General features: G+C 57.1%; 48 protein-coding genes, 1 pseudogene and 1 riboswitch (1 of these 50 running past the window's edge). Of the genes and pseudogenes, 40 read left to right on the top strand and 9 right to left on the bottom strand.

Going from position 1 to position 57,671, the window contains the following annotated elements:
• Positions 1 to 466 precede the first annotated feature (466 nt).
• The 15 genes from PD282_RS23845 to iolG all read left to right on the top strand — a co-directional run bounded on the left by PD282_RS23845 (position 467) and on the right by iolG (position 21,446).
• Positions 467 to 2,263 carry a sensor histidine kinase gene (locus tag PD282_RS23845; protein ID WP_274653836.1) on the top strand — a complete coding sequence of 599 codons (1,797 nt, stop codon included), beginning with the start codon at positions 467 to 469 and terminating at the stop codon, positions 2,261 to 2,263.
• Positions 2,256 to 3,674, top strand: a complete 1,419-nt coding sequence (locus tag PD282_RS23840; RefSeq protein WP_274653834.1) for a response regulator transcription factor — start codon at positions 2,256 to 2,258, stop codon at positions 3,672 to 3,674. Before PD282_RS23845 ends, PD282_RS23840 begins: the two co-directional genes overlap by 8 nt.
• 180 nt (positions 3,675 to 3,854) lie before the next feature.
• Positions 3,855 to 4,763 carry an ABC transporter permease gene (locus PD282_RS23835; protein WP_274653832.1) on the top strand — a complete coding sequence of 303 codons (909 nt, stop codon included), beginning with the start codon at positions 3,855 to 3,857 and terminating at the stop codon, positions 4,761 to 4,763.
• Positions 4,764 to 5,690: a carbohydrate ABC transporter permease gene (locus PD282_RS23830; RefSeq protein WP_274653830.1), complete on the top strand. Its 927-nt coding sequence runs from the start codon at positions 4,764 to 4,766 to the stop codon at positions 5,688 to 5,690.
• 50 nt (positions 5,691 to 5,740) lie between these two features.
• A complete protein-coding gene (locus PD282_RS23825) occupies positions 5,741 to 7,408 on the top strand; it encodes a type 2 periplasmic-binding domain-containing protein (RefSeq protein ID WP_274653828.1) in 1,668 nt (555 codons plus the stop codon).
• Between the two features lie 72 nt (positions 7,409 to 7,480).
• Positions 7,481 to 9,250, top strand: coding sequence for a right-handed parallel beta-helix repeat-containing protein (locus tag PD282_RS23820; RefSeq protein ID WP_274653826.1), 1,770 nt, complete (start codon positions 7,481 to 7,483; stop codon positions 9,248 to 9,250).
• A gap of 195 nt (positions 9,251 to 9,445) precedes the next feature.
• Positions 9,446 to 11,848: a glycoside hydrolase family 95 protein gene (locus PD282_RS23815; RefSeq protein WP_274653824.1), complete on the top strand. Its 2,403-nt coding sequence runs from the start codon at positions 9,446 to 9,448 to the stop codon at positions 11,846 to 11,848.
• Between the two features lie 142 nt (positions 11,849 to 11,990).
• Complete coding sequence (locus tag PD282_RS23810; RefSeq protein WP_274653822.1) at positions 11,991 to 12,548, top strand: HAD family hydrolase; 558 nt, start codon at positions 11,991 to 11,993, stop codon at positions 12,546 to 12,548.
• Between the two features lie 108 nt (positions 12,549 to 12,656).
• Entirely contained in the window at positions 12,657 to 13,661 is a 1,005-nt protein-coding gene (locus PD282_RS23805) for a LacI family DNA-binding transcriptional regulator (protein ID WP_274653820.1), read from the top strand.
• Between the two features lie 446 nt (positions 13,662 to 14,107).
• Positions 14,108 to 15,955: a 3D-(3,5/4)-trihydroxycyclohexane-1,2-dione acylhydrolase (decyclizing) gene (gene iolD, locus PD282_RS23800; RefSeq protein ID WP_274655450.1), complete on the top strand. Its 1,848-nt coding sequence runs from the start codon at positions 14,108 to 14,110 to the stop codon at positions 15,953 to 15,955.
• Between the two features lie 45 nt (positions 15,956 to 16,000).
• Positions 16,001 to 16,915, top strand: a complete 915-nt coding sequence (iolE, locus tag PD282_RS23795; protein WP_274653818.1) for a myo-inosose-2 dehydratase — start codon at positions 16,001 to 16,003, stop codon at positions 16,913 to 16,915.
• A 13-nt stretch (positions 16,916 to 16,928) separates the two neighbouring features.
• Positions 16,929 to 17,744 (top strand): 5-deoxy-glucuronate isomerase, encoded by an 816-nt coding sequence (iolB, locus tag PD282_RS23790; protein ID WP_274653817.1) that lies wholly within the window; start codon positions 16,929 to 16,931, stop codon positions 17,742 to 17,744.
• A gap of 33 nt (positions 17,745 to 17,777) precedes the next feature.
• A complete protein-coding gene (gene iolC / locus PD282_RS23785) occupies positions 17,778 to 18,812 on the top strand; it encodes a 5-dehydro-2-deoxygluconokinase (RefSeq protein WP_274653815.1) in 1,035 nt (344 codons plus the stop codon).
• 113 nt (positions 18,813 to 18,925) lie between these two features.
• Entirely contained in the window at positions 18,926 to 20,380 is a 1,455-nt protein-coding gene (locus PD282_RS23780) for a CoA-acylating methylmalonate-semialdehyde dehydrogenase (RefSeq protein WP_274653814.1), read from the top strand.
• 43 nt (positions 20,381 to 20,423) lie between these two features.
• Positions 20,424 to 21,446, top strand: coding sequence for an inositol 2-dehydrogenase (gene iolG / locus PD282_RS23775; RefSeq protein WP_274653812.1), 1,023 nt, complete (start codon positions 20,424 to 20,426; stop codon positions 21,444 to 21,446).
• Positions 21,447 to 21,829: 383 nt separating this feature from the next.
• Here iolG and PD282_RS23770 read toward each other — a convergent pair whose 3' ends face one another.
• Positions 21,830 to 23,527, bottom strand: a complete 1,698-nt coding sequence (locus tag PD282_RS23770) for an ankyrin repeat domain-containing protein (protein ID WP_274653810.1) — start codon at positions 23,525 to 23,527, stop codon at positions 21,830 to 21,832.
• Between the two features lie 196 nt (positions 23,528 to 23,723).
• On the opposite strand from PD282_RS23770, the gene PD282_RS23765 reads away from it, so the two are divergent.
• The 5 genes from PD282_RS23765 (at position 23,724) to PD282_RS23745 (ending at position 29,665) form a co-directional block, all read left to right on the top strand.
• Positions 23,724 to 24,125, top strand: coding sequence for a DoxX family protein (locus PD282_RS23765; protein WP_274653808.1), 402 nt, complete (start codon positions 23,724 to 23,726; stop codon positions 24,123 to 24,125).
• A gap of 291 nt (positions 24,126 to 24,416) precedes the next feature.
• The gene (locus tag PD282_RS23760; RefSeq protein ID WP_274653807.1) at positions 24,417 to 25,367 is read left to right on the top strand and encodes a ring-cleaving dioxygenase; all 951 of its coding nucleotides are present in this window, start codon (positions 24,417 to 24,419) and stop codon (positions 25,365 to 25,367) included.
• Positions 25,364 to 25,978, top strand: a complete 615-nt coding sequence (locus PD282_RS23755) for an alpha/beta hydrolase (protein WP_274653805.1) — start codon at positions 25,364 to 25,366, stop codon at positions 25,976 to 25,978. The genes PD282_RS23760 and PD282_RS23755 overlap by 4 nt, the downstream gene beginning before the upstream one ends.
• 302 nt (positions 25,979 to 26,280) lie before the next feature.
• Positions 26,281 to 28,101 carry a sensor histidine kinase gene (locus PD282_RS23750; protein ID WP_274653803.1) on the top strand — a complete coding sequence of 607 codons (1,821 nt, stop codon included), beginning with the start codon at positions 26,281 to 26,283 and terminating at the stop codon, positions 28,099 to 28,101.
• On the top strand, positions 28,076 to 29,665 hold the full coding sequence (locus PD282_RS23745) for a response regulator transcription factor (RefSeq protein WP_274653801.1): 1,590 nt from the start codon (positions 28,076 to 28,078) through the stop codon (positions 29,663 to 29,665). The genes PD282_RS23750 and PD282_RS23745 overlap by 26 nt, the downstream gene beginning before the upstream one ends.
• A gap of 442 nt (positions 29,666 to 30,107) precedes the next feature.
• Here PD282_RS23745 and PD282_RS23740 read toward each other — a convergent pair whose 3' ends face one another.
• Positions 30,108 to 30,419, bottom strand: coding sequence for a hypothetical protein (locus tag PD282_RS23740; protein ID WP_274653800.1), 312 nt, complete (start codon positions 30,417 to 30,419; stop codon positions 30,108 to 30,110).
• Positions 30,420 to 30,575: 156 nt separating this feature from the next.
• Here PD282_RS23740 and PD282_RS27495 point away from each other — a divergent pair, with 156 nt between their 5' ends.
• Complete coding sequence (locus tag PD282_RS27495) at positions 30,576 to 30,791, top strand: Tn3 family transposase (RefSeq protein ID WP_420832374.1); 216 nt, start codon at positions 30,576 to 30,578, stop codon at positions 30,789 to 30,791.
• Positions 30,792 to 30,911: 120 nt separating this feature from the next.
• On the opposite strand, the gene PD282_RS23735 is transcribed toward PD282_RS27495, so the two are convergent.
• Together PD282_RS23735 and PD282_RS23730 are read right to left on the bottom strand one after the other, a co-directional pair.
• The gene (locus PD282_RS23735) at positions 30,912 to 31,205 is read right to left on the bottom strand and encodes a type II toxin-antitoxin system RelE/ParE family toxin (protein WP_274653798.1); all 294 of its coding nucleotides are present in this window, start codon (positions 31,203 to 31,205) and stop codon (positions 30,912 to 30,914) included.
• Positions 31,206 to 31,586 carry an AbrB/MazE/SpoVT family DNA-binding domain-containing protein gene (locus tag PD282_RS23730; protein ID WP_274653796.1) on the bottom strand — a complete coding sequence of 127 codons (381 nt, stop codon included), beginning with the start codon at positions 31,584 to 31,586 and terminating at the stop codon, positions 31,206 to 31,208. It lies immediately after the preceding gene.
• A 205-nt stretch (positions 31,587 to 31,791) separates the two neighbouring features.
• Between PD282_RS23730 and PD282_RS23725 the strand changes: the two genes are divergently transcribed.
• Together PD282_RS23725 and PD282_RS23720 are read left to right on the top strand one after the other, a co-directional pair.
• Positions 31,792 to 32,298: a hypothetical protein gene (locus tag PD282_RS23725; protein ID WP_274653794.1), complete on the top strand. Its 507-nt coding sequence runs from the start codon at positions 31,792 to 31,794 to the stop codon at positions 32,296 to 32,298.
• 241 nt (positions 32,299 to 32,539) lie between these two features.
• Complete coding sequence (locus PD282_RS23720) at positions 32,540 to 32,971, top strand: hypothetical protein (protein ID WP_274653792.1); 432 nt, start codon at positions 32,540 to 32,542, stop codon at positions 32,969 to 32,971.
• 34 nt (positions 32,972 to 33,005) lie between these two features.
• Here PD282_RS23720 and PD282_RS23715 read toward each other — a convergent pair whose 3' ends face one another.
• The gene (locus PD282_RS23715; protein WP_274653790.1) at positions 33,006 to 33,509 is read right to left on the bottom strand and encodes a hypothetical protein; all 504 of its coding nucleotides are present in this window, start codon (positions 33,507 to 33,509) and stop codon (positions 33,006 to 33,008) included.
• A gap of 650 nt (positions 33,510 to 34,159) precedes the next feature.
• Here PD282_RS23715 and PD282_RS23710 point away from each other — a divergent pair.
• Complete coding sequence (locus tag PD282_RS23710) at positions 34,160 to 34,735, top strand: hypothetical protein (protein ID WP_274653788.1); 576 nt, start codon at positions 34,160 to 34,162, stop codon at positions 34,733 to 34,735.
• 21 nt (positions 34,736 to 34,756) lie between these two features.
• Positions 34,757 to 35,065, top strand: coding sequence for a hypothetical protein (locus PD282_RS23705; RefSeq protein WP_274653786.1), 309 nt, complete (start codon positions 34,757 to 34,759; stop codon positions 35,063 to 35,065).
• A gap of 389 nt (positions 35,066 to 35,454) precedes the next feature.
• Here the strand turns inward: PD282_RS23705 and PD282_RS23700 are convergent.
• Positions 35,455 to 36,333, bottom strand: a pseudogene (locus PD282_RS23700) (GT-D fold domain-containing glycosyltransferase).
• Between the two features lie 235 nt (positions 36,334 to 36,568).
• On the opposite strand from PD282_RS23700, the gene PD282_RS23695 reads away from it, so the two are divergent.
• The 7 genes from PD282_RS23695 to PD282_RS23665 all read left to right on the top strand — a co-directional run bounded on the left by PD282_RS23695 (position 36,569) and on the right by PD282_RS23665 (position 45,286).
• Positions 36,569 to 37,480, top strand: coding sequence for a carbohydrate ABC transporter permease (locus tag PD282_RS23695; protein WP_274653784.1), 912 nt, complete (start codon positions 36,569 to 36,571; stop codon positions 37,478 to 37,480).
• Between the two features lie 15 nt (positions 37,481 to 37,495).
• Positions 37,496 to 38,335 (top strand): carbohydrate ABC transporter permease, encoded by an 840-nt coding sequence (locus PD282_RS23690; RefSeq protein WP_274653782.1) that lies wholly within the window; start codon positions 37,496 to 37,498, stop codon positions 38,333 to 38,335.
• A gap of 138 nt (positions 38,336 to 38,473) precedes the next feature.
• Positions 38,474 to 39,835, top strand: a complete 1,362-nt coding sequence (locus PD282_RS23685; protein ID WP_274653780.1) for an ABC transporter substrate-binding protein — start codon at positions 38,474 to 38,476, stop codon at positions 39,833 to 39,835.
• A 159-nt stretch (positions 39,836 to 39,994) separates the two neighbouring features.
• The gene (locus PD282_RS23680) at positions 39,995 to 41,650 is read left to right on the top strand and encodes an MGH1-like glycoside hydrolase domain-containing protein (protein ID WP_274653779.1); all 1,656 of its coding nucleotides are present in this window, start codon (positions 39,995 to 39,997) and stop codon (positions 41,648 to 41,650) included.
• A 266-nt stretch (positions 41,651 to 41,916) separates the two neighbouring features.
• Positions 41,917 to 42,504, top strand: coding sequence for a TetR/AcrR family transcriptional regulator (locus tag PD282_RS23675; RefSeq protein ID WP_274653777.1), 588 nt, complete (start codon positions 41,917 to 41,919; stop codon positions 42,502 to 42,504).
• 132 nt (positions 42,505 to 42,636) lie between these two features.
• The gene (locus PD282_RS23670) at positions 42,637 to 43,815 is read left to right on the top strand and encodes an MFS transporter (protein WP_274653775.1); all 1,179 of its coding nucleotides are present in this window, start codon (positions 42,637 to 42,639) and stop codon (positions 43,813 to 43,815) included.
• A 316-nt stretch (positions 43,816 to 44,131) separates the two neighbouring features.
• Entirely contained in the window at positions 44,132 to 45,286 is a 1,155-nt protein-coding gene (locus PD282_RS23665; protein ID WP_274653773.1) for an acyltransferase, read from the top strand.
• Positions 45,287 to 45,531: 245 nt separating this feature from the next.
• Here PD282_RS23665 and PD282_RS23660 read toward each other — a convergent pair whose 3' ends face one another.
• Complete coding sequence (locus tag PD282_RS23660) at positions 45,532 to 46,095, bottom strand: GbsR/MarR family transcriptional regulator (protein ID WP_274653771.1); 564 nt, start codon at positions 46,093 to 46,095, stop codon at positions 45,532 to 45,534.
• On the opposite strand from PD282_RS23660, the gene PD282_RS23655 reads away from it, so the two are divergent.
• The 5 genes from PD282_RS23655 (at position 46,050) to PD282_RS23635 (ending at position 51,013) form a co-directional block, all read left to right on the top strand.
• The gene (locus PD282_RS23655; protein ID WP_338045258.1) at positions 46,050 to 46,349 is read left to right on the top strand and encodes a glycine betaine ABC transporter substrate-binding protein; all 300 of its coding nucleotides are present in this window, start codon (positions 46,050 to 46,052) and stop codon (positions 46,347 to 46,349) included. The two genes, PD282_RS23660 and PD282_RS23655, sit on opposite strands and share 46 nt — an antisense overlap.
• Positions 46,350 to 46,446: 97 nt before the next feature.
• Positions 46,447 to 46,929 (top strand): DUF421 domain-containing protein, encoded by a 483-nt coding sequence (locus PD282_RS23650; protein WP_274653769.1) that lies wholly within the window; start codon positions 46,447 to 46,449, stop codon positions 46,927 to 46,929.
• A gap of 106 nt (positions 46,930 to 47,035) precedes the next feature.
• A riboswitch (SAM riboswitch) is annotated at positions 47,036 to 47,138 on the top strand.
• An 86-nt stretch (positions 47,139 to 47,224) separates the two neighbouring features.
• Positions 47,225 to 48,262 carry a homoserine dehydrogenase gene (locus PD282_RS23645; RefSeq protein ID WP_274653767.1) on the top strand — a complete coding sequence of 346 codons (1,038 nt, stop codon included), beginning with the start codon at positions 47,225 to 47,227 and terminating at the stop codon, positions 48,260 to 48,262.
• Between the two features lie 279 nt (positions 48,263 to 48,541).
• Positions 48,542 to 50,791 (top strand): RCC1 domain-containing protein, encoded by a 2,250-nt coding sequence (locus tag PD282_RS23640; RefSeq protein WP_274653765.1) that lies wholly within the window; start codon positions 48,542 to 48,544, stop codon positions 50,789 to 50,791.
• 72 nt (positions 50,792 to 50,863) lie between these two features.
• Positions 50,864 to 51,013: an amidase family protein gene (locus PD282_RS23635; RefSeq protein WP_274653763.1), complete on the top strand. Its 150-nt coding sequence runs from the start codon at positions 50,864 to 50,866 to the stop codon at positions 51,011 to 51,013.
• Positions 51,014 to 51,107: 94 nt separating this feature from the next.
• On the opposite strand, the gene PD282_RS23630 is transcribed toward PD282_RS23635, so the two are convergent.
• Positions 51,108 to 51,659, bottom strand: coding sequence for a CcdC protein domain-containing protein (locus PD282_RS23630; RefSeq protein ID WP_274653761.1), 552 nt, complete (start codon positions 51,657 to 51,659; stop codon positions 51,108 to 51,110).
• A gap of 154 nt (positions 51,660 to 51,813) precedes the next feature.
• Here PD282_RS23630 and PD282_RS23625 point away from each other — a divergent pair, with 154 nt between their 5' ends.
• On the top strand, positions 51,814 to 52,623 hold the full coding sequence (locus tag PD282_RS23625; RefSeq protein WP_274653760.1) for a GNAT family N-acetyltransferase: 810 nt from the start codon (positions 51,814 to 51,816) through the stop codon (positions 52,621 to 52,623).
• 8 nt (positions 52,624 to 52,631) lie between these two features.
• On the opposite strand, the gene PD282_RS23620 is transcribed toward PD282_RS23625, so the two are convergent.
• A complete protein-coding gene (locus PD282_RS23620) occupies positions 52,632 to 53,489 on the bottom strand; it encodes a DUF6454 family protein (RefSeq protein ID WP_274653758.1) in 858 nt (285 codons plus the stop codon).
• Between the two features lie 406 nt (positions 53,490 to 53,895).
• On the opposite strand from PD282_RS23620, the gene PD282_RS23615 reads away from it, so the two are divergent.
• A complete protein-coding gene (locus PD282_RS23615) occupies positions 53,896 to 56,277 on the top strand; it encodes a helix-turn-helix domain-containing protein (RefSeq protein ID WP_274653756.1) in 2,382 nt (793 codons plus the stop codon).
• A 401-nt stretch (positions 56,278 to 56,678) separates the two neighbouring features.
• Positions 56,679 to 57,671, top strand: the 5' portion of a protein-coding gene (locus PD282_RS23610; RefSeq protein ID WP_274653753.1) for a type 2 periplasmic-binding domain-containing protein. It continues 654 nt past the right edge of the window; the window shows 993 of its 1,647 coding nt (coding positions 1–993); its start codon is at positions 56,679 to 56,681; its stop codon lies beyond the right edge, outside the window.

The raw sequence follows: 57,671 nt of genomic DNA, 5'->3' as shown, positions 1-57,671 counted from the left end.
GAACAGTCTGCCTTATTATGTGGCGAACTTTAACGATGCCGGTCTGCAGGCTGAAGTTCTGCAGGATGTTTTATTTCGGCTGAATGGGGATAAGACGCTTCCCCGGTAAAGCTGAGCGATTTTCGGATGCGGCAGACATCTTCCCTCAATATTCACGTCACGGTGAGTTACACGGAGGCGTTCGGAATGAAAAAACGAATGGCCGTTTCCAGCACGGTACGGCTTGCTCCGTTTAAGCATCCAACAGGGCCAGAGCGATACAATTGATTGGTACTGCCGTGACTACGATGCGGCGCGAACCGTCAGGGCAATTGCCCTGACGGTTTTTCGCTTTGCGCCGGCCCGCGGCAATAGGCCAAAGACGTGATGGGCTTGCGGCTCCCATTATTTTAAATTGACTTTGGCCGCCGGTACACCCAATAATAGGCCATGACAGCGATTTCATTTTGGGATAGGGATGACGGCGATGGCCTTCTTAAGAAAATTATCGATTCGTTCGCAGCTGCTGATTTTGGCGGCTTCCGCCATCGCGGCGATTCTGGTCATCATTTTCCACACGTATTCGATGATGTCCGGCATGATCACGAGGCGGCACGAAGAATACGTGGATCAGACGATTTCGGAGATCGAGAAGAACGTCGCGTCCAACAGGGACGTCATCTTCCGGCTCATGCAGAACATTTCGTACAACGAGGACGTGCAGAGCTACCTGGTCGAACAAAATCATCTGCAGCGCTTCGACCGGTTCAAGAAGCTCAGCACGCTCATCTCCAGCCAGAAGGAGCTGAAGGACGGAATTCTCGATATCGTCATCTCCGGCAATAACGGGGCGTGGATCGACGTGAACGGCGGCAACCCGTATGTGTCTCCGTTAAAATCGGCCCTGAAAGGCAAACTGAACGCGTATTACGTCGATATGAAGCAAATGGGGAGTTTGTACGGCTCCACCGCGCCGCTTATTTTCGCCACGACGATTACCTATAAGCAGCAGGGGGAAAGGTTCAACACGAACGTCGGCACGCTGTTTTTTATTCTCGATCCGCGGGCGCTTGTCGGCGACCAGAAGGTGACGCTCGGCATGGCGCAGACCGGTACGCAAATTTACGTGCTCGACCGAAGCCGCAAGGTCATTTCGAGCAATACGGACACGGAGGCGGGAAGCCGGCTGCCAGCTGCGCTTACGGCCTTCAAGACGCCCGGCGATCATACGATCCGGTGGGAAGGCAAGCCGTACGTCGCGCAGACGGTCGATTTGCCGGACATCGGCTGGAGCATCCTGAGCATCGCGCCCAAGGACGAGCTGCTGCGCGACCTGCTCGATATCCGCAGAACGGAGCTGGCCGTGCTGGCGGCGTGCCTCCTGCTGCTGGCGGTGCCGTTCATGTTTATCATGAATAATATTTTGCGCCCGCTGAAGAAAATGATCTTCTTTATGACGACCGCCAAGAGACGCGATTTGCTCGCCTTCGGGAAAAGGCTTTCCCTGCAGGGCTATATGGAAATCAGCATCATGGCGGACGAGTTCAACAGTCTGCTGGACGAGACGGAGCAGCTGACGCAGCGGCTGCTGGATACGAACAAACGGCTGTACGGCACGGAGCTGGAGAAGAAGAAGTCCGAGCTTGCGTTTCTGCGCAGCCAGATCAATCCGCATTTTCTGTACAACACGCTGGAGGCGATTACCGGCATCGCCGCCGCAAGCGGTCAGGGCAAAATCAAGACGATGACGCGGGCGCTCTCGAGCATCTTCCGCTACAGCATCAAGGGAGCGGACGTCGTTCCGCTGGCCGACGAGCTGAAGGTGACCGAGTCCTATGTCCGCATACAGCAAATCCGCTTTACGGACCGCTTCACGATTCACGAAGAATTGACCGAGGAGGCGCGCGCCTATCCGGTTCCGAAGATGATCCTCCAGCCGCTTGTGGAAAATGCGGTCGTGCACGGCTTCGAGCCGTCGCTGAAGCCCGGCCGCCTGATCGTTCGGGGAGCCGTTCGCGGCGACGGGACGCTGATCGTCACCGTCGAGGATAACGGAATGGGGATCGAGCCGGAGCGGCTGCAGGAACTGCAGGCGATGCTGGCGGAGCCGCCGGAAAGCGTGACGGCCGCCGAAGAACGAACCAGCATCGGTCTCGTCAACGTCAACAACCGGATCAGGCTGATGTGCGGCGGCGGCAGCGGCCTGAACATCGAGAGCGCAGCGGGCGGCGGATGCGTCGTCACGCTGACGATTGCAGGCGAGGGGGAACGGCAGCATGTATAACGTGCTTCTTGTCGACGACGAGAGCTGGGTCGTCGAAAGCTTGAAGGATTTGATCGATTGGAACGCGCACGGCTTTCAAGTGGCCGGGCAGGCTTACAGCGGGATGGATGCGCTGGGATCGATACGGGCGCTGAAGCCCGATGTCGTCTTCACCGACATCCGGATGCCGGAGATGAACGGGTTGGAGCTGATCCAGCGCGGCATAGCGCTGCCGTTTCCGGTTCAATTCGTCGTCGCGAGCGGGTATGCGGAATTCGCCTATGCGCAGAAGGCGCTCGCCTACGGGGCCGCCGCTTACTGCTTGAAGCCGTTCGACGAGGCGGAAATATCCGGCGTGCTGAGAAAAATCCGCGTTACGCTGGACGCCGCCCGGCCTGCCGCAGCATCGCCGCTCCTCCATCTGCTCGAAGACCCGGGAGCGGGCGGCGAGCAGGCGCTGCTGGAGCAGCTGAAAGCACATGGCCTTGCGGACTGGGACGAGGACCGGACCGCGGCCGTCGTCGCCGTCGGTACCCGCGAGCTGCCGGATATGGACCGGCGGGTCGTCAAGCTGAAGACGGGCACGTTCAAGACCGCTTATTTGCTCACCGGCCGGCAGATCGACGCGCTGCGCATCCGCTGGGAGGGCGGGCTGCCGCCGGGCCTGACGGGCATCGGCATCAGCGGGCCGATCGCCGGTCCGAAAGCGATCAAGCCTGCGATTGACGCCGCCGACGAGCTGGCCCATCAAACGTTCGTCACTTTCGAGCCGGGTATTTACGCCGCCCGGCAGCCGTTCAAGACGGACGAATTGAACCGGCTGCTCGGCGGCATGCGCGATGCGATCCGCGTTAAGGATCATGCGGCGGCGGCGCTCGCATTCGAGCGGATCGGGCAGCTGTTCGCGGAGAAGGCGCTGTCCGTCCGGCACGCTTTTCAGGTGTACAACATGACGGTATCGTTTCTGTTCGAGCTGGGGCAGTCGGAAACGATGCTGTACAGCTATGAGCAGCTCGTCCAAGCCCACGCCGACGTATTCGCGATGCTGGAGGAGCTGATGGCGCTGACCGCCCGCTGCCTCGGGCAAGCGGGCACGCCGCCGGTCGAGACGAAAAACCAGACGTTCAGAGCGATTCTGCAGTACGTAACCGATCATTACCGCGGGGAAATTTCGCTGCAGCACTTGGCCGACCGATTTTATATGAATCCGAGCTATATCAGCCAGCTGTTCAAGAAGGAGGTCGGCGAGACGCTGACCGCTTATTTGTCCCGGCTGCGCATCGCCTACGCCTGCGAGCTGCTGGAGAAGGAAGTCGGCTCCATCCAGGACATCGCCGAACAAACCGGCTACCGCGACTATTTTTATTTTACGCGGCTGTTCAAGAAGGTGACGGGCAAAACGCCTGCTCAGTACCGCAGCGAACGAGCATAATCGCGCTGTCTATGCTTTATTTTTAGCCCTTGTATAGACGATTTTTAGAAGAAAGCTTTCGCTGAAAGCTTTCTTTTTTGTTTTCAGCGGGAAACGATAAATCGTGTACATGGACGGTTCAAAGCGCGGAGAACATAATAAAAGACAGGAATAATCGCAGCGCTTACGAGGGGGTTCGACATGTACAAATCGATAGGGAAGGGAATGTATAAAAACAGGTATTTATATCTCCTGCTCCTTCCCGCCGTACTTTATTACGCTTTGTTTCAATACGTCCCGATGTACGGCATTTTGCTCGCATTCAAGGAGTTTCGGATCCGAGCGGGCATCCTGCGCAGTCCTTGGGTCGGCTGGGACAATTTCGCCGACTTGGTCGCCCAAAGCGATTTCTGGCAGGCGTTCGACAATACGGTTATCATCAGCCTCGGGCGGATTCTGATCGAGTTTCCGGCGGCGATTGCGCTCGCGCTGCTGATCAACGAAGTGACGAGACAACGTCTGAAACGCTTTTACCAAACGGTATATACGTTTCCGCACTTTATCTCGTGGGTGATCATCAGCGGCATCATGCTGAATTTCCTCGGCGATGCGGGCGTGCTGAACCAGATCCTGGCGGCGGCCGGGCTGGAGAAGCAGGCGATCATGACCGATCCGGGCTGGTTCCGGCCGATCGTGTTTCTGTCGAACATGTGGAAGGAAGTCGGCTGGAGCGCGATCATTTATTTGGCGGCGATCGCCGGCATCAATCCGGAGCTCTATGAAGCGGCTTACGTCGACGGCGCGAACCGGTTCCAGCAGCTGCGTGCGATCACATGGCCTTCCATCCGCGGAACGGCGGCGATCCTGCTCATTCTGGCCGTCGGAAACGCAATGAACGGCGGCTTCGAGCAAATCTTTAATCTGTACAACCCGGGCGTCTATCAGACGGGCGATATCATCGATACGTACGTGTACCGTTCGGCGTTCGCCGACGGCGCCAGCTTCGGGGTCACGACGGCGGTCGGACTGTTCAAGGCGGTACTGAATTTCGCGCTGCTCTATATCGCCAACTTCATGGTGAAACGGCTCGGCGGAGAGGGGCTGGTCTAGATGGAGAAAGCGGTGTCCGGACAGGAGCGGCCGGCTAAGCAGGCTGTGACGAGGCGAGGGACATTCAGTGCCGCAGACGTCATCATACACGCGGTGCTCATCCTGCTGACGATCGGCATGATCTTCCCGTTCTATAATGTCATTCTGATGTCGTTCAGCAGCTCGGTCGTGATTTCGAAGCAGGCCGTATATCTCATTCCGACCGTATTCGATTTCTCGGCCTACCGCTATATCTTTCACGAACCGCGCTTCCTGAACGCGCTGCTCGTCACCGTGTTCGTCACGGTCATTGGCACGCTGGTCAATATGACCGTTACCGTTACCGGCGCTTATGCGTTGTCGAAGCAGGGGTATCCCGGACGGAAGCTGATCATGTCGGCCATTCTGTTCACGATGTTTTTTAACGGCGGCCTCATTCCGTTCTACCTGACGATGAAAAACTACGGACTGATCAACAACCTGCTGGTGATGATCCTTCCGGTAGCGGTCAACACGTTCTATATGATCATCTGCATCGCTTTTTTCCGTACGCTTCCTGCGGCGCTCGAGGAATCGGCGAAGATCGACGGGGCGAACGAGCTGCAAATTCTTTACATAATCGTCATTCCGATTTCGAAGCCGATGATCGCGACCATCGCGCTCTTCTACGCGGTAGACCGCTGGAACGAATGGTGGTTCGGCGTCCTGTTCATGACCGATGTGCGTTTTTTGCCGCTGCAGGCGCTGCTGCGGGAGCTGCTTACCAACTACCAGCAGCTGCTGACGAGCATCGATATCAGCTCGGTGGTATCGCAGAACGCCGGTCTGCAGCCGGAAATGCTGAAGATGGCGGTGCTCGTCGTGAGCGCGCTGCCGATCGTGTGCCTGTATCCGTTCCTGCAGAAGTATTTTTCCAAAGGCGTGATGATCGGCTCGATTAAGGGATAGTAGAAGCGTAAAGCTTTTATTATAATAATAAACTTAAGGGGACAAGAGACATGAAGAAGATAAAACCGCTCGCAACATTGTGCATGCTTACCGTGCTGACCGCTGCGGCGCTGTCCGGCTGCAGCGGGGGCGACAAGGCGGCCCCGAGCGATTCGGCCGGATCCTCCGGATCGGCGGCGGAGCCTGCCGCACCTGACGCCGGCAGCACGGCGGCTGACGATCCGTTCAAGGATCACCTCGATATTTCCGTCTCATGGTGGGGCATCGGCGTTGCGTTCCAGAAGCACGACGAAGTGCTGCAGAAGCTGGAGAAAGATTTCAACGTCACCTTGAAGCCGATGGATATCGGCTGGGATAACTATAAGGAGAAATCGCAGGTTTGGGCCGCCGCCGGGCAGCTGCCGGACATCATCACAAGCAGCATTACGAACGACAATCCGGCAACTTATAATCAGTGGGTATCCCAAGGCCTCATTCATGCGCTGCCGGACGATTTAAGCAAGTACCCGAACGTGGAGAAAGTCGCGAAGGCGCCGGATGTGCAGGGCATTTACCGCGACGGCAAGCTTTATGCGATCCCGCGGATGACGTATCCGAACACCGATATGTGGGCCGTCGACCGCGCAATCTTCGTCCGCAAAGACTGGATGGACAAACTCGGCATCAAGGATCCGCAAAGCTTCGACGAATTCGAAGCGATGCTGAAAGCGTTTGCGGACAAAGATCCGGACGGCAACGGCAAGAAGGATACGACCGGCATCGTGATGAATACGCTCGGTTATTTCAAATCGGTATTCGTGCCGACCTTCCCGCAATTCGGCAACCAAAGCTGGCTGAAGGAAGACGGCAAATGGATTCCGTTCTACGCCTCGAAGCAGATGGACAACGTCGTCGTCCAGGCCCGCAAAATGTATACGGACGGCGCGCTCGACCCGGACTTCGCGGTGGAGAAAGCGGGAGAGGCGAACCAGAAGTTTTACCAGAACAAAGCGGGCGCGTTCGCGTTCAGCGTCGATTCGGTCAAAGGCGCGACCGGCGTCAAAGCGGAATGGGAGAAAAACAATCCGGGCCAAAACTTTTTCGACCACGTGAAGCTGCTTCACCTGTGGCCAGCCGCGGACGGCACGATTTACCGGCACACGACGACGTCCTGGTGGTCGGAATCGATGATTAACGCGGACGTCGACGATGCGAAGCTGGACCGCATACTCCGCATTTACGACTGGCTGCTTTCACCTCAGGGGCAGGAGCTGTTCAACTACGGCATCGAAGGCAAGGATTATACGAAAAGCGGCGACACCGTTACGGTTACGCGTCCGAAGGACGCCAGCGGCCATTACGTCGATCTGAAGCAGGAATATCCGTCCATGGACGTCATCTCGCAGCTGGCGATGTGGAGAAATGCGGCGTCGCTTGAGGATACGCCGGCCAACCGGGCGGCATTCGGCGACAAAGAGGTACAGTTCGTGCAGGACGAATTGAACTGGCAAATGAAGAACGCCAAGCCAATTCCGACGGCCTTCGACATCTTCACGATGTCCACGCCGGCGAAGGACAAATTGTCGGCGATCAACTTCGACGACGACTTCACCCGGATGATCCTGAGCAAGGAAGACCCGGTGCAGATGTGGCACCAAATCGTGAAGGGCTACGACGGCAAAGGACTGCAGCAGGCGATCAGCGAAGTCACGGCCGAAGAGGCCAAAAACAACAAATAAAACGGGGAATGTTCTGCAGGCGCTTCTGCTTGCGGAGCATTTCGATTTGTGACAGGAAGGGAATTTCAGCCGATGCATAATGAAGATCGCGTTAGGGAGCCGGCCGTTATCCGGCTGACCGATTACGGAGCGAGGCCGGACAGCGGCGAGGATGCGGCGCCGGCGATGCGGCGCGCGCTCGAGGCGGCGGCCCGGACCGGCGGCCCGGTCGTGCTGGCATGCGCCGAGGGCCGCTACGATTTTTATCCCGGGCAGGCGGCGAAGGCGCCTTATTATATTTCCAACACGGCGAGCGAAGCCGAGAACCCGGATGTGACGAAGACGATCGGCATTTATATGAAAGGGCTGCGGGACGTTACGCTCGACGGCGGCGGCGCTTTGTTCATCTTCCATGGCAAACAGACGATGTTCGTCATCGACGAATGCGAATCCGTTCGTATCCATAACCTCCATGCCGATTACGAACGGCCGACCGTAACGGAAATGACGGTGGAGCGCACCGGCGGGCGGTTTATGGATGTCCGGGTGCATCCGGATTCCAGCTATGAAATCGAGGACGGCAGGCTGTTTTGGATCGGCGACGGGTGGCGCTTCCGTGATGGTCCGATGCAGGAATACGATCCCGTCACGCGGACGACCTGGCGGATCGATAATGTTGCGGCTGAGGCCGAGCGGGTCGAGGAAATCGGTCCGGGCCGGCTGCGGTTCCATCTTGCTTCCGCACCGGAGCAAGCTCCGGGCCGCGTGCTGCAAATGCGCGACGGTATTCGCGATCAGGTTGGCGTCTTCATTACCCGGAGCCGGAACGTCGGATGGACCGATGCCGGGATGCACTTTATGCACGGGCTCGGCATCGTGTGCCAATACAGCGAGCATTTGGCGTTCGAGCGGATGGAGCTGGCCCCCCGTCCGGAGACCGGTCGCACGGTCGCCGCTTTCGCCGATTTTCTGCACGTATCGGGCTGCAGAGGGAGGCTGCGGGTGACCGAAAGCCGCTTCTTCGGGAGCCATGACGACGCGATCAATGTGCACGGCACGCATTTGCGCATTGTGGACGTTCCGTCGCCGAATCGGATCCGCGTCCGGTTCATGCACTCGCAGACGTACGGCTTCGACGCGTTCGATCCCGGCGACGAGATCGAATTCGTGCGCTGCGAATCGCTTACCCCGTACGGGACCGGCGTCGTTGCCTCCGCCAAGCGGCTGAATCCGCGCGAACAGCTGCTGACGCTGGAGTCGGCCGTGCCGGTCGGCATCGTGCCGGGCGATGCTGTCGAGAATGTGACCTGGACGCCGGAGGTTGAAATCGCGGGCAACGAATTTGCGGGCGTGCCGACGCGCGGCATCCTGACGACGACCCGGCGGAAGGTCGTCATTGAAGGCAACCGGTTCGTCCGCCTGCCGATGAGCGCGGTCTTGATCGCGGACGATGCGGGAAGCTGGTTCGAGTCGGGCAGGACGGAGGAAGTGCGCATCCGGGACAACGCGTTCATCGAATGCGGAGACGGCGGGCATCCCGTCATTTTGATCCGGCCCGAGAACAGGGACGTTCGTGCGGACAATCCCGTCCACGGCGAAGTCCGCATCGAGAACAACCGCTTCGAGATGTGCGATACGACGATTTTGGAGGCGAAAAGCACGCGGGCGCTGACCTTTTCAGGGAATCGCATCTCCATGCCGGACACCGGGAAAAGCTCGGTTATCCGTCACGATGCGATCCGATTGACCGCATGCGGCGAAGCGTCGATTGCGGGCAATGCGTTTCACGGCGATGGGCTTAACAAGACGCTGCGCCTGTTCCATATGCCGCCGGATGCCGTCTCCAACGGAACGGAGCTGTAGCTTGCAATCGCTGAAGGCGGCGGCAGCGCAGCAGGCTGCAGCGGAGCAGGCGGCAGCGGGAAAGACGGGGCAAACGGGTAAAAATTCAGGGCAATAATGTTGTCCCGATAAGCGCGGTTTTATGTTAGGATGGAAGAGATGTCTGATATCATACAGGATCGTACGGGGAGTTACGCTCTTGAAAGGACGGGAAGGATGGACAAGTCGCAAGCTACGACGCTTTTTTACGACAGACCGGCCTCGGCATGGACGGAAGCGCTGCCGATCGGCAACGGGCGGCTCGGCGCCATGGTGTTCGGCGGGGTCGAGAAGGAACGGATCGCGCTGAACGAGGATACGTTATGGTCGGGCTATCCGAGAGACTGGAACAATCCGGGAGCCAAAGAGGTTTTGCCCCGGGTGCGCAAGCTGATCCGGGAAGGCCGCTATGCGGAAGCGGACCGGCTGGGCAAAGAAATGATGGGGCCGTATACGCAGTCTTATTTGCCGTTCGGCGATCTGCATGTCCGGTTTGACCATGGCAGCTCGTTCCGCGATTACAAGCGCACGCTCGATCTCGAGAACGGCGTCACGACCGTCGAGTATACGATCGGCGGCGTGCGGTACAAGCGCGAGCTGTTCGCTTCGCATCCCGATCAGGTGATCGTGCTGCGGCTGGAAGCGAGCAAGCCCGGCATGCTGGACGTGCATGTCCGGCTGGACAGCCCGCTGCGCCACAAGACGGCGGCTGACGGCGGCCGGTTCGTCATTCGCGGCATCGCCCCCGAATATGCCGCTCCTAATTATTACGGCGCCGAGAAGCAGCTGGTCTACGGCGACCCCGAGACGACGCCGGCGATCCGGTTCGAAGGCTGCGTCGCGGCTCATGCCGAAGACGGCCGCGTCGAGATTGACGCGGACGGCGTGCATGTGTACGAGAGCACGGGCGCGACGATTGTCTTCAGCGCGGCGACGAGCTTTAACGGCTTCGACCGGATTCCGGGCAAGGACGGCAAAAACGCGGGCGCGCTTGCAGCGGCCGCGCTGGAGCGCGCGGCAGCGAAGCGGTATGGGGAGCTGAGAGAGGCGCATGCCGCCGATTACCGGGCGCTGTTCGGGCGCGTCGGGCTGCGGCTCGGCAAGCCGGCTGCGCCGGCGGATACGCCGACGGACAAGCGCATCGCCGAATACGGCGCATCCGATCCGGCGCTCGTGGAGCTGCTGTTCCATTACGGGCGCTACCTGATGATCGCGAGCTCCCGGCCGGGCACGCAGGCGGCGAACCTTCAGGGCATCTGGAACGAATCGACTCAGCCGCCCTGGAGCAGCAACTGGACGCTGAACATCAACGCCGAGATGAACTACTGGCCGGCGGAGACCTGTAACCTGGCGGAGTGCCATGAGCCGCTGCTTCGGTTTATCGGTAACCTTGCGAAGACCGGCGCGGTTACGGCGCAGGTGAACTACGGCGCCCGAGGCTGGACGGCGCATCACAATTCGGACATCTGGGCGCAGTCCGCCCCGGTCGGCGAATACGGGGACGGCGACCCGATCTGGGTGCTCTGGCCGATGGGCGGCGTATGGCTGGCCCAGCATTTGTGGGAGCATTATGCGTTTGGCGGCGATGAGGCGTATTTGCGCGAGCAGGCTTACCCGGTGATGAAGGAAGCGGCGCTGTTCTGCCTCGATTTTCCGATCGAGGACGAAGAGGGCCGGCTGATAACATCGCCTTCCACCTCGCCGGAGCATAAATTCCGGACGGCTGACGGGGAATTCGGCCTGAGCGCGGCTTCGACGATGGACATGTCGCTCATTTGGGAGCTGTTTACGAACTGCATCGCGGCGGCGAAGCAGCTCGGGATCGACGATTCGTTCGCCGCAGAGCTGGCCGCTGCGCGCGGCAAGCTGTTCCCGATGCAAATCGGGCGCCACGGCCAGCTGCAGGAATGGTCGAAGGATTTTGACGATCAGGACGTTCATCATCGCCACGTGTCCCATTTATTCGGCGTTTATCCGGGGAAACAGCTGACGGAGCTCGTGACGCCGGAGCTGTTCGAGGCCGCAAAGCAGTCGCTCATTCGCCGCGGGGACGACGGCACGGGCTGGAGCCTCGGGTGGAAAATCTCGCTGTGGGCCCGGTTCCGCAGCGGCAACCGCGCGCTCGCGCTCGTCTCCAATCTGCTGCGGCTCGTCAAGGACAACGAACCGGACAACTATCATCACGGCGGCGTTTACGGGAACCTGTTCGATGCACATCCGCCGTTCCAAATCGACGGCAATTTCGCGGCGACGGCCGGTATTGCCGAGATGCTGCTGCAATCGCATCAGCCGTTTCTGGAGCTGCTGCCGGCCCTTCCGGACAGCTGGCCGGAAGGAGAAGCGAGCGGGCTGCGCGCCCGCGGCGGATTCGAAGTGAAGCTGAGCTGGAAGAACGGCAGGCTGCAGGAAGCGGAGATTTTGTCCGTCCGCGGCGAGAACTGCGCCGTGCTTGCTCCCGAAGGCTTCGCCGTCACGCACGACGGCGTTCCGGTCGAAACGGAGCGGTCCGCGGAAGGCGCCGTCACCTTCGCGGCTGCGGCCGGCCGGACGTACCGGCTTGCGCGTCAATCGCAGGCGTAATCGAGCGGAAGCTATTGTGGCCGCGCCGGGACGGCGCGGCTTATTTTTAGGCTTCGGGTGTGAGGGGATGCTCGGGCCGCCGCAAAAACCCGCGGCGTCGGATCTTCTTCCCGGGCGCCTTTCAATGATAAGGAGATGCGATATGAGCGAGAAGCGACTGATCCTGTTTATCGACAGCGGCGATACGATTATCGACGAGTCGACGGAAATCCGGGACGAGCAAGGCATCGTGATCGACGCGAAGGTGATTCCCGGCGCGGATACGATGGTGAAGACGCTCCACGAGCGGGGCTACACGCTTGCGCTCGTGGCCGACGGCGATGCGCAGTCGTTCAAAAACATGTATACCCGGCTCGGGCTTTATGATTATTTTACGGCGATGATTTACTCGGAAAATATAAAAGCGGTCAAGCCGAGCCCGCGCATGTTCAAGGCGGCGGCCGGCGCGCTTGATCTGGGCGAGGACGACTTCGCCCGCATCGCGATGGTGGGCAACAATTTGAGCCGCGACGTGAAAGGCGCCAACGCGCTCGGCATCACAAGCGTGTTTCTCAGCTGGACGCCGCGGTATCCGCATGCGCCGGCCGACGACAGCGAGCGTCCCGACTATACGATCGGCGAGCCGCTGGAGCTGCTGGAACTGGCGGAGAAGCTTAACGACAAGCTGGCCCGCTCCGGCGGAACGGCCGAGGCGGAATAAAGCCGTCCCTGCGCCATCGCTTTCCGGTCCCCGTTTCGCTTATAATGATGAGGCGGGCGGCACTGCCGTCCCGCACTCCTGATTATGAACAGAAAAGAGCGTTCCTTCATGAATCCTCCAACGATTTACGACGTCGCCAGAATCGCCGGCGTCTCGACGGCAACCGTTTCGAAAGTCATTAACAATACCGGACGAATCAGCGCGAAGACGACCGAGAAGGTCACCCGGATTATGGAAGAGCTGAATTTCCGTCCGAACATGATCGCCTCGGCCATGAAGGGCAAGTCCACCTACCAGATCGCCTTCCTCATTCCAGATATCAGCAACCCGGTTTATTCGCTGTATTTGAAGCATATCGAGGAGCGGGGGCAGGAGCGCGGCTATAACATTGTCCTGTGCGCCACGGACAACCGGTCCGACAAAGAGGAGCGGCATGTCTCGATCCTGAAACAGCGGCGCATCGACGGCTTGATTATTGCGTCGAAATTTCAGAACGAGGAGCTGCTGGCGCAGCTGGTCCGCGAAAAATTTCCCGTCGTTCTGCTTGCGCATGAACGGCCGGAGGTGGAGATCGACAGCGTGACGGTCGACGATTACAGGGGCGGCTATATGGCGGCCAGCCATCTCCTTTCGCTCGGACATGCCGCGATCGGGCTGATCGGCGAGGATTCCTTCAGCAGCAGGGAACGGATCCGGGGCTACAAGCAGGCCATGTCCGAAGCGGGGATTCCCTGCGACGAAAGCCTGATCGCGGTCGGCGGACCTTCCATCGCGGAGGCGGAGCTTGCCGCCGCGAAGCTGCTCGACAGGGACGACAGGCCCGGCGCCATTTTCGGCTGCAACGATTTGCTCGCCATCGGCGTCCTGCAGGCGGCCAGTAAGCGGGGCATCGAGGTGCCGCGGCAGCTGTCGGTCATCGGCTTCGACGATACGCCGCTTTGCACCATCGTGAGTCCCGGCCTCACCTCCGTTTCCCAGCCGATCCGCGAGCTCGGTACGGAAATTATGGATCTGCTTATCCGCAAAATCGAACAGGCGGGCCTGCCGAAGCAGCGGATCCGCATGCAGCCGGGGATATCGATCCGCGAAACGACAGCCCGGTTCGACGGCTGAATACGGGGGAGGCGCGCAGCTCAGGCCTGGGGTCCAAGAGAGCAACGGCGGTTAACGGGTACGGAGGGAAAACGATTTGTTTTACCCGCATCCGGCAAGCGGTTTCCCCATGCCCGAATGCGGCCGAGAAGGTCGGATCCGCCGCAAATTCCGCGTGTCCGAATGCCGGCTGAAATGTCGGATCCGCCGCAAATTCCCTCCTGTAAAAAGCAAACAAAAAGGTTGTAAAACAAACCTTCATCGAATATAATTCGGTTGTAGGGTAACCGATTACCCTAATGGCAGACGGACGATTCGAATCCCGTCTTGCGGAGGGCCGCCGAAGCGCTTGGAGACGAATTCCGGGTGCGGGCCGGGACTCCCGGGACAACCTTGAACTTATTGTTTACTAAAGCGCTTACAAGAGGAGGATCAATTTCATTGTGAAGCCGACAATCCGCTTAACGATGGCGCAGGCGCTGGTCCGCTTTCTCGACCGGCAGTACATCAGCGTCGACGGTGAGGAACGCAAATTCGTCAAAGGCATCATGGGCATTTTCGGTCACGGCAACGTGACGGGCATCGGGGAAGCGCTCGAGAATGACCGCGGCGGGCTGCAGTTTATTCAGGGCAAAAACGAGCAGGGGATGGCGCATGCGGCGATGGCATACGCCAAGCAGAAGAACCGGCTCGAAATGTTCGCCTGCACCTCCTCCATCGGTCCGGGCGCGCTCAATATGGTGACGGCGGCCGGGACGGCGACGGTGAACCGGATTCCGGTGCTGTTCCTGCCCGGCGACATTTTCGCCTGCCGGCAGCCCGATCCGGTGCTGCAGCAGGTGGAGAATCCGGCGGACTATACGGTGTCCGCGAACGACGCCTTCAAACCCGTCAGCCGCTACTGGGACCGCATTTCCCGCCCGGAGCAGCTTATGGCGTCGACGCTTCAGGCGATGCGGGTGCTGACCGATCCGGCGGAGACGGGTGCGGTCACGCTGTGCCTGCCGCAGGACGTGCAGTGCGAGGCATACGATTACCCGGCGGACTTTTTCGACCGCCGCGTCCATTACATGGACCGCCGTCCGGCTTCGGAAGCGGCGCTCCAGCGCGCCGCCGAGCTGGTGAAGCGCAAAGCGCGCCCGTTCATGATCGTCGGCGGCGGCGTCCATTACGCCCAGGCGTGGCGGGAAACGGTGCGGTTCGCGGAGACGCTGGGCATTCCGCTCGGAGAGACGCAGGCCGGCAAAGGCGCGGTTCCGTGGGACCATCCGCTGAACATGGGCAGCATCGGCTCGACAGGCTCGCTGGCGGCCAACCGGCTGGCGAAGGAGGCGGACCTCGTCATCTGCGTCGGTACGCGGATGGCCGACTTTCCGACGGCGTCGAAGAGCGCGTTTCAGCACCCGGACGTCGAGTTTTTGAGCCTTAACGTCAGCGGCTTCGACGCGATGAAGATGAACGCGCTGATGCTGGTCGCCGATGCGAAGGAAGCGCTCGGCCGGCTGACGGAAACGCTGCAGGGAGCGGGCTACAAGGCGTCCTACGATGCAGAGCAGCTTCGCCAACTCAAGGCGGAGTGGGACCGCGAGGTCGACCGGCTGTATGCGATCGAGAGGGAAGACGGGCTCGTACAGACGAGCGTCATCGGCGCGGTCAACGATTTTCTCGGCCCGGATGACGTCATCGTCTGCGCGTCGGGCGGCCTTCCCGGAGACCTGCACCGGCTGTGGCGGAGCAGCAGGCCGAATACGTACAACATGGAATACGGCTTCTCGTGCATGGGCTACGAAGTATCCGGCTCGTTCGGCGCGAAATTGGCCGACCCGCACCGCGAGGTCTACGCCCTCGTCGGGGACGGCAGCTTCCTCATGCTGCATTCGGAGCTGGTCACCAGCCTGCAGGAAGGGCGGAAAATCAACGTCGTGCTGTTCGACAACAACGGCTTCCAGTGCATTCACGGCCTGCAGCGCGGACACGGCTCGGACGGCTTCGGCAACGAATTCCGCTACCGCTCGCCGGAGACGAACCGGCTGACCGGCGGCTATTTGCCGATCGATTTCGCGGCGGTGGCGAAGGGGCTGGGCGTCAAATCGTTTACCGCGCGCACGCTCACGGAGCTGAAGGAAGCGCTGGCCGCGGCGAAGAACGAGCCGGCGTCCGTGCTGATCGACGTCAAGGTGCTGCCCGGCACGGGCACGGACAACTACGAATCGTGGTGGCGGGTCGGCGTGGCGGAGGTGTCCGAAAGCCCGAAGGTCGAAGCGTCCTACCGGGAAACGAAAGCGATCGTCGATTCGGCCGTCAGGCCGTACTGAGCCGCTTACCGCATTTCAATCCAGCCGCAAGGAGGCGCACTTCCTTTGTTAAACGCACAAAATGCCAAGCTCGGCATATCGCCGATCAACTGGGTGAACGAAGACGTGCTGGAGCTCGGCGACCATTACACCTTCGAAGACCTGCTTGCCGATTTCTCGTCCCTCGGCTTCCGGGCGACGGAGAACTGCCGGAAATTCCCGAAGGACCCGGCCGTCCTGCGCGCCGCGCTTGCGGATAAAGGCATCCGGCTTACCTCGCAGTGGAAGGGCGTCGTGTTCACCGATCCTTCCCGGCGCGAGGCGGAGCTGGAAGCCTACCGGAATCATGTGCTTTTTCTGCGAAAAATGGGCGCGGAGCATGTGGTGACATGCGAGCTGGGCGGCTCGATTATCGGCGATCCGCGCCGGCCGGCGGGGGTCAGGGACGTCCTGCCGCCGACGGACGACGAGTGGCGCCATATGACGGAAGGCCTGCAGCAGGCGGGCGAAATATGCCGGGAGCACGGCATGAAGCTCGTGTACCATTACCACATCGGCACGATCGTCGAGAAGCCCGCGGAGATCGACCGGCTGGCGGCGACCACCGACCCGGAGCTCGTCCATCTGCTGTACGACACCGGGCACGCCTATTACGGCGGTTACGATCCGCTGGAACTGCTGGCCAAGCACCGGAACCGGATTCCTTATGTCCATTTGAAGGATGTCCGGCAGGATGTTCTGGCGCGCGTAAAACGGGATGCGATCCGGTTTCAGGATGCGGTCATCCTCGGCGTGTTCACGGTTCCGGGCGACGGCTGCATCGATTTCGGGCCGATTTTCCGCGCGTTGAACGATACCGGCTATGACGGCTGGATGATCATCGAGGCGGAGCAGGATCCTTCCGTCGCCAATCCGTACGAGTACGCGAAGTTGTCCAGACAGTATATCGACGGGCTGCTAAGCGGTCTGAGCAGCCGATAAGGAGGAAGCGAAAATGCCGAATTTGATCGTGCCGAGCAAGACGGCGTCGGACGAGAACGGGAACGTGCTCGCGATTACGCCGGAATCGGCCGGCTGGACGTATGTGGGCTTCGAGGTGTACAGGCTGGAGCCGGGGCGAAAGCTCCGCCGCGAAACCGGGGACCGTGAGGTCTGCCTGGTCCTGCTGAGCGGGCGGGCGGATGTAGCCGCAAGCGGATTCGAGGCCGCGAATATCGGGCGGCGCATGTCCGTATTCGAGAAAATCCCGCCGTACAGCGTATACGTGCCGAATGACGACTGGTACGAAGTAACCGCCGTGACCGAGCTCGAGCTGGCCGTCTGCGCCGCTCCGGGCAAGGGCGGGCATGCGGCGCGGCTGATCGCGCCGGAGCAGGTCGGCGCCGAAACACGCGGCTACGGCAATATCGAGCGGCAGATTCATAATATTTTGCCGGAAACGGAGCCGGCGGACAGCCTGCTCGTCGTCGAAGTGTTCACGCCGGGCGGCCATTGGTCCAGTTATCCGCCGCATAAGCACGACCGGGACAACCTGCCGGACGAGTCGTACCTGGAGGAGACGTATTACCACCGGGTCAGCTCGGCCGGAGGCGGCTTCGCCGTGCAGCGCGTTTACACCGACGACCGTTCGCTGGACGAGACGATGATCGTCCGCGACGGCGACGCGGTGCTCGTGCCGAAGGGCTACCACCCGGTGGCTGCGCCTCCGGGCTACGATTTGTATTACCTGAACGTGATGGCGGGCCCGACCCGCGTATGGAAATTTCATAACGACGCCGATCACGAATGGTTAATGCCGCCGAAAAAATAATGCGGTCCCCATGCCGCCGGGAGGACGGATGCGATGTTTACGATCGAGTTTCCGCAGGGGCGAGAGCTGGATTTTATCGGCCTCGGCCGCGCCTGCATGGATTTGAATGCGAACGAAATCAACCGGCCGATGGAGGAGACGATCACCTTCACGAAATATGTCGGCGGCTCGCCGGCGAACATCACGATCGCGCTCGCCAGGCTCGGCGCGAAGACCGGCTTCTTCGGCCGGGTTTCGAACGATCAGTTCGGCCGGTTTATCACGAACTATTTCCGCAAGGACGGCATCGACACGAGCCGCATGGTTACGGACATGACGGGCACGGTGTCGGGCCTCGCGTTTACCGAGATCAAGTCGCCGAGCGACTGCAGCATCCTTATGTACCGCGACAACGCGGCGGACCTGAAGCTGGAGCCGGGGGATATCGACGAGGACTATATCCGCGGCAGCAAGGCGCTGCTGATCTCGGGAACGGCGCTCGCCCAGAGCCCGTCGCGGGAAGCGGTCTTTCAGGCGCTGCACCTTGCGCGCAAGCACGGCGTCGTCGTTTTTTTCGATCTCGACTACCGGGGCTACACGTGGAAATCGAAGGAAGAGACGTCGATTTATTGCAATCTTGTCGCCGAGAAATGCGACGTCATCATCGGCGGGCGCGAGGAATTCGATATTATGGAGCTGACGACGGGTCCTGCCGAAAAGGACGATGAAGCGACGGCCCGCCGCTGGTTCGATCACCGGGCGAAGCTGGTCGTCGTCAAGCACGGAGGCGCCGGCTCCGTCGCGTTCACGAATACGGGCGAGCGGCACAAGGCGGGCATCTTCCCGGCGGACAACGTCATCAAGACGTTCGGGGCGGGAGACTCCTTTGCCGGCGCCTTCATCTACGGCCTGATGCAGGGCTGGCCGATCGAGAAATGCCAGAAATACGGCAGCGCGGCGGCCTCCATCGTCGTCTCGAGCCACAACTGCTCCGACGCCATGCCGACGCTCCCGCAAATCGAGGCGTTTATCGGCAGCCATGCCTGGACCGGCGAGGTCAGCGCGACGATCGGCGGAGAACGGGCTTAACGCCGCCGGGCCCTTCGCGGCCCGTCTCATGGCGGAAGCCGCTCGGAGCGGCGGTGCGGGTGACAGCAGCCGCTGCGGGACGGAAATTATTAACCTTGAAAGGACGTCATACGATGGCAGCAAACGAACAGATTTTGCAAAACTGGATCGGCGGACAATGGGAGGAAGCTTCCGCAGGCGCGACGGATATCGTCGTCAACCCCGCCACGGGGGAGACGATCGCCCGGGTGCCGATGTCGGCCGCGGCGGATGTCGACCGCGCGGTCGCGGCGGCGAAGGAAGCGTTTAAAGACTGGAGCAGAGTACCGGTGCCACGGCGCGCCCGCATCCTGTTCAAATTCCAGCAGCTGCTCGTCGATGCGTGGGATGAGCTGGCGCGCCTCATTACGAAGGAGAACGGCAAAAACTATGCCGAAGCTTACGGCGAGGTGCAGCGCGGCATCGAATGCGTCGAATTCGCGGCTGGGGCGCCGGCGCTCATGATGGGCGACGTGCTGCCGGACATCGCGACGGGGCTGGAGTCCGGCATGTACCGCTACCCGGTCGGGGTCGTCGGCGGCATTACGCCGTTCAACTTTCCGATGATGGTGCCGTGCTGGATGTTCCCGCTCGCGATCGCCTGCGGCAACACCTTCGTGCTGAAGCCGTCGGAGCGGACGCCGCTCCTCGCCTGCCGGCTGGCCGAGCTGCTGAAAGAGGCCGGGCTGCCGGACGGCGTGTTTAACGTCGTGCACGGCTCCCGCGACGTGGTGAACGGTCTGCTGGAGCATCGCGATATTGCGGCGATTTCCTTCGTCGGCTCGCAGCCCGTAGCGGAATACGTGTACAAGACGGCAGCATCCCATGGCAAAAGGGTGCAGGCGCTCGGCGGCGCCAAAAACCATTCGATCGTCCTGCCGGACGCGGATCTGAATCTGACGGTAAAGGAAATCGTCAATGCCGCGTTCGGCTCCGCCGGCGAGCGGTGCATGGCCGCATCGGTCGTCGTGGCCGTAGGCGGGGTCGGCGACGAGCTGGTGAAGCGGCTTGCGGCGGCGGCCGGCGAGCTGACGATCGGCGACGGCAGCGTGAAGGACAATTTCCTCGGGCCGGTTATTCGCGAATCGCACAAAGAGCGGACGATTCGTTATATCGAGAAAGGAGTTGCCGAAGGGGCGGAGCTTGTGCTCGACGGGCGCGCCGCGGCAGCGGCTTCCGGCGCGGGCAGCTTTCTCGGGCCGACGATTTTCGATCGCGCGAAGCCGGGCATGACGATCTGGAACGACGAAATTTTCGCTCCGGTGCTGCAGATCGTGCGGGCGGACAGCCTGGCGGACGCGATCGGAATCGCCAACCGCTCGGAATTCGCCAACGGCGCGTGCCTGTATACGACGAGCAACGCGGCGGTCCGCGAGTTCCGCGATACGATCGACGCCGGCATGCTCGGCATTAATGTCGGCGTTCCCGCGCCGATGGCCTTCTTCCCGTTCTCGGGCTATAAAAAATCGTTTTACGGCGATCTGCACGTGAACGGCAAGGACGGCGTCGAATTTTATACCCGCAAAAAAATGGTCGTTGCCCGTTATTAATCAAAGTCTTATACGAACGTATGGAAGAGGAGCGTAAACGGACATGCACAAACTGGGAGTGGGCATCATCGGCGCCGGGCGGATCGGCAGGCTTCACGCCGAGAACCTGAAGCGGCTTGGCGGCGCGGAAATCGCGGCGATCTCCGACCCGTTCGTCGAACAGACCCGTGAGTGGGCGGAAGCCGGCGGGTACGGCAGGGTAACGGCGGATTACAGGGAGCTGCTCGCCGATCCGGCCGTCGAAGCCGTCCTGATCTGTTCGCCGACGGATACCCATGTCGAAATCATCGAGGAAGCCGTGCGCGCGAGGAAGCCGATTTTCTGCGAGAAGCCGGTCAGCCTGAGCGTTGCCGAGACGGCACGCATCCGCCGCCTGCTGCTGGATACCGGGGTCAAATTTCAGCTCGGCTTCAACCGCCGGTTCGACCACAATATGAGCCGGATCCGCGAGCTGCTCGGGGAAGGACGGGCGGGGTCCCTGCATATGCTGAAAATCACCTCGCGCGATCCGGCGCCGCCGCCGGCCGCCTACATCAAGAGCTCCGGCGGCCTGTTCGCGGACATGGCGATTCACGATTTCGACCTGGCCCGGTTTATGACCGGAAGCGAAGTCGAGGAGGTTTACGTCCAGGGGACGGTTCTGGTCGATCCCGTGTTCGCCGAATGCGGCGATATCGACACGGCGATTACGACGCTGAAATTCAGGAGCGGCGCGCTCGGCGTCGTGATCAACAGCCGGCAGGCCCATTATTACGACCAGCGCGTCGAGGCGTTCGGCTCCGAAGGGACGATTTCGATCCGGAACGATACGCCCAGCACGGCGGAGATTGTCACGCAGGACGGGGCGCGCCGCGACCAGCCGCTTTATTTCTTCCTGGAGCGTTATAAGGAAGCGTACGTGCGGGAGCTCGAAGCGTTCGTGCGTGCGGTGACTGACGGCACGCCCGTGCCGGTCGATGCGAACGACGGCTTCCAGGCCGAGCTGATCGCGTACGCGGCGGGCATCTCGCTGCGGGAGAAACGCCCGGTCCGGCTGGAGGAAGCCGCTGCCGCTGCCGGCGTCTGATACAGAGAAAATCCGAGGTGCGTTAAACCCTGATTCATGCAAGCCAAACGCATCGTGATGCCGACGCCGGTTCAACCGGCGCCGGCATTTTTTTGCGGTTTCGCAGTCCCGGACAAGAGCGTTTTTTTGCGGTCTCGCTGCCTCGGACAAGAGCGGCATTTTTTTGCGGCCTCGCAAATCCCGGGAAAGAGCGGAATCTTTTTGTGGTTTCGCAGTCCCGGACAAGAGCGGAGAGGTTTGGGGGGGGGCGTGTTTTTCGTTGTCCCCGCTCGGAGGCGACTGCGCGGAACGCTCGCACCCGAAGGTTTGGTTCCGATCGTCTCGCAGACGATCATGACGACGGATAACCCGGTTCGGCACGTATGTCTGCGGGAGGCGTCCGGTTATTCCGACGCCCCGTGCCGCCGCAGCACCTCGTATACCTCGCGGCTCCCGTCCGCTTTCGGCGGAACCTCGGCGCCGGCTTGAAGAAGCGCGAGGGCGACGGCGGCGTGATTTCCGCCGGCCTGCCTATAGTGAATCGAGCCGTGGATCGCGCTGCCGAGCGGCGTGCCGCCGTATTCGTTCTTGTCCGTCAGCGAAAACCCGCGTTCGATGAGCAGGCGGACGAGATCGGGCCGGCCGAACCAGGCGGCGTGATGGAGCGCATTGCCCGTTTCCCTGATGTTTGTCGAATGGCGGCCGAACCCGAGATCCAGCAGGAGCCGGACGGAGTCCGTTTTGCCGAGATCGACGAATTCGATCAGCATCTCCTGCGCCTCCCCGGATAAGGCGGCAGCAAGCGACGCATCTTCGGCGAGAACGGCGCGGGCGCCCGCTTCGTCCGCCAAAGCGCAGGCGCCGAAGAACCGGTCGGACGGTTCCAGTCCGGCATCCGCTCCGTGTTCGAGCAGCAGCTCGGCTGCGTCGGTATGACCGAAGCGGACGGCCAGCCTATACGCCGTCTTGCCGTCGGCCCGCCGGGCGTCGATCGGCGCCCCGTGCTCGAGCAGCAGCTTCAGGATGGCTGCGGAACGTCCGCGGTACACGGCCCAATGAAGCGGCGTATTGCGCAGCGGGCCGAGAAGCTGCAGCGGGTCGGCGCCGTGCTCCATGAACCATCGGACGCCGGCTTCGTCGTCGAGATCGAGCTTGTGGAACAAGGCGGGCGTCGCATTGAGGTCCCCGCCGTATTTAAACAGCAGATCCAGGCAAACAAAGCCGGGAAATTCGGTGGCGTGGTAGATCGATTCGCCGTCGTTCGGATTCGCGCCCGCCGCGAGCAGCACCTCCGCCACGCCGGCATGGCCCGCGATGCCGACCGCGCCGTACAGGGCGCTGAGGTTCCGTTCGTACGGATCGTCCTTTTGCGGAATGAACGCGTTCGGGTCCGCCCCGTGCTCCAGCAGCAGCCGCGCGGCTTCGGTAAAGCGGTCCCCGCCGGTTTCGGATGCGTGCAAGAAACAGGAGAAGCATAACAGGAGGATCGGCTCGCCTTGTTCCGAACCGCCGGGCTTTGTGGCCAGCGCCGCATCCCGTTTCAGCATGGCGCGGATCGCTTCGACGTCGCCGACGATGGCGGCGGCGTGAATGCTCTCGCCGGGCAGCCCCGGATTTGCGGCGAGAATCGCCCTTGCCGCCGGCTCGCGCCCGGAGGTGGCTGCATCGATGAATTCGTCCAGCCAGTTGCGGTTTGCCTGCATTTCAATCACCTCGATAATTTTTTGGAAAGTGGACGCCTTGTAGCCGTCCCCACGCTCGATGAATCGCTGCGCATCCCGGATCGCCTTGGCGGCTGCCCGCAGATGCCGCAGCTTCGCCTCCACCCATTCCCGCTGCATGGCCAGAAGCGCCGCCAGATCGATGTCGCGCGCTTCGAAAATATTGCGGATTTGCCCCAGCGAGAAGCCGATAAACTTCAAGGTCACGATCTGCTGCAGGCGCACCAGGTCTTCCTCCGCATAAAGGCGCTGGCCCGAATCGCTGCGGCGGCCGGGCTTCAGCAGGCCGAGGCGGTCGTAATACTGGAGGGACCGCTTGGTCACGCCGGCCATGGCGGCGAATTCTCCGGTGCGGTAATACCGCTTGTCGCTTTCCGGCATAGGCATCCTCTCCTTGGCATTAAAGTCGTCATGTCCATGATCCCCATATGTTCATTGTAAACAATGACGCAGCGTCACCATCAAGGTGCGGAAAAAAATTTTTTTTCGCAGACGTGTCGATTTTACCTCTGCCGGTTCGTCGCCTTTATAGAAGCCGGGATAACCGGATAATAACGCGAAGAAGGGTTGATCGAAAATGGATAAAACGAATAGCTCCAAAGGGCGCATTTGGGCGGCACGGATCATGAGCGCGATCGTCATCTTGTTTATGCTGTTTGACGGCATCTCCAAATTGATAAAGCCAGAGCCGGTCGTCGAAGGCACGCTCAAGCTGGGCTTCGCCCAACACCACATCGCGCTTATCGGCGTGCTGGCGCTGATTTCGGCCGTGCTGTTCGCCGTCCCCCGGACGTCGTTTCTGGGCGCGCTGCTGTTAACCGGCTTTTTCGGCGGCGCAATGGCGGCGAATTTTCGCGTGGATGCCCCGCTGTTCGGGAACATTCTGTTTCCCGTCTATTTGGCGGTGCTGGCCTGGGGAGCGCTGTGGCTGAGAAATGACAGCTTTCGCAGGCTGTTATCCGGACGTTCAGTTCGGTGATAAAAAGCCTGAGGGAAGAAAAAGATAAGCCGGCGCCGGCGTTCGATCCGGGCCGGCTTTTCGATTTGCATTAGGCGGATAGGCGGCAGTCCGCGGCCAACGGCCCGCGGTTGATCTCCCGGCTCGCTCGTTAGCGCCGTACGCCGCCGAAAGAACGTGTTGACAAATCGCTTGATTTCAATTATCTTTAATTCAAGATATTAATATTCAAGATAAACGAAAAACCCCAAGGCATTCATGAATGAGAGATCAAAGTGCCAAACTAAGTCAAATCCCAAGGAGTGATTTCAAATGTCATTGCGTACGGCAGGCATCCACCACATCACCGCATTTGCCCGCGACCCGCAGGCCAATATCGATTTTTACGCGGGCGTTCTGGGACTTCGGCTCGTCAAGAAAACGGTCAACTTCGACGCCCCCGAAGTTTATCATCTGTACTTCGGCGACAGGGCCGGCAATCCGGGCACGATCATGACGTTCTTTCCGTGGCCTGAGTCCCGCCGGGGCCGGGTCGGCGGCGGGCAGGTGGGCACCACCACCTTCGTCGTCCCGCCGGGAGCGCTCGGCTTCTGGGAGGAGCGGCTCGCGCGCTTCGGACTTTCCGCCGCGAAAGCCGTCCGGTTCTCCGAACCGTATTTGCAATTTTCGGACCGCGAGGGGCTGCGCCTCGAAATCGTGGAGAGGGAAGAGGGACCGGCCAGCGAATGGACGTTCGGCGGCATCCCTACCGATAAGGCGATCAAAGGCTTCGGCGGCGCCGTGCTGCTCAGCGTCGATACCGCCAAAACGGCGGCAGCGCTCGAGCACGTACTCGGCCTCGAACGGATCGGCGAAGATGCAGGCTACGTCCGCTTCCGGGCATCCGGACCGCTCGGCAATCTCATCGACGTGCCGGCGGCGAATACCGAGTGGGGCGCCAGCGGTTCGGGAACGGTGCACCACATCGCTTGGCGGGCGAAAGATTTCGACGAGCACGAGCAGTGGCAGAGCCGCGTGCAGCAATCCGGCTATCATGCGACGCAAATTTTGGACCGCCAATATTTTCATGCGCTTTATTTCCGGGAGGGCGGCGGCATTTTGTTCGAGATCGCCACGGATCCGCCGGGATTTGCAAACGACGAAGCCGTCGAATCACTCGGTTCGAATTTGATGCTCCCGCCTTGGTTCGAGCCCCGTCGAGCGGAAATCGAAGCGAATCTGCAGCCGGTCGCGGTTCGCGAGCCGGAGGCGGAATCGCGATGAAGCATCTTTTCGAGCCGGGGCACGGGTCCGGCGCGCCGACGCTGGTGCTGTTTCACGGCACCGGCGGAACCGAGCGGGATCTGCTTCCGCTGGCAAAGCGGATCTCGCCGGGCGCGGCCGTTCTGAGCGTGAGAGGGAATGTGTCGGAAAACGGGATGCCGCGCTTTTTCCGGCGGCTGGCGGAGGGCGTCTTCGACGAGGAGGACTTAAAATTCCGCACGCACGAGCTGTACCGCTTCCTGGGGCAGGCGGCGGACGAATACCGGATCGACCGCAGCCGGTTCGTTGCCGTCGGTTACTCCAACGGCGCCAATATCGCCGGCAGCCTGCTGTTCCATTTCGCCGACGCGTTCCAGGCGGCGATCCTTCATCACCCGATGGTGCCGCTGCGCGGCATGCCGCTCCCCGACTTAACCGGTGTCCCGGTTTGGATCGGGGCCGGCACGAACGATCCCATTAGTCCGGTGAGCGAGACGGAGGAGCTGCACCGCCTATTGGCGGATGCAGGAGCCGATGTATCCGTTCACTGGGAGCGGCACGGCCACCAGCTGACGGCGGGCGAGACCGGCGCGGCGGCCGCGTGGTTCAGGGAACGGTTCGCGGGCGGTTGAATACGATCATCGGATAAATCTTGAGAGAACCTGCGCTCCAGCAGCGATTATCGGGACTTCCTCGCGTTTTCAACGTGGGGAAGTCTTTTCCTTTTCTCCCGGCTCGCTTATTCGTTGAACGTCCCGAAATATTTTTTTCCGGTTCAACCCGGGGATCGAATTCGATGCGTATTTTGGCCAGTGCCTGCCATTGCTCCCCGGAGAGGGAATCGGTAAGATAGGCGTAGGCGCGTTTTCGACAAACGGGCTGTCGAACGGTGTCGCCGCCGATTACAGATGGTGCAACCAGAGGAGCTGGCCTTATGTTTTATTCCTTTAAAAACCGCTTGATCGCCATATTCGTGCTGCTGCTCGTTTTCTCCTCCGGCACGATGTCCGTCCTGCTTTTTAATCAGTCCCGGTCGATCATCCGCTCCTACATCGAATCGTCGGCCCTGGAAAAAATGAACGAATACGGTTCTTTTATCGATATGGCGCTCATGCAGGTGTACGATTTGTCCTCGATTGTGTTCAACAGCGATATTACGAAAAGCTGGAATAACGCGATGGCGGACCCGACGCTCAGCGAAGGGGAGAAGATGCTTGCGAATATCAGCCTCAGTCAATTTCTGACCAAGGCGACGAACAGCTACTCGAGCGTATCGTCCGTTTCGATCTACCGGCAGGACGGGCTCAGGGTTGGGGCGGACAACCAGGTCACCCATGATCCGTCCTTCCTGCATTCGGACTGGTACCGAAATTTCAAGCTGAACGGCGTCCAATGGGTTTCCGCGCATATCGACCCGTTCGAAGAGGGCGGCCTGAAGCCTTATCGCGTCGTCAGCCTGCTGCTGCCGATCGGCACGTTCGAGCCCACCATGTCCAAAAGCGTCATGAAGGTCAACGTGAAGTCCGATTTTCTGCTCGATCCGCTCAAGGGCATTCATTTGGGCGAAAGCGGCACGATCTTTCTGCTCGATCAGAACGGCAGGCCGATTTTGTCGCAGGACGAATACAATTCCCATGCCGACGCCATCGCGGAGGTCGAGCGCATCCGGGAGAACAATCCGCTGCAGGGCGTCGTCTATATGAAGGGCAAGAACGGAAAGGTCGACGTGCTTGTCTATAAAAAGCTGGAGCGTTACGACTGGCTGCTGGTCGGCTTCGTTCCCGAGGGCGAGCTGTACGCCAAGCTGTATAAGCTGCGGACGAGCATCATCGTGTTCACCGCTCTGCTGCTGATCGCCGCGATTCTGATCGCGACCTGGCTGTCGTTCGGCATCACAAAGCCGCTATCGAGGCTCGCCTCCGCAATGCGGTCGATTCAGAAGGGCGATTTCGACATGGCGGAGAGCCGCATCCCGCCCAAACGGGCCGTCCGCAACGAGGTCGGATTCGTCACCGAAACGTTCCGCAACATGGTGAGCCGGCTCCGGGAGCATATCAAGAACGAATTCGAGCTGCGGCTGCTCCGCCAGCAGGCGGAATACAAGGCGCTGCTCATGCAGATCAATCCGCATTTTCTGTTCAATACGCTGGAGCTGCTGACAAGTCTGGCGATGCAGCGCCGGACCCGCGACACCGTTCACGTCATCGAATCGCTCGGCAAAATGATGCGGTTTTCGCTGAAAGCGAGCCGGGACCTCATTCCGCTGGCGGAAGAATTGAACTATCTGGATCACTACGTATCGATCCTGCGGATTCGGTTCCGGGACCGGCTGGAAATCGTCACAGAGCGGGAAGGCGGCCTCGACCGGCTTGAGGTCATCAAATTCATTTTGCAGCCGCTTGTGGAGAACGCCGTCAAATACAGCTTCCGGCACGGGGAGCGGGCCGCCGTTCAGATCCGCATCCGCCGCGCCGGCGGGCAGGTGGAAATGTCCGTGGCGGACAACGGCCCAGGCATTCCGCCGGAAACGGTGCAGCGGCTGATGGCCGAGTCGGCGGCGGTGCAGCTCGATCATGTCCTGAACAATGAGACGAGCCAGATCGGGCTGCGCAACGTGCTCATTCGCTGCCGGCTGTATTACGGGTCGCTGTTCAGCTTTACGATCGAACGAAGCGAGCTTGGAGGAACGAAGATCACGCTCATTTTACCCGTACAGGAGGGATCGCGCGATGTACCGGACCTTAATCGTGGATGACGAGCCGGAAATCAGAATGGGGCTGAAGCTGAAGGTGGACTGGGACCGTCTGAACGCCACAGCGGCGGGCGAGGCGTCGAACGGTGCCGAGGCGCTGGACTTTATGGACAACGAGCCGATCGATATTATGATTGCGGATATGAATATGCCCGTCATGAACGGGGTTGAGCTGCTGGAGGCGTGCCGCGGGCGGTTTCCCGGGGTGAAGGTGATTGTCCTGACCGGCTACGAGGATTTTCATTACGCGAAAGCGGCGGTCAAAAACCGGGCGAGAGATTTTCTGCTGAAGCCCGTCACGCAGGACGAGCTGATGGTCGTCATGGAGCGGGTCATTTCGGAGCTGGACGAGGAACGGAAGGAGCAGCGCGAGCAGGCGGTCGTCCAATGGCGGCTTTCCCAGTATTTCAAGGACATGAAAGAGCATTTCATCAGCCGCATCGTGCGGGAGGAGCCGGAGCGCGAGCGCGATCTGATCGAGCGCGCGGGGCATTTCGAACTCGAGACGTGGCATGAGAAGCAGGTGCGGTTCGTGACGGCCGGGCTGCGGGAGCGGTCGGCCGCATACGACGGAAGCGCCGGGCGGACGCCGGACAAATTCCGGCTGCCGTTCGAGCTGCTGTGCCGGGAATTCGCCGAGACCTATCCCGCCCCCGTGCGTCCGCAGGTATTCCGCGACGACCATTATCCCGGGCTGTTGCATTTCATCCTCGAGGACGCCGGGGACGAGGTCGCCTCGTTTACCGCCGCCCTGCGGAGCTGTATCGCGGAGCGGCTGGCGTTCGAGCCGCTCATCGGCATCGGCCAGCCCGTCGCCGGCTTCAAGCGCTGGAAGGAAGGGTGCATTTCGTCGCTGCTTGATTGGAATATGTCGGAAAGCGGCAAAATGAAGGCGAAGGACCAGGCCGATCCGAAGCCGGTGCTGACCGAGGACACGGCGAAGCTGATTCAGCGCCAGCTGCTCCGCGGCGAGCTGGACGCCTTCCGGCAGACGCTGCACAACGAGCTTGCGGACGCGTTCGGCGCCTCGCAGGCGCGCTTCGTCAAGCTGATCGCCCACCTTTATTTTCTGCTCGATTCGCTGGCCCAGACGGCAGGGGTTCCGCTTTCCGGAGGAGAGCAGCTGTGGATTCGCCCCGATACGGTGCTGGCGCTCGATACCGTCCAGAAGGCGGAAGCGTTCCTGCTGCGGCTGGGGACCAAAATCTATCGGGATCAGGCCGACGCCGAAGATCCGGACAACTCCGTCATCGAGAACGCCCGCCAGTTTATCGAGCAGCATTATATGTATGACCTGAACCTCGGCATGCTGGCCGAGAAGTTCAGCTACAACCGCTCGTATTTCTCCGAGCTGTTCAAGGCCAAGGTCGGGACCAGCTTCATCCAGTACGTGACGGACGTGCGGATGGAGAAGGCGACGCGGCTGCTGAAGGAGACGAAGCTCGGGCTATGGGATATCGCCGAGCTGACGGGCTTTTCCAACCCGAGCTACTTCAGCTCGAAATTCAAACGGATGTACGGCGTTTCGCCGTCGGAATACCGGAATGCCAATAGTGACAAGGGTTGATTGATCGAAAAATTAAGCGATTTAAAAAAGGCCGTTAGATTGATTTCGCACATTTTGGCAATTCGGTTGGCTCGGATAAACGAAAGCCCATAAGGGATTATCGAGCCTTCTTTGCGCCCGCGGACCATTTTGGATCGAGTGCAAGCACATTAAAGGGTAAGAGAAGCAACACAAGCAGAGGAGCTGAACCGGATGCACGCTAATTAGTTACCCCTGATAAATTCACTTTCTTGTACAGAACCTATCCCGCCGGGATGGGGATTTCATAATTATGAAACTAAGTGCTCATTTTAATGGCTTATTTGGTCATTTGAGCGGCTTTTCTAAGGTTATGAACCCAGATTCCAAAGCCGACCCAGGTTTTTGAGCCGACAAAGCCCCTGTACCGGCTTCGGTTGAGGCCGTACTTTCGCTTTAGCAAGCTATCTTTTAATCATAAAAATCAAGATTCTGGGGTTTTAACGAAGATACCATAATTCAAAATTAAGACTTTCGTATGTGAATTAACCAAACTTTTTCCATATGCTATTACGCTAAAGCTCACCGATGGGATTGAGGCTACTCGTTTAAATTCACTGTCATATATATATATTGTGTCTGTATTTTCCTGTATTTTTTTTATGTTCTGTTCGGTTAACTTATGATTAGGAACTGATTCGAGAGATGCATAACTTTTTGATGTTTGTATTAAGAGTAAGCTTGCTAACATAATTGTGGCAATAGCGACACCAAAGCGACTTAATTGTTTAATCAATTTTGTTTACATCCTCCCTGTACCTACCGTTGGTTAATTACGGGAATATTATTTGTTAAAATAAGACAATATATACCTTTAGTTTTTTCACAAGCTCGTCGGGACCAACTGGACGCTGTGCCAGCCGGGGTGTTTTTTTATGCATTCTGCCTGCCAATGGCCGGACATCTGTATCTAACAGTCGAGAAGAATTACATGGATTCACACGGCAGAGCGAGGTTGCGTTCGCTTTTTGTTACCTTATGGGGCTACCAGCTCATGACACGGCTCAAAGCAATTAATTCGCAAAAACTATACAGGCCCCGATCCAGGGAGATGTCTCGGAACATGAATAACGCCCTCTCAACTTCCCACTGGGAGCGAAAGGGCTGAAAAGTTTGCTTTCTCGTTATCTTGAGCTTCGTCAACCTTTTGAAAAAGTCTAGTATGGACCCGCATGCTAGGTGTAGTGAGAGATCGGGGGCTAGCCGCCCCCTCCGACTCGATTACAGGCTATTTAAGATATCGCTTTAATTCTTCGTAGAAATTTTCTCTAGACCCAGCTAAGATAACAACGACGAGTTCACCCTCACTATTTTCCTCTACGCGATAGGCGATTTCGTAATTCGTACCCTTGTAAGATACATCATAGCCATAAACACCTGTGAGGTCACCAGTCTTCTGTTCTCCAATGGATGGATCTTGCCGAATAGCCTTTATAGCGTCCCAATACGCCTTTAATAATGGCTTCTCAACAAGTTTTTTAAAATAGCGCTTTGCTGGGCCGAGGTATGTAACGGGGAGCATCTAATCCCCCATTACATCGCCAAATAATTCTTCCGTTTCATTCACGCCATTAAAGTTGCGGGCGGCTTCTTCGGAATCGGCAATTAGTTGTTTTACAGCTGCATGCAGCTCGCCTTGTTTCTCGCGGAATTTAGCGAGCAGTTCTTCACCTGTATATCCTTCTTTAATCAAATCAGCCAAAATGAGATCCGCAAAGTAATCACTGCCCATATTTTCACGTACAGGACGCATGATGATGTTGTTGCCCTTAATACTGAATTCAACTTCGTCTTTGATTCCGGCCTGTTCAAACAGTTTCTGAGGTATTGTTACTTGGCGCTTCTGAGAGACACGAGCACGCCGCCATTCCATACGTTCCACCGCCTCATGTGCTATTGCCATAGTATACCCCTCCTTTGTTTGCCGTATTCCTTTTTTTCAATTTCTTTGTTTCTTTACTTCTTTATTATACAGTGATTTATAGGAAATTGATAGTACCTATCTGCCTAAAAGGATCGGTCTGATATCGAAAATGAAGGACGCGAATGAACCTCCGGAATACATACGCGAGCAACTGCGCAGCGTGGTGAGGGAGATAATCGTCCCGATGACGGATGATGACGACGGTAAGCCCTATTTGATGCAGCTAACGGAAGAGATGGAGGTTGTTAAACAGGCGCTTGTTATGCTTAGGACGGAGAATGACGAACTAAGACGGGAACTTGTAGAGGCGCGCCGTGAGGCATCGGTCGCTACTGAACAGCTGGCCGAACAGTTTACGAACGCATCTGACCAAATCCGAAATGAAATCCAGAAAGTCCAAGAAACTATGATGACGGCGGATGACGAAAGACGACGGCAACTCGTAATCGCAATGCAACAACAACGGGAAGAAATTCTAAATAGCCGTCTGACCGAACGGCGAATCCAGCAGCAACTTAATCAAGAGGCACTGGAATTATGGGCTACTAAGCCCGAGGCGGAACGGCTGCGAAAGATCGGCTGGTTTCGTAAAGAAGAAGATACGGCAGCGCGTGACCGGTTCGTTCGAGACTATATAGATGAACATTATGAGAGCCGTTTGCGGGCGGCTTATGGAGAAGAGCATGAATAAGAATGTACCGCGGTCACGTCAAATCGGCAGCCAAATAAACCGCAAAAAAGGTAATCCATATTTTTCTACGTAGAAACGACAAGTTTCTTCTAACATGATTCGAAACAACTAGAATTCTCTACTCAATTAATAATACTGAACAGCTAGATTGTGAGTTAAGATTTTAGGAGAATCGGAACTGGTACAACATGGAATTAAAGGGTATTTTTAATACATTGAATAAATGGGAGGAATGTTATTAATGGTTAAAAAGAAGTTGCTGACTTTTTTAGTTGCCGTTTTAATTGTGTTCTCCTTCACTATTACTCCTGCATTTGCGTATACAACGGGTTCTTGTAGCGGCAGTACCGGATTTTGTACCTATCTTACGATGTACAGTGGTGACTTAATTGGTAAAGGTAATGCTCAGCCTCTAAATCAAAATTATAGTACTTATTATGAGTTTCAAACGACAAGTGATAGTCTCTTTAATGTTTCTTTTTGGTTAGAAAGATATGACGATACATCTCATACATGGTCACAGGTTACATCTCCCAAAAATGCAGCACAAAAGGGTGGTACCAATTATGGTTTCTATACAACAAGCTCAGCTGGAACTTATCGGTTAGTTGCAAAATGTGGTGATACAGTATCCGGAAGATGCGCGGGAACAGGGACTTTCGAGACATGGTAATAAAAAAGAAGGGGGTTAAGGCACCCCCTTCTTTTTAATTTAAGCTTTCTGCAACCAACATTAATTCATTTAACGTATCCTCTTCAGAAACACCATTTTTACTAAGGCCAATATTGTAGTGCAATCCGTTTTTTTCGAGATTCAGATGCACAAACGATCTTTTTATTACATAGTGTGCTTCAATTCCATTTTTTAAAGTTACATTTTTTTGTATACTACTTATCTGTGGTTTATTTTCCTCTGTACCAACAACAACCTTTAACATTCTTTTTGTCGTGTCGTTTATATATTCGAGTTCAAGCATATTGTCATTGACCGAACCACTTGCACTTGTAGGTGAGAATGGAGAGACCTGTGGCAAATTTACATTTTTAGCAACCCTTTTTTGAAATTCATTTACTGCTTGCTTGATGGACTGGTTCTGAACTGCAAGTGAAAACGCCTCAATATTTTGCCTTCCAGACGCAAATAATGCTCCTGGAAATAAAATTGAAAACAACCCTGTAATAATAATTAACCTGATTATTTTTGAAGACATCTTTAAACCTCCATTTAGTCATGATTTTTTAATTTAATATCACCCAATCACTGGAATTATATACCGTTAAACCCGGTAAGGAGTCCCACGGCAGGTACTTCGTTTAATCCAGATCCCACGTTGCACTGACCACCTAGTTCTCTCAAAGCCGTTGCGACGGCCCCGGTCGCGTAGACGCGAATTTTCAACCCTGATATTCGCCCAAATTTGGTCATGAGTGGCGATTTTGCTTTATGAACCAACAACCAAAAACGGCCTCTGTTCGCATCGATGACGACAAGGCCGTTTTTTCATTTTCGCCGAATTGCTTCGATTTGCTGTAAGGTCCATGTTCCGGAAGGGCCGGACTATTGCACAAAATAGTGGTTTATATACAGATGTCCGAGAAGAAAGGCCCTTCCCAACGCAAGAAGAGGTTCTATTGTATTTGTTTTAAACCCTAAGTCCGATAGATTTCAAGATTTCATGTCTTTTTATGAATGATTTTGTCCGTTAAAATGCTCCATGAAAAAACTATAAGAGGAAAAAAATACTATATATTAATATACAGGCACATGCTAGAATTTAAGTGCCGACTGGAATTAATTAACTCTCCTTTTCTTTTCAAAACGCGAAAGCGCAAACAAAAAGGAGGGTCATCATACTAATATATGAAAAGAAGATATCTATTTGCTATCGTAGTTTTTTTAGTATTGTTGTGTGGTGGTGCTGGATATCATTTTTTCTTCACTCATGATAAGGAACTAACTTTACTAGAGGCATATAAACTAGGAAATGAAGAAGCGTTAGCATGGGATAAAAATGCCAAACTCATGTTAATAACAAGTGTTGATGAATTAGACAAGAAAACAACTACACTTGGAAGCAACGGAAAAAGATCTATTTGGAATATGATGTTTGGAAGTAAAGAAAAAAAGAGCGTACTCATACTTAACATAAAAAATGGTAAAATTGTAATCAATAAAACAGTACTCGAGAATTTTAAAGACTCCGAACTAATATCTCCAGGTGAACTATTATTAGACTCACCTTATATGGTGGATCAGGCAAAGAAAAATAATTTAAAGCCTGGAGAGACATGGCCTAAAGGTTATCATTTTACAGTTAAGAAAGATGAACAAGGAGTACATTTTGCAGTAGTAGGTCAAGATGAGAATCACAAGCTTACTAAGCTATATTTTGATCCAAAGACAGGCGAATTAGTTGGAACTGAAAGAACACAATAAAATAATAAGGATGTGTTTATAATGAAATTGAAATTCAAAGCAATAATTATTGGTGCATCTCTTATTTTATCATTTGCTTCTGTAGCTTCGGCAGCAACAACACATCATTATTGTGCTCAAACCGTTACTGCTTACGTTGCTGTCTCAGGAGCAAAAACCGCGAGCGGGACAACTCCAACGCAGTACCAGACTGCTGCAGTCCATCCCAAAGTTTGGGGTATCACAGGGTTAGTTGATGATTTTGGATTTTTAACATGGTCGACCACCTCAAAAGAAGGATTTTTGAGGGGCACTGAAGAATTCTACGATTACGGAATTCGCCCCTCGTGATGGTTCTTGTTGCCTCGACAACAACAATTTCCATTCTGAGTGCTCGAATTCCTTTTTCTTTGTCCAAGAACCTCGATTTTTTCAGGGGGAACTAATTAGCACAAATTAATAAGGTACAACACGGCTGCTACAATAGGAGCGCAGCGTTGTTTTGGTGTCTGTAAAATAATTTCGTAATATGAGGTTAGCCAGCTTAATGCTTGGTTAACCTCTTTTGTTTTAAGATTGCTGTAGCCGTGATGGGGACAAAATGCTGCTCCAGCTTTCGGTCTTCTTCCCAGATCGAGTCGGTGTGAGCACTTTAACGGGCCAATTCCCCCTCCGGGGGAATTCCTTATACATGAGTTTACACAAACTTCTTGACAGACTCTTGCTTTGTGTTGCCTTCGTCAGGCGATCGTTTTCTTAATTTGTTTCCAATATATATCTTCTTTATCCAATGTTTCGTTAACTACATTTCCGTCCGCAACTTCATTTACATATTTTCCTTCAACTTTTTCTTGCCTTTCCGCACCTCGATTCATCCATTCGTATTCCAAATCAATGTGTCCGATATCGATTGCCCAATATCCCGTCATTCCCAAATCGTAAGCCAAAATGGTAGCGGTTGGCCCCAACGCAATTAATACTAAGACATCGGTATCATATTCTTTTACGGCGCTCAGAATTTCGTTATATTTAAAAAATGCATTCTCTGAGGGACACAAAATTCTTGAAATACTTTTTGCGTTGCGAAACAAATCATTCCCTACGCCAAACCTTCAACGATCAGTACATCTTGAGCTTCCCAAAGCTTTTTAAGAAGAAAGCTGTTTTTTGCTCTGCTTTTTATCCATAAAAGGAATATAAAAACGGCTAATAGCGGTATTCAGATATGTTCTTTTCCAATTAATTGCGCGATACCAGTCCATCCTATGGTCGACAATGTGGTTTTTCCAAAAGTATTGATTCTCGGCTGTCCTTAGTGAAAGACGGTTCGTACTGAACACATCCGGCAGACAGACTTCGATTTCTTTCTCCCTGGACAATAGGATTTCTTTCAGCCGGTTTGCCAACAACGGATCCGAATTTTGGTACCTGATCCCACCACCTAATAAACACCAAAGCTCGCCGTCGCCAAATCTGCTGACCGATTTTTTATTTTCGGTGATCCTTAAAATTGATTCCTCTACTGTCAATATTTTTGGAGCAGGAAATAGATATTTTAATACCGCAATGTTTAAAATCAGTATACAGTATCGCTTTAATGTCAAATATAAGGTCTTCATTTCATTCTCCCATCGTGTACCCGGTTTTACGCAAACCTTCGATAATTTAAATCTAAATGCTATATACTTTATCGACAAAGTGTGTCGCTGGTGTTAGATTATCTAAGTTCACCTGAAAAAAACGAAAGCGAGAAGCCGAATAATTGACATTCATTCCGCGGGCGCTATTCCTTATGCTGTATATATCCGGCCGTTCGCTCGGCCATGATGCATACGAAAGGGGGGTCTCGCGAATATGGAACGGGCACGCAAAGCCGTCTGGCGCCAGAACGGGACGGCCTATTTATTTCTGCTCCCCTGGCTGGTCGGTTTTTTCTGCCTGACGCTGGGGCCGATGATCGGCTCGTTTTATTTGTCGCTGACGAAATACAATTTGCTTCAGCCGCCCAAATGGCTTGGTCTCGGAAATTATAACGAAATTTTCACGGCGGACGATTCGTTCCGGCATTCGCTCGCGGTCACGTTTCAGTATGTGGTGCTTTCCGTTCCGCTTCGCCTCGTTTTTGCGCTGCTGGTGGCGATGCTGCTGAACAAAGGCATCCGGGCGCTCGGCATATACCGGACCGTCTATTACGTGCCGTCCCTGCTGGGAGGCAGCGTCGCGATCGCCGTCGTCTGGCGGACGATATTCGACGGGGACGGGCTATTCAACGATTTTCTGGGCTGGTTCGGGCTGACCGGTCCTTCGTGGATTTCGAATCCGAACTACATCGCGTATACGATCGTCACCCTTTCCGTCTGGCAGTTCGGGTCGGCGATGGTCATCTTCCTGGCCGGCCTGAAGCAGATTCCCGCCGATCTGTATGAGGCGGCGGAGGTGGACGGGGCAAGCAAGGTCAGGCAGATGTTCCGAATTACGCTGCCGCTGCTGTCCCCGGTCATTTTCTTCAATCTCGTCATGACGATCATCCATTCGTTCCAGGTTTTTACGCCGGCGTACGTGATCGGCGACGGGCGGGGGGGACCGATCGACTCGACGCTGTATTACACGCTGTATTTGTACCTGAAAGGCTTCTCGTTCTTCGATATGGGCTATGCCTCGGCGCTGGCGTGGATCATGCTCGTCATTATCGGGGCGTTCACGGCGATCGTATTCGCGACCTCGAAATATTGGGTCTTCTACAGCGACGGAAAACCGGGAAATTAAGGAGGCGCTATGCAAATGGCATACAGATCCGCAGCTTCGCGCGTCATTCGGCACGCCTTCATCATCGCGGTCGGGCTGCTCATGATGTACCCCGTATTCTGGCTGCTCAGCAGCTCGTTTAAGCCGAACCAGCTCATCTTCTCACAGCCGGGCTTATGGCCGCAGAAGTTTACGTTCGAGAATTACGCGCAGGGCTGGCAGGGGCTTCAAGGCATCACGTTCGGCCGTTTTTTTACCAACTCGGCTATCATTTCCGGCATGTCGGTGCTCGGCAACATCGTCACCTGCTCGCTGGCGGCGTTCGCCTTCGCCCGTCTGCAGTTCAGGTTCAAGCGGCTCTGGTTCAGCTTCATGCTCGTGACGATCATGCTGCCTTACCACGTCACGCTGGTGCCGCAGTATATTTTGTATAATGAGTTTAAGTGGATCAACACGTTCTTTCCACTGATTGTGCCGAAATGGCTGGCGACCGATTCGTTCTTCATCCTGCTCATGATCCAGTTCATCCGCGGCATACCGTCCGAGCTGGACGAAAGCGCGACGATCGACGGCTGCAGCTCGAGGCAGATTTACACGCGCATTATTTTGCCCCTGCTCGTGCCGGCGCTTATTACGACCGCGATCTTCACGTTCATCTGGACATGGGACGACTTTTTCAGCCAAATGATATACTTGAGCCAGCCGCGGCTGTTTACCGTGCAGCTCGGCATCCGGTCCATGTTCGACCCTACGGGCGAATCGGATTGGGGAGCGCTGCTCGCCATGTCGGTCCTGTCGCTCATCCCGATTTTGACGATTTTCTTCTCGTTCCAAAAGTATTTCGTCAACGGAATCGCCACAACCGGACTGAAATAGCGGTTTAGCGGCGGCGCGGCAGCCGAATATAATGCAGATCAACTGCCGACGGAATTGCATGTCTTTAGGCGGGGCCGTCGGCTACGATAAGATTGCGGAAAACACAAACTTATTCTATCTTTAGGGGGAAGACAGGCTATGCGCAAATATTTGGGGGTTCTTGTACTGGCCCTGTTGGTAGCGATTACAACGGCATGCGGAAGCGGCACGGGCGGCGGTCCGGCGGCAAGCGGCGGAGGAAACGGCAGCGCCGGCTCCGGCGGCGACACCGGCAGCAGCGGCGGGAGCGGCTCCGGCAAGCAGGTCGAGCTGCGCATGATGTGGTGGGGCGATCAGAAGCGGGCCGACCGCACGAATGCGGCGCTTCGCTTGTTCGAACAGAAGAATCCGGACATTAAAGTCGTCGGCGAGTTCGCTCCGCAAACGGGTTATTTCGACAAGCTGAATACGCAAATCGCGTCGGGCACGGCGCCGGACGTTTTCTTCCTCGGAGGCAACGTCACCGACTACGCGCAGAAGGGCGTTCTGCTCGACCTGCAGCCTTACGTCGGCAAGCAGCTCGATTTGTCCGATATGGACAAAGCGATGATTCAATACGGCACGATCGGCGGCAAGCTCGTTCACATCTCCGCCGGAGCCAACGCCCGCGGGGTCGTCATCAATACCGCCCTGTTCAAGAAGGCCGGCATTCCGATTCCGTCCGACGACTGGGACTGGGATACATTCGCGAAAATCAGCAAGGAGCTGTCCGACAAGCTGGGCAAAGGCTACTACGGCACCTACGATTACACGAAGGACGGCCTGGACATCGCGTTTAAGCAGAACGGCAAGCAGCTGTACGATATGGAGAATAACAAGCTCGGCTTCGACGAGCAGGATGCCGAGAAATGGTTCGCGTACTGGGATCAAATGCACAAGAACGGCGGCGTCGTGACGCCGGAGCTGTACATTTCGAACCCGCCGGGCGATACGAGCAAATCGCTGATCGTGGCCGGCAAAGTCGCGATGGGCCTCATTCCGTCGAATCAATTCGGCGCGCATCAAAGCCTGATGCAGGATCAGCTGACGATGCTTCAGGTTCCGAAGGGTCCGAAAGGACACGGCGTCGTCTTCGAATCCAGCCAGGGCATGTCGGCCTATGCGAAAACGCAGCATCCCGAAGAAGTGGCCCGCCTGATGAACTTCTGGATCAACGATCCGGACGCGGCGAAAATTCTCGGCAACGACCGCGGCGTGCCGGTCACGTCGAAAATGCGCGAGCTGCTGTCCAAGGACGCTTCGCCGGCCGATAAAATCGTCTACCAATTTTGCGACACCGTATCCAAAACGGCGGCGGCCGAGCAAGTCAAGGTCAGCTACAATCCTCCGGGCTCCGCCGAGTTCGACAAGCTCGAGGATACGACGATGCAGGAAATCGGCTTCGGACGGAAGAGCGTCCAGGAAGCGGCGAAGGATTTCTACGACAGCGCCGTGAAAATATTCGACAGCAATAAACCGTAAGGCCGGTTGGATGGCACAGGTACGTCCGAACGGAAAGGTACATGATGAAGCAAGCAGCTGCCGGGTCGGCTATCGACCCGGCAGTCGCCGCGTAATCGAAGCCGGAGAGCGCAAGCGTAACGGCGCACCTTCGAGCAAACCAGGAAAGAGGCGTTGATCATGGACAAATCGCTGCTGCAGCGGCTCCGCGGGACCGACCCGGCCGAGCGCGCAGGCGAGCTCGGCAAGCCGGGGGACGAAGCCGTACTTGCGGAATGGCAGCGTTCGGGCGTGAAATTCGCCGCTTCGGGGCAGCGGCTTGAAGAGGTCTATTATTCCGCCCTGCGCAAGCTGATGGACTGCATCGCACCCGCGGCCGGAACGGAACCGGTGCTTCACGAGGGCGGCGTATATCTGGGCTGCTGGCTCGAAAGCACCGGCACGATCAACGCGGAGCTGCTGTCTCGTTTCGCGCCTTCCGTCTCGGAAGCGACGTACCGGCAGTTCGCCGATTACCAGCGGGCTGACGGGCTGATGCCCTATAAGCTGACCGCGCAGGGCCCGGCGTACCGGCAAATCCAGCTGGTGACGCCGCTGGCCCGGTGCGTATGGAACCACTACCTGCTGAACGGGCGAAACAAGCCGTTCCTGCGGCATATGTACCAAGCGATGACGCGCTACGACGGCTGGCTTGCGGCTTACCGCAACACGCGGGGAACCGGATGCGTGGAGGCGTTCTCCGCCTTCGATACGGGACACGACCTGTCCTCCCGCTTCTGGCATGTGCCCGATACGCCGCATTTGGGCGATCCGCGGGAATATAACCCCGATTCGCCGACGCTTCCTTTTCTGGCGCCCGATCTGACCGCGAACGTGATCTGCCAGCGCACGTATTTGGCGAAAATCGCCGGGGAGCTCGGCATTTCCGGCGATGCCGCCGAATGGACGAGGCGCGCCGCGCAAAGCAGGGACAGCCTGTTTGCCCACTGCTACGACGAAGCGGACGATTTCTTCTACGACGTCGACCGGAACGGCGAATTCGTGCGGGTGCAGTCCGACAACCTGCTTCGCGTGCTGGCCTGCGAGGTCGGGGACCGCGAGCTGTTCGACCGGATGCTGCGGCGTTATCTGCTCAATACGAGCAAATTTTTCGCCAAATATCCGTTTACGTCGATCGCGATGGACGATCCGCGGTTCGATCCGTTCACGAGCTACAACACATGGGCCGGGGCGGTCAATTTTCTTAGCATCATCCGGACGCCGCACGCCTTCGAGCATCACCGGCGCTACGTGGAGCTGACGTGGGTCATGTACCCGCTCGTCGCGGCGATGAACCGGATGAAACGCTTTTCCCAGGCGCTTAGCCCGTGGACTGGCGAGGAGGGATATACCGAGACGTATTCCCCGGCAATTCTGGGCGTGCTCGATTTCGTCGAGCGGCTGTGCGGCATTTTGCCCACGGCGGAAGGCGACCTGTGGTTTACGGGACTGGTGCCTTATCCGCTGGATCACGGAACGGAAATCGCGGAGCGGACGGCCTACGCCCGAACGGTGGACGGCGTCCCGTTCGAGCTCGTCAATACGCTCGAAGGCTGCGCCATCTACCGGGACGGACAGGAGCATATCCGGTTTCCGTTCGGGACCCGGGCCGTCACGGACCGGGAGGGCCGGCTGAAAGAATTGATCGGCATGAGCGTCCGTACCGTGCAGGGCACCGTCAGCTGCGAGGGGCGCGAATATCCGGTTTCCGTCAAAGGCAACGAGCGGCTGGCCTTCGAAGACGGCGGGTTCAGGTCCGTTTCCGACATCGGCGTCGTAGCGCCGGCTTACCGGTAGAGCCGCGGCACGCCGAGCGCAAGCTGTGGACGTCGGCTTTTCGAACTGCGTGAAGCTGATCCCGGGACAGGTCATGACGAAACGGTCCGGCCGGGAACGGAAAGCCCAGCAGGAGTAAAACAGCGTTCAACGGCCCGGCTTCGGATGGATTTCAGGCAGTATTCCGCGTTGTATGCGGAGCTGCCTTTATTTTTTGCAAAATTATTGACTTATCGTTCAAAAAAGAATATAGTGAAAAAAACATTCGCAATCGAAGGGGGAGCGAGATGGCGCGCCATAAAGAATTCGATCAGGAGAAGGCGCTGAACCAGGCGCTCGAGCTGTTCTGGGAGAAGGGCTACGAAAGCACGTCGGTCCAGGATTTATGCGATAAACTAGGCATTAACCGGGGCAGCCTGTACGATACGTTCGGGGACAAGCGCGAGCTGTTTCTGGCCTGCCTCGACCGCTTTGCGGAGCGTATAGAAGACGAGCTGAACTCGATTTTGAAAGAGGATGCCGGCGATCCGAAGCAGCAGCTGGAACGGTTTTTCGACCGGGTCATCGATATTTCGATGAACGACCCGTCAAGAGGCCGGGGCTGCTTAATCGCGAACTCGACGCTCGGGGACACCGCGCGCGATCCCGAAGTGGCCGGCCGGGTGACGGCCTACTACATGAACCAGGAAGCGCTGTTCCACCGTTTTCTGATGAAAGCCCGGCAGAAGGGGAAGCTGACCGGCAAGCACAGCCCGCGCGAGCTGGCGCGTTATCTGCTGAGCACGAGGCAGGGGCTGCTGTCGCTGGCCAAGACGGCGCCGGACCGGAGCATGCTGGAGGAGATCTACAAAGTAGCGCTGTCGGCCGTGTTCTAATTTTTTTTGCCCTTTTATGGAACGTACGTTCAAAAAATATGAATAATCGTCTGCGGTAAGGGCATATTGAGGAAGATTTGTTTTGGCCTGAGTAATAAACGCATGGATTCCATTAAGAAAGCAGGTAGGTTTATGATTCGGATGCTGTGGGTTATTCTTATGATGTCGAGCGGGGCAACTTTTATTACGCCATTATTTCCGGTTTACGGAGAGCATTATCATTTAACGAGCCTGCAGATTACGGTCTTGTTTGCGGTTTACGCGGCGGCGCTGCTGCCTGCCCTGCTCATCGTCGGAGCCAAGGGAAGCGAATGGGGATTGAAACGCGTGCTTCGCGCAAGCGTCTGGCTATCCGTAGCGTCGACGCTGCTTTTTCTGGCAAGCTTTGACGCCTGGATGGTTTATGCCGCGAGACTGCTTGAAGGCATCGCTTACGGTGCCTTTACGGGTTCGGCGGTCGCTTTTCTGTTAAAGCAGGTTTCCCCGAATAAAATGGGGTCCGCGATTAAATTATCGGGGGTCACGATCTCCGTCGGATTCGGCGTGGGACCGGCCATCGCCGGGCTCGTATTGCAGTATCTGGGCGTACGGCCGCTCCATATGCCCTTCTGGTTCCTGCTCGCGATGCTGGCCAGCGCCCTGGTCGTGCTGGAAACGCTGCCCGGACACGACGCTGCTTCACCCTCCAAACCGGCCAAATCGTCGACGATATCCCTGGGTATCCCTGCGGATATCCGCTCCCACTTCTGGTCGATGATCGCGCTGCCGGTCTTTACGGTATTCACGCTGCACGGAATCGCGTTCTCGCTGATCCCTTCTTTCGCGAAAAACGTCATTCACACGAGCAATCTGTCGGTTTCCGGACTGTTGATTTTGCTGCTGCTCGGCGGCGGAGCCGTAGCGCAGTTTTCGCCTTGGCCGTCCCCCATCTTGCGGATGCGCCTCGGAATTCTGTTTCTGGCCATCGGATCATGGGGCATCGTGGCTTCAGGTCATACGGGAAGCCTGCCTTTGCTCTGGGCGGCGATACTGATTCAGGCGGTCGGCGGCGGCTGGACGTTCCAGGTCGCGCTGAGGCTGGCCGGGCATCTGCCGAGACCGGAGGAGCGCCACAGGGTCATTTCGGCGTTTTATTTATGCGGCTATTCCGGGTTTATCGTTCCGGTTGTCGGCGTCGGCGTGCTGACCCAGTTTTTGAACCTGACCGCCTCGCTGGTGGTCCTCAACTTATTTGCCGCCGCGATCGTGATTTATGTGCTTGCTTATTCCGCCGCATTTCAGCGTTTTTATTCCAAGGCGGCAGCCGTTTAAGCCTTCGCGCACCTGGTTGTTGGACATCTGTTCTTTCGTCATGGTAGTCATTCCAAAAGCCCGAGCGATCGGGCTTTTTTTCTTGGACCGGTTTCCGGTTTCATCCGGTGCCGGAAATAATGCCCGTGGCGGGAAGCGGGCTTTACCTTTATGATAGGTTTAGATTCTGCGCGGGCCGGGTAATGGGTAGAAAACTGTGCCTCCGTTTCCGGACGTCCGGAGGTTTAAGACGATTATGTTAGGCAGCAAGCAGGCGGTACCCATCTCTGGAACCTACGGCTGCGTATTTCACGGGTGGGAGGGAGCCTGAACGACAATGAGAAAAACGAAAATCGAGGAAATTGAAACGCTGCGCGGATTTGCGTTTCTGGCGGTCGTCATGCAGCACGCCGTCGCACATTATTTTCCGCTGCCCGATACGCGGATGGAAGACGGCGTGCTGTTCGGCCTGCTCCTGCTGCTGGCGAAGTTTGCCGTACCGCTCTTCGTTTTCATTACGGGCATGGTCCTTTTTTATAATTACGACGAGAAAATCCGGTACGGCACTTTTATCCGCAAGCGCTGCCGCGATGTTTTGCTGCCATATGTGCCCTGGGCCGTGCTGTACGCTGCGGAGTTTCAGCATCTGGACCTTACCCGGGCGGAGTCCTGGCCAAAGCTCGGGCTTATGGTGCTGACGGGAAAAGCGAGCTATCATTTGTGGTATATCGTGATGGTGTTCCAGTTTTACTTGGCGTTTCCGTTCGTTCAGCGGCTTGTCATACGGCTGAAGCCAAGCTCTCCTGTTCGGGCCGCGGCCGCTTTAGCGGTTTTCGGAATGCTTTACCTCTGGCTGATGCATTCGGGCGGCGCGCTGTACCGGTCGGCGGCGGCGCTCCATTTGCCGGTCGTCAGCTCCTGGTTCACGACCTATCTGGACCGCAACGCGCTGATGTATACGTTCTACTTTGCGCTCGGCGCCGCGGCGGGGCTTTATGCGGACCGGTGGCGCCGCCGGCTGGACCAGAGCCGCTTTCTGCTCGGCGCTTTATTCGCGGCCGCCGTCGGCGTCATGCTGTACGATGCCGTTTCCCGTTTTCAAACGGATCCGAGGCTCGTCGTCCGCTTCGACCAGCTGGCGCTGCTCCGGCCCGTCATGGCCGTCTTTCTGACGCTGTCGGTATGCGCCGTCTACGCGCTGGCGCTCCTGTTCGACCGGTCCGCGCCGGCTTTCCTGCGGAAGGCGGTCGTCCTGGCGGGGTCGTATTCCTATGTGGCGTACCTCGCTCACGCCTATGTGCTGAAATATACCGAGCAGCTTGCGGACCGCCTGCTGCCGGGCGGCTCGGTCACGGTCCGGACGATTGCGGCGTTCGCGTTCTGCGCCGCCGGTTCGGTGCTGCTTGCCGTCCTCATTCGGATGGCCTATCGCCGGATCAAGGCGCTGGTGAGCAGCAGAACGGAGTCGGGCGGCAAATCGCTGCAGGCGTAGTGTCCGCGGTTTAAGGCATCGGGGAGAAAGGGAAGTCGTTTTATTGCGGGGAGACGAGAGCTTGAGCATAGTCCATCAGGCTTTGCCCTACGCGCGGCACAGCGTCCTCGCCGTTGCGTACAACGAGATAATCGCCCGGATAGGCTGCCCGATCGGAATCAGCTCCGGCAAAACTGGACCGCATGCAAAAAACAGCACGACACGAGAAGCGTGTCGTGCTGTTTTTGCAGCCGGATCCGTCCGGGTCACGACTCGTCCTTCGGGATTAACTTGAAAATTTCGCCCGATTCGAACGCGTCGATGAGCCGGTGCAGCCAGCGGTAATATTTTAGCGCCTCGCTTATTTTATCCTCGTCGAACTCGGCAACCCGTTGAAGCTTTGCATGGTCCGGGTAAGCCTCTTTCAATGCCCGGATTTCGCGGAGCGATTTGCTCAGCGCCGCCATATTGCTTTCGACCGCCTTGCGCCATTTAATGGAGAAATAATCGCTGAAATTTTGGTGCCAGTCCGGAACAACCTCGTAAAAATCTTTTCGCGAGCCCTTACCCCATACCTTGTTAATCATCTTCAGATCCATAAGCGTGCGCATGCCCGTGCTCATGGACGTCTTGCTCATGCCCATCGTTTCGCTCATTTGGTCGAGCGTAATCGGGGCGTTCTGAAAATACATATACCCGTATAAATGTCCGATGGACAAAGTAATGCCGTATAAATCCATATTTTTGCCGATCGAGTCGATGACGCGCTCCCGAGACTTCTGCAATTGTCCGATCTGCTCCTGCGTTAACCCGTCGAGTTCCTCGTTCATACCTGCCTCCTAAGGACGCTTTCGTCCAATTACACGGCGGCGACGAGCAAATTCATACGTTCGCGCGCAAAGGCTTGAAGGAAGATAAGCCGGATGCCTATACGTTCCTGGACCAGTTCAACTGGACGCCGGACGATATGGCTGAGGTCATGGTGCAAATTCAAGACGGGAAATCGCCGGAGGAAGCGGCGAAGGCCTGGGTGGACGGCCATGAAGAGAAAGTGAACGAATGGCTGAAAGGCACGAATGCCTAATAAGACGCGAACCGCGAAGCCCCGAGCTTCGCGGTTTTTTTGTCGGATGACATAAAATAGGAAGCCGGGTCAAACAATACTTGCAGAGGTGAATACCGTGGAAATTTATATCAAGGTCGTGTTTTCGTTTGCCGTTCTGCTGCTTCTCGCCCGGCTGATGGGAAAGAAGAAGATGGGGCAGCTGATCTATTTCAATTATATTACCGGCATTACGCTCGGGTCGCTTACCGCGACGTTCATTATAGACTCCCGGATCTCGCTCGCAACGGGATTGGGGGCGGTCTCGTTATGGGCGGGCTTGACGCTGCTGCTCGGAATGATCGTGATCAAATCGAGAACCGCGAAGCTCCTTTTCGACGGCGAATCGGCCGTTGTAATCAAGCATGGTCAAATTCAGGATTCTCCAGCAGCCGATCGTGGACGGGAAGCTGGTCAGGAAGAATATGGACGAAATGGGAAAATCAGGAGAGTTGCTCCAAGAGGAGCTTCGAAAAACGGGCGGGCCCGGCGCCGAGATCGGCGAATTCTACTATGCGGGAATCGATGCGAACGGAGAGGTGCATGCCTGGAAATCAGCTGAATCGCATTGACCGTTATCCGCATCACTGGACGGCTTGACACCGGCATTGACAGGACGCCCAGGCGTACGGTAAGATGAACGGTAACTAAATAGCATGACATCGAAATTCTTATTGAGAGCGGTGGAGGGACTGGCCCTATGAAACCCGGCAACCGGCCCGCAAGGGACAAGGTGCTAATTCCAGCGGATTCATTTCCGGCAAATAAGAAGAGGTTACCGGCAGCAATCGGCAAAGCCCTCTTCCCGCACGAGGGCTTTTTTGATGTTTCGGGTGACTGCAAGGGAGGCTGCCGCCATGGGCGAACAACAACGGATCAGCATTGCGCTGCTCGGAATGGGCACGGTAGGAACGGGTATTATCAAATCGTTATTGATGAATGCGGATAAACAAATCGCTGCGTTCGGGGCGGAAATCGAGCTGGCGGGCGTTCTGGTGCGCGATCCCGGCAAGCCGCGCGGCGTGGAGGTCGGGAGCGGGCTGTTGACGGACCGTTACGAGACGATTGCCGAACAGGACGGGGTGTCGGTCGTCATCGAGGCGATCGGCGGCATCGAACCCGCCCAATCGTTTATTATCGATTCGCTGCGGCGCGGAAGACACGTCATCACCGCCAACAAAGCGTTAATGGCCCTGCATGGCGGCGAGCTGACCGCGTTTGCCGAACGGTGCGGCGCGCGTCTGCTGTACGAGGCAAGCGTCGGCGGCGCGATACCGGCGATCGGCGCGCTGTCGCAGTTTTTGCGTTTCAACGAAATCCGTTCGATTGCCGGTATTTTGAACGGCACGACGAATTACATTTTGACGCGGATGATGCAAAGCGGCATCGGCTACGGCGCCGCGCTTGAAGAGGCGCAGCGGCTGGGGTTCGCCGAAGCGGACCCGACGTCGGACGTGGAAGGCTTCGACGCGATGTATAAGCTGATGATTCTGGCGCGGATTGCTTGGGGCGCCGACCTCGGTCCGGATGAGATCGACCGCCGCGGCATAACCGGCATCACGGCCGCCGATATCGCCATGGCCCGGGAGACAGGCCGGACGTGGAAGCTGGTCGCGTGGGCCGAGCGGGACGAGGACGGCCGGCTGCGCGCAAGCGTGAGACCCGAGCTGCTGGAAGCCAGCCATCCGCTTGCCGGCGTGCACAACGAATACAACGCGGTCACGATCGCCGGCAACCTGGCCGGCGAGCTGACCTTCAGCGGACGCGGAGCCGGCGAGCTGCCGACGGCAAGCGCAATTCTCGGCGATCTGTCCTTTCTGCTCACCGGCGGGCAGGGCGGATTGCACCGCCTAGGTCCGGCCGATGCGCTGCTCGTCGGCGATCGCGACTTATAAATCGAATCACCTCCAGGCTCGCGCGTCGGCGCGGGCTTCTTTTTTTGGGCGCTGCGATTTTGTGAGCCGCTGCGAATTCAAGAGGCCGAACAAGCAGCAGGCGGCTGCTCCAATGAGGTCTTGTTGACTACCAAAGAGTTACAGAAAGGTATACTTTGAGATAATAGATCGAAAAGATCTTGCATGGCAAAATTTAGGGTATACGAGCGATGGAGGCGTCCGTCTGACACAAGCAGTCCCTTGCGGGGAAACAAGTATCGATACGGGAGGGCATAGTCGATGAAAAAAAGCATTCGGCAGCTGGCAGGTTTGATCTGTATTCTTATTGCCTTTGTAACCGTTTCCAGTCCGGCGGCTGCCGCGGAAAGCGGCGGTGCGGTCCAGGCTCAGGGGGATAACGGCAGTCAGCTTAACGACGGAAAGCAGGTAAACCCTGCCATGAGTGTCGCTCAGACGGTATATCTGGCTGCGGGGATGATGTATAGCATGGCACTCCGTAACGACGGAACGGTCTGGTCGTGGGGGGATAATTACGCGGGTGAGCTCGGCGACGGAACTACAACAAACCGCAGGGCTCCCGTTCAGGTCAAGACCCTTACAGGAGTAGCCGGCATAGCTGCCGGAGGTCAAAGCCTGGCCGTCTTAAACGACGGGACCGTCTGGGAGTGGGGAGAGAAGCTGCCTAATGGAAGTTATGACAGTTCTCCCGGCCCGACGCCTTATCAAGTAAGAGATAATTTTTACGAACCTTTGGAATCGGTAGCTGCCGTCTCTGCTGGGTATGATCATAATTTGGCAGTCAAGCGCGACGGCACCGTTTGGGCTTGGGGGCGCAATATTTGGGGCCAGCTGGGGGATGGAACCGTCTCGGACGAATATTTATATGGTTATCCCGCTCAAGTGCAAGGTCTTAATTCGGTAACTGCCGTTTCTGCCGGGTTAGCGTATAGTTTAGCGCTCAAAAGCGACGGAACCGTTTGGGCGTGGGGGCGAAATGATTATGGCGAGCTCGGCGACGGAAGTACGGTGCAGCAAAGGACTACTCCCGTTCAAGTGCAAGGTCTCGATTCGGTTACTGCTATAGCGGCGGGATCTTCCCAAAGTCTGGCGCTTAAAAGCGACGGTACCGTTTGGGGATGGGGGAAAATTAACAACGGCGATGGAACCTCGACAGCAAGGAACACTCCCGTTCAGCTTACCGGTCTCAATGGTGTGATCGCCATAGCTGCAGGCAGTGGACATAATTTGGCATTAAAAAGCGACGGAACCGTTTGGGCGTGGGGGCAAAATCAGGACGGCCAGCTTGGCGACGGAAGTACGGTGCAAAGGACTACTCCCGTTCAAGTGCAGGGTCTCGATTCGGCGACTGCGATATCGGCGGGAGATTACTTTAGTCTGGCGCTTAAAAGCGACGGTACCGTTTGGGGATGGGGGAGTAACTTCAGCGGAGAACTCGGCGGTGACGATTCGCCATACCTCACCCCTGTAAAAGTTCAAGGATTGGATACGCGCAGTCCCGAAACCCTTCTTTATCCGTTCAATGGAACGATTTTCGACTTTGACGCAAACCGTATCTTGTTGAAACGGGTTGAGTCGTCTCGTATCTATTTAGAGCAGTTCAACCGTGCGGATCAAAGCCTGGTTAAGGCTGCCGAGCTCACTCATTACTCTTATAGTGCGGAATTGTCCGCCCAAGGTGTGATGTATACCGATGGGTCCACGACGTATTATTGGAAGGACGGCGCGGTTCAAAAAAGCTGGGACGGGCAGTACTATCACAAAGTAAACGGAAATTTTGCGGTGCTAAACGACAGCGTCGTCAATTTAACGACGGGGGAGTCGCGTTCGCTGCCGGATGCCCAGTTTGATCATACGGCAAACAACCGCGTGGATTTGTCGCCGGACGGAACGGTGGTTTATACATCCCCCAATAATCCATCGAACTTGTATAAGTCGCTCCCGGACGGTACACTGACGACGTATGAGCCGCCGGCCCCCGACTCGTACTATGGGGCTTTGACGGACGGACAAAACATCATCTACAACGTACTTCTGCAGGATAACGGGAGCCCGTCCAAGTTGTCGCTGCGTGTTCGCAGCGCCGGCGATCAAATCACGACGATAGCCGAGAATCCTTTTGATACGTCCGTTTATTATGCCGATCCCAGAGAATCGTACGAGATCAATAACGGCTGGATTGCCTATAAGGAATATAATGAGAAAGCAGGACGCTGGATCTTGTATGTCCGGTCGCCGGAAGGCGAGACCAAACAAGTGTATGCCGCCCCTCAGTGGAAAAATGTCCCTCTCTCCATCAAGCAGCTGGCGCCGGACGGTACGGTGGTGTATAAGTTCCAAAACACAACGTACGTGTATTCCGCACAAGCGGGCAGAAACGTGTACTCCTCCAGCGAGCCGGGAGAACTGGAGTACCGGGAGCATGTCATCGGAGGACCGGGAGGCGAAGAATACCGGTTTTTGGCATGGTACCGGCTTGACGGCGGTTTATTGTACGGTGTGCGTCTCTGATGATATTGTCCCGGCGGAAGGAAGCCGGCCGGTTTTTCAACGGCCGATTGCCGCAAATGCGCGGCTTTTCGGATGACAAATAGAGGCGCGGTGCTGGGGCTTGACACGGACACGTCGGGCTTCGTCAGAGGACCCGCTAACGTTACGGGCCTGGTCGGCGTCCGCCCTACGCTCGGTTTAATCACAACGCCCGATTTTACGATTAACAAGTTTCAGCCCTGATTTTCGTCAAGGCTCTTAGCTGGACAGACAGGACTCTCCTTACCGTTACCGCGACTAGGAAGGGGAGTCCTGTTTTTCGTTTTTTGAACGGTATTCACATGCCGTCAGCCTGCGTCTCTTGCCGCAAATGCGCGACTTTTCGCATGACGAAGACGGCGTAGCCGATATAGTAGGCGATCAGCACAAAGAAAACGGCCGTCGTCCACGGGTCCCGGGAATAGGCTTCGAACGAGTTCGGATTTTGCAGCTGGGCGGCGTTATCCGAACCGATCTGCTCGTATACCGGGAGCATCACGATCATCCGATAGGCGAACCGCGCGATAAACACCGCGATCAGCAGCGCGCCGATCCACGGATTGGGCCGGTAAAACCAGCTGCCCTGGCGATTCTCGAACGTTGTGGTGCGGGCCGAGAAGTAAACGAGCATGACGCCCGCCAGGATGCCGCAAGCATCTCCGATCAATGCAACCGGCTGAAGCATACCGTAGCTCAGGAAAATGACGCCCAGGACGCATAAAACGACGGAACGGATTCGCAGCGAATTCGGCCGGTACTGCTGGTATCCGATGGTGCGCCGGATTCTGCGGTACATGGAAAAGACGATCAGCAGGACGATGATGACAATGGAATACGCATGGCTTTGCATGAGCTACTCTCCTCGAGAACTAATATCGTTCCTTTAACCAAACGATACCATCATTACGAGAGCGTGCGCAAGCCGCGGTCGGGCGAGGAAGTCTTGACGGAATTCGCCGGCGGATGTAAATTAAGGGAAATTTCGGGCGAGGAGGATTAGCGGTATGCTCGCAAGCTGTCATTATGACGATGAGGTATGGAATCGGGACCGGTTTATCGCGGATGAGGTAAGGTACAACCTGATGCACCGGATTTGCGAATCGTCCGCGTCCCTGTGCTTGAAGGAAGCTGGCGGAGGGATGATATTCGCCTGGTCGCAGGGCCGAAACGCATGGCTGTGGATTGCGGCGGATGCATCCGGGGAAGAAAAGACCGTTTGGATGCGGGAGCTGGCCGAACGGTTGAGCGGAGCGAATTTGCAAGGCGTAATCGGCGATCCGCAGACGGCCGAAGCGTTTGCGAGCCTTTATGCTGCCGCAAGCCGAACCGGATTCCGGCAAAGCATGAGGATGGAGGCTTACGCCTGCCCCGCGGTAAACCGGCCGTCAAGCGTCCCGGGAACGCTCGTGCCGGCGGAGCCGCGCCATGCCGGAGTCGTGGCGGAGTTTTTGGCCGGCTTTTCCGAAGGGGCGCATGGCGGAACGCTCGATCCTTCCAGCCGGCTGCCGGCCGCAAGGAGCATGATCGAAGCCGGCTATTTATACCTGTGGATGGCGGGCGGCGAGCCGGTCTCCATGGCGCAGATTGCCCACCGCTCTCGAAGACACGGCCGGATCAATGCAGTCTATACGGTGCCGAGTCAGCGCAAGAACGGCTTCGCCAGCGCAATCACGGCCGAGCTGTGCCTCCTTCTTCAGCGGGAGGGGCTCACTCCGATGCTGTACGCGGATATGGACAATCCGGATTCCAATAAGGTTTACCGGAACATCGGATTTATCGGGAGCGGCCAGGTGGCCGATATCCGTTTCGGCTGAGGGCGGGTTCAGTCCGCTGCGGCTTCGTAAATCAGCAGGGAGCCGCAATCGTCATCCGGCACGGCGTACAGCCGAAGCCTGCTGCCGTCGCTCTCCAGAAAGACGGGATTGCGTGTTGCAGCGCGGCCATGCGGGGAAAACCCGGCGACGGGCACCTCGTGGAGCATGCTCAGCGAAGCCGTGTCGAACAGCGCCAGTCCTCCCAGCTCGTAATGCTTGAGGCCGCCGGCCGGCGCAGGAAGGGGCAGCTCCGAAATACCGCTCCATGTCATGCAGCCTTCGCCTGCATATTGACCGTCCTGGTAGTCGACAAAATGGCTCGGGTTTTCTTTTGCCGCAAGCAGCTTCCCGTCGTTGTCCCATACATAGAAGGTGCGCGAGCCCCAGCTGCAGCCGATCAGCCTGCCGCCGTCCCTGTCGCAGACCAAACCGCCGATATGGTCCCCGAACCGGAACGCTTCTTCCGCTCTCAGCGTCGCCGGATCGACCTTGTACACGATGGACCGGCCGCCGGGAACGTATTCCGCAGCAGGCACCCAAATCCGGCTGCCGTCAAAATCGATGCCGCCGGGATGGTAAATGGTTCCCTCTCCTAGAACGGTTTCGTTGACGAGCTCGCCGCGGCGGTCGAAGGCGAACAGGCGGCCGATTCCTTGTCCGGGCGACCGGTCCGCGCCTTGTATGGGCCGGTCGTATTTTACCGGAGGCCTTGTAACCTCCACCGAGGATAAATAAAACAGGCCGCCGATGCGCGTCAGTCCCTGGGCATGACGGTTGTTGAATTTCAGCGGGATCGTTTCGTTCAGCGTCCACTTCGTGCCGCGCGTAAGGCGCAGAAACGATTGGACGAGCTTCGAATGGTCCATGGGAAGCCGCTCCTTTCACTGCAATTATAGCGGTATAGCTCAAAAAATTCGGCTTGCTTTACCATAAACCATCATTGTTAAGAGAAGATTAAACGAAGAGCCGGCTCGCCGGCAAAGCGGTGCCTCGCAACGCGGCGCGGCGTAACCTTTTGCAATAGACCGGATTGGCGCGGTGTGCTGACTTCAGCATATCGTTTTTTTCATTATAAGCCTATGAGCCTCTGTAAGTCCGACTGGCCATGATTCGGCCGGTCACCTCTCAACGATGCCCCCTGAACATGCCGGCCCCCGGTGTACGCGCGCCGATGCTCCAATGTACAATAAATCCGTAAGCGTTGCGCCGATGCTCCAATGTACAATAAATCCGTAAGCGTTGCACACCGATTTTGAAAGGGAGGCAAAAGAATTGAAAGCGATTACATTTTTTCGGAGAAGCGTCGTGCTGACCTGGCTGCTGTCGTATTTGGCGGTCCTGCTGCTTCCGCTCATCATCAGCATTTTCGTCTATGTGGTGGCCGGCCGCATGCTGGGGGACGAAATCCGCGAAGCGAACAGCTCCATGCTGAAGCAGGTGCAGGAGATGATGGACAACTATTTTCAGGCGATGGAGCGGCTCAATTACGAGCTGACCTGGAACGTGCGCGTGCAGGACCTGCTGTTCTCCAACAAATACCTGTCTCACCCCGAGGAATACAATTACGATTTGTACCGGGTGTCCCAGGACCTCAAGCCGTACCAGAGCGCGTATTCCCTCGTCGACCAGTTCTACATTTACTTGAATAAAGGCGACACGGTCATCCTGCCGGGGATTGTGCGGGAAGGCCGCGAGGCGTACGAGCTGCTCCACGCGAGCGGCGAATGGACCTATTCCGAGTGGAAAGCGACCGTCGGCCAAAAGGACGTGCACGGCTTTCTGCCGATGAACCGCATCGATAACGAAGGCAAGCTGCGCCGGACCGTCGCCTACGTCAGCTCGTTTACGATGGACAAGGAATTTTCCCCCGCCGCCAACGTCATCATGGTGGACGAGGAGCGAATTTTGGGGCTGATCCGCAATGTGGAGCTGTTCAACAAGGGGCATGTCTTTATCCTCAACGAGCAAAATCAGGTGCTTGTCGGAACGTCCGCCGGCAAAACGATGCAGGGGCTGCCTTTCGCCCGCTTCACCGATCCGTCGCATCCGCTTCGCGAGTGGACGGGGCCGGACGGCCATTATCAGGTTATGGCGATGTCGCCGGGCCGCTCCGGGCTCCGGTACGTGTCCATGATTCCGAGCAAGCTGTATTGGGAAAAGGCGACGCTCGTCCGCAACCTGACGATCGCAAGCAGCATCGCCAGCCTGCTCGGCGGCGTGCTGCTGACGACCTTTTTCCTTCGCCGCAACTATAACCCGCTCCGCAGCCTGCTGCAGGCGGTATCCGGCAAAACGGATCTGCCGCTGCCCCGCGGCGGCAACGAGTTTCAGCAGCTGCAGCAGGCGATGGACCGGACCTTCTCGAAGCTTGACACGATGACGGCGCAAATCGAACGGCAGCGGCACCTCGTGCGGTCTCATTTTATCGCCAGGCTGCTGAAGGGACGGACGGATGCGAGCGTCCCGATCGACGAATCGCTGGCCGCATTCTCGATGACCTTCGCTTCGGACAGCTTCGCCGTCATTCTGCTTTATATCGAGCCGAGCGAAACGTTTTACGAGCGGCTCCCGCGCATGGATCCGGGCGAAAGCGGAAAGCTGCTGCAGTTCATCGTCTCGAATGTGGCGGAGGAGCTGGCCTCGCAGCGGAATGCCGGCTATGTCGCCGAGGTGGACGATGCGCTCGCCTGTCTCGTCAATTTCAAGCCCGGCGCGGACGATTCGAACCGCAGCGCCGAGCTTATGCGCATCGCGTCCGAGTCGCAGCGTTTTCTGGCCGAGGCTTACGGCATCCAGCTGACGCTTGCCGTGAGCGGCATCCACCGCTCGGTGTCCGGAATCGCGCAGGCTTATATGGAAGCGATGGACGCGATGGAATACAAGCTGGTCATGGGCAGCAAGGAAATCCTCTCGTACGAGCAGCTGTACAATCGCGCCGGGGAAGACAACGGGCTGCTCTATTATTATCCGCTTCAGACCGAGCAGCAGCTGATCAATTACGCGAAGGTCGGCGACTTCGAGAAGGCGAAGCAGACGCTCGACGACATCATCGCGCATAACTTCATGCGCGGACCGGTATCCGTGCCGATTGCGCGATGCCTGATGCTCAACCTGGTCAGCACCATGGTCAAGACGGTCAGCGAAATCGGCGCCCTGCAGGAAAGCTTTCTCGTGCAGCAGCCGAGACGCATCGAGCGGCTTGCGCGCTGCGCCACCGTGCACGAGATGCAGGCAAGAACGACCGCGTTTCTGCGCGACGTATGCGAATATACGGCCGGCCGGCGGCTGCACAATTTGCAGCAGACGAGACGGCATACGCTGGACCGTCTGATGGAGCAGGTGAAATCGTTCATTGCGGACCGCTACGCCGATCCGAATCTGAACATTACATGGATCGGCCACCATTTTGAAATGAAGCCGACCTATTTGTCCAAGCTGTTCAAGGATTACACCGGGGAGGGGCTGCTCGACTGCATCAATAAAACGCGGGTGGAGCGGGCGAAGCGCCTGATCGCCGGGGACCGCAGGAACGTATCCGACGTTGCCGGCTGCGTCGGCTTCAACGACGTCAATTCCTTCATTCGCACCTTCAAAAAATACGAGGGCATCACGCCCGGCAAATTCAAGGAGCTGAGCTCGGAAGCCTCTTCGTGAAAGGTGCCGGAAGGCCCGAAATAGGCAGCAGCGGCGGCCGATATGCGATTTTTTGCCGACCGGATTGGACATTTTGCCGAGAACGCGAACCAAATTCGCGATCCGATTGGGCGTTTTTGCGATGGATGGAAATGAAAGCGTTATCGTATGCTGGAGCCAAGCTTCGCCGAAACATGTGCAAGGAAGATACGCGTATGCTTCCGAAGCCAGTTTTTGCTCGCAAAGATGAAGCTCAAGAAGGTTCGCAAAAACTTAAGCGTATGCTTCCGAAGCCAGTTTTGTTGCGAAGCAGATTCGGAGAAGTGAAACTTCACAAAACTTAAGCGTATGCTTCCGAAGCCAGTTTTTGCTCGCAAAGATGAAGCGCAAGAAGTATCGCAAAAACTTTTAGGAGGTCTTACATGAAAAGAAAATCTTCCGCCAAAATGCTTACGGCAGCGCTGTTCGTGAGCCTGGTCACCGCGGCGTGCTCGTCGAATTCATCCGGGCCGGCCGAGACGGGAAACAATACGCCCGCCGGCGGAGCGGACGGCGGCAGCGCCGCAGAATCTACCGCCTATCCGCTGAAGACGGACAAAACGCTCACGTACTGGGCCGAAATCGCCGGGAACCTGACCGGGGTGAAATCGGAGCTGAGCGACGTGCCCTTTTTTCAGGACTGGCAGAAGATGACCGGCGTGCCGCTTAAATTTACGACCGTCCCCGCAACGAAAGGCAACGAGAATTTGACGGTAATGCTCGCAAGCGGCGAACTGCCCGACATGATCGAATATAACTGGCAAAACGGGTTTCCGGGCGGGCCCGAGAAGGCGATCAAGGACGGGTACATCTTGAAGCTGAACGACCTGATCGACAAATACGCGCCGAACCTGAAAAAATATTTGCAGGAGCATCCCGACGTCGACAAAATGATCAAAACCGACAACGGCAGCTATTATGTGTTTCCGTTTATTCGCGGCGACGATTATTTGAAGGTGTACCAGGGGCCGATCATCCGCAAAGACTGGCTGGACGAGCTCGGGCTGCCGATCCCGGAAACCATCGACGATTGGTACACGACGCTGAAGGCGTTCAAGGAGAAGAAAGGCGCGAATGCGGCGATCGCTTTTGTCGGCCTGCCCCGGCCGCTGAACGATTTCTATAACGGTGCGTTCGTCGGCGCCTTCGGCGTGACCAAGGACTTCTACCTCGATAACGGACAAGTGAAATTCGGCCCGATGGAGCCGGGATACAAAAATTTTCTGGAAACGTTCCATAAGTGGTACGCCGAAGGGCTGATCGACAAAAATATCGCGACCGCCGACCAGAAGGAGCTGGACGCCAATTTCGCCAACGGCGCGACCGGCGCGACGGTCGGCAATGCGGGCGGCGGCATCGGGCGCTGGCAGCCGATC

Origin of the sequence: Paenibacillus humicola, from assembly GCF_028826105.1 — a bacterium.
In the GTDB taxonomy this organism is placed as follows: Bacteria; Bacillota; Bacilli; order Paenibacillales; family Paenibacillaceae; genus Paenibacillus_Z; species Paenibacillus_Z humicola.
This window is presented reverse-complemented; position numbering and strand designations above follow the sequence as displayed.

Bases quoted from the DNA above. Each gene is read 5' to 3' on its own strand.
- PD282_RS23845 (WP_274653836.1), top strand. From the start codon at position 467: ATGGCCTTCTTAAGAAAATTATCGATTCGTTCGCAGCTGCTGATTTTG.
- PD282_RS23840 (WP_274653834.1), top strand. From the start codon at position 2,256: ATGTATAACGTGCTTCTTGTCGACGACGAGAGCTGGGTCGTCGAAAGC.
- PD282_RS23835 (WP_274653832.1), top strand. From the start codon at position 3,855: ATGTACAAATCGATAGGGAAGGGAATGTATAAAAACAGGTATTTATAT.
- PD282_RS23830 (WP_274653830.1), top strand. From the start codon at position 4,764: ATGGAGAAAGCGGTGTCCGGACAGGAGCGGCCGGCTAAGCAGGCTGTG.
- PD282_RS23825 (WP_274653828.1), top strand. From the start codon at position 5,741: ATGAAGAAGATAAAACCGCTCGCAACATTGTGCATGCTTACCGTGCTG.
- PD282_RS23820 (WP_274653826.1), top strand. From the start codon at position 7,481: ATGCATAATGAAGATCGCGTTAGGGAGCCGGCCGTTATCCGGCTGACC.
- PD282_RS23815 (WP_274653824.1), top strand. From the start codon at position 9,446: ATGGACAAGTCGCAAGCTACGACGCTTTTTTACGACAGACCGGCCTCG.
- PD282_RS23810 (WP_274653822.1), top strand. From the start codon at position 11,991: ATGAGCGAGAAGCGACTGATCCTGTTTATCGACAGCGGCGATACGATT.
- PD282_RS23805 (WP_274653820.1), top strand. From the start codon at position 12,657: ATGAATCCTCCAACGATTTACGACGTCGCCAGAATCGCCGGCGTCTCG.
- iolD (WP_274655450.1), top strand. From the start codon at position 14,108: ATGGCGCAGGCGCTGGTCCGCTTTCTCGACCGGCAGTACATCAGCGTC.
- iolB (WP_274653817.1), top strand. From the start codon at position 16,929: ATGCCGAATTTGATCGTGCCGAGCAAGACGGCGTCGGACGAGAACGGG.
- iolC (WP_274653815.1), top strand. From the start codon at position 17,778: ATGTTTACGATCGAGTTTCCGCAGGGGCGAGAGCTGGATTTTATCGGC.
- PD282_RS23780 (WP_274653814.1), top strand. From the start codon at position 18,926: ATGGCAGCAAACGAACAGATTTTGCAAAACTGGATCGGCGGACAATGG.
- iolG (WP_274653812.1), top strand. From the start codon at position 20,424: ATGCACAAACTGGGAGTGGGCATCATCGGCGCCGGGCGGATCGGCAGG.
- PD282_RS23770 (WP_274653810.1), bottom strand. From the start codon at position 23,527: ATGCCGGAAAGCGACAAGCGGTATTACCGCACCGGAGAATTCGCCGCC.
- PD282_RS23765 (WP_274653808.1), top strand. From the start codon at position 23,724: ATGGATAAAACGAATAGCTCCAAAGGGCGCATTTGGGCGGCACGGATC.
- PD282_RS23760 (WP_274653807.1), top strand. From the start codon at position 24,417: ATGTCATTGCGTACGGCAGGCATCCACCACATCACCGCATTTGCCCGC.
- PD282_RS23755 (WP_274653805.1), top strand. From the start codon at position 25,364: ATGAAGCATCTTTTCGAGCCGGGGCACGGGTCCGGCGCGCCGACGCTG.
- PD282_RS23750 (WP_274653803.1), top strand. From the start codon at position 26,281: ATGTTTTATTCCTTTAAAAACCGCTTGATCGCCATATTCGTGCTGCTG.
- PD282_RS23745 (WP_274653801.1), top strand. From the start codon at position 28,076: ATGTACCGGACCTTAATCGTGGATGACGAGCCGGAAATCAGAATGGGG.
- PD282_RS27495 (WP_420832374.1), top strand. From the start codon at position 30,576: ATGGCCGGACATCTGTATCTAACAGTCGAGAAGAATTACATGGATTCA.
- PD282_RS23735 (WP_274653798.1), bottom strand. From the start codon at position 31,205: ATGCTCCCCGTTACATACCTCGGCCCAGCAAAGCGCTATTTTAAAAAA.
- PD282_RS23730 (WP_274653796.1), bottom strand. From the start codon at position 31,586: ATGGCAATAGCACATGAGGCGGTGGAACGTATGGAATGGCGGCGTGCT.
- PD282_RS23725 (WP_274653794.1), top strand. From the start codon at position 31,792: ATGACGGATGATGACGACGGTAAGCCCTATTTGATGCAGCTAACGGAA.
- PD282_RS23720 (WP_274653792.1), top strand. From the start codon at position 32,540: ATGGTTAAAAAGAAGTTGCTGACTTTTTTAGTTGCCGTTTTAATTGTG.
- PD282_RS23715 (WP_274653790.1), bottom strand. From the start codon at position 33,509: ATGTCTTCAAAAATAATCAGGTTAATTATTATTACAGGGTTGTTTTCA.
- PD282_RS23710 (WP_274653788.1), top strand. From the start codon at position 34,160: ATGAAAAGAAGATATCTATTTGCTATCGTAGTTTTTTTAGTATTGTTG.
- PD282_RS23705 (WP_274653786.1), top strand. From the start codon at position 34,757: ATGAAATTGAAATTCAAAGCAATAATTATTGGTGCATCTCTTATTTTA.
- PD282_RS23695 (WP_274653784.1), top strand. From the start codon at position 36,569: ATGGAACGGGCACGCAAAGCCGTCTGGCGCCAGAACGGGACGGCCTAT.
- PD282_RS23690 (WP_274653782.1), top strand. From the start codon at position 37,496: ATGGCATACAGATCCGCAGCTTCGCGCGTCATTCGGCACGCCTTCATC.
- PD282_RS23685 (WP_274653780.1), top strand. From the start codon at position 38,474: ATGCGCAAATATTTGGGGGTTCTTGTACTGGCCCTGTTGGTAGCGATT.
- PD282_RS23680 (WP_274653779.1), top strand. From the start codon at position 39,995: ATGGACAAATCGCTGCTGCAGCGGCTCCGCGGGACCGACCCGGCCGAG.
- PD282_RS23675 (WP_274653777.1), top strand. From the start codon at position 41,917: ATGGCGCGCCATAAAGAATTCGATCAGGAGAAGGCGCTGAACCAGGCG.
- PD282_RS23670 (WP_274653775.1), top strand. From the start codon at position 42,637: ATGATTCGGATGCTGTGGGTTATTCTTATGATGTCGAGCGGGGCAACT.
- PD282_RS23665 (WP_274653773.1), top strand. From the start codon at position 44,132: ATGAGAAAAACGAAAATCGAGGAAATTGAAACGCTGCGCGGATTTGCG.
- PD282_RS23660 (WP_274653771.1), bottom strand. From the start codon at position 46,095: ATGAACGAGGAACTCGACGGGTTAACGCAGGAGCAGATCGGACAATTG.
- PD282_RS23645 (WP_274653767.1), top strand. From the start codon at position 47,225: ATGGGCGAACAACAACGGATCAGCATTGCGCTGCTCGGAATGGGCACG.
- PD282_RS23640 (WP_274653765.1), top strand. From the start codon at position 48,542: ATGAAAAAAAGCATTCGGCAGCTGGCAGGTTTGATCTGTATTCTTATT.
- PD282_RS23635 (WP_274653763.1), top strand. From the start codon at position 50,864: ATGACAAATAGAGGCGCGGTGCTGGGGCTTGACACGGACACGTCGGGC.
- PD282_RS23630 (WP_274653761.1), bottom strand. From the start codon at position 51,659: ATGCAAAGCCATGCGTATTCCATTGTCATCATCGTCCTGCTGATCGTC.
- PD282_RS23625 (WP_274653760.1), top strand. From the start codon at position 51,814: ATGCTCGCAAGCTGTCATTATGACGATGAGGTATGGAATCGGGACCGG.
- PD282_RS23620 (WP_274653758.1), bottom strand. From the start codon at position 53,489: ATGGACCATTCGAAGCTCGTCCAATCGTTTCTGCGCCTTACGCGCGGC.